The 57671-nt window shown below is 63.3% G+C and carries 51 protein-coding genes, 1 tRNA gene and 1 pseudogene (1 of these 53 only partly in view); 18 read left to right on the top strand and 35 right to left on the bottom strand.

Annotation, left to right across the window (positions count from 1 at the left end; genetic code table 11):
* The 3 genes in view from radA to alr are tightly spaced (at most 22 nt apart) and all read right to left on the bottom strand, a layout consistent with a single transcriptional unit that may run on beyond the window.
* Positions 1-1209, bottom strand: the 5' portion of a protein-coding gene (gene radA / locus WBF69_RS05730; protein WP_424262112.1) for a DNA repair protein RadA. Its footprint begins 147 nt before the window's first position; 1209 of the gene's 1356 nt are visible here — the first part of the coding sequence; its start codon is at positions 1207-1209; its stop codon lies off the left edge, out of view.
* Positions 1209-1925: an SDR family oxidoreductase gene (locus WBF69_RS05725; protein WP_424262110.1), complete on the bottom strand. Its 717-nt coding sequence runs from the start codon at positions 1923-1925 to the stop codon at positions 1209-1211. Before WBF69_RS05725 ends, radA begins: the two co-directional genes overlap by 1 nt.
* Before the next feature lie 22 nt (positions 1926-1947).
* A complete protein-coding gene (gene alr, locus WBF69_RS05720) occupies positions 1948-3063 on the bottom strand; it encodes an alanine racemase (protein ID WP_424262108.1) in 1116 nt (371 codons plus the stop codon).
* A gap of 106 nt (positions 3064-3169) precedes the next feature.
* On the opposite strand from alr, the gene hpnC reads away from it, so the two are divergent.
* From hpnC to hpnE, 3 genes are read left to right on the top strand one after another with little or no spacing between them, the layout of a single operon-like run.
* A complete protein-coding gene (gene hpnC, locus WBF69_RS05715; RefSeq protein ID WP_424262106.1) occupies positions 3170-4039 on the top strand; it encodes a squalene synthase HpnC in 870 nt (289 codons plus the stop codon).
* Positions 4036-4899, top strand: a complete 864-nt coding sequence (hpnD, locus tag WBF69_RS05710) for a presqualene diphosphate synthase HpnD (RefSeq protein ID WP_424262174.1) — start codon at positions 4036-4038, stop codon at positions 4897-4899. Before hpnC ends, hpnD begins: the two co-directional genes overlap by 4 nt.
* Positions 4896-6200, top strand: a complete 1305-nt coding sequence (gene hpnE, locus WBF69_RS05705) for a hydroxysqualene dehydroxylase HpnE (protein ID WP_424262104.1) — start codon at positions 4896-4898, stop codon at positions 6198-6200. The genes hpnD and hpnE overlap by 4 nt, the downstream gene beginning before the upstream one ends.
* Before the next feature lie 9 nt (positions 6201-6209).
* Here the strand turns inward: hpnE and thrC are convergent, their stop codons facing one another.
* Genes thrC through alaC form a run of 3 tightly spaced genes read right to left on the bottom strand, consistent with a single transcriptional unit; the run spans position 6210 to position 10095 of the window.
* Positions 6210-7610, bottom strand: coding sequence for a threonine synthase (gene thrC, locus WBF69_RS05700; protein ID WP_424262102.1), 1401 nt, complete (start codon positions 7608-7610; stop codon positions 6210-6212).
* Complete coding sequence (locus tag WBF69_RS05695) at positions 7607-8911, bottom strand: homoserine dehydrogenase (protein WP_424262100.1); 1305 nt, start codon at positions 8909-8911, stop codon at positions 7607-7609. The genes thrC and WBF69_RS05695 overlap by 4 nt, the downstream gene beginning before the upstream one ends.
* Positions 8908-10095 carry an alanine transaminase gene (alaC, locus tag WBF69_RS05690; protein WP_424262098.1) on the bottom strand — a complete coding sequence of 396 codons (1188 nt, stop codon included), beginning with the start codon at positions 10093-10095 and terminating at the stop codon, positions 8908-8910. Before alaC ends, WBF69_RS05695 begins: the two co-directional genes overlap by 4 nt.
* 174 nt (positions 10096-10269) lie before the next feature.
* On the opposite strand from alaC, the gene WBF69_RS05685 reads away from it, so the two are divergent.
* The 4 genes from WBF69_RS05685 to pdxA are packed head-to-tail and all read left to right on the top strand — an operon-like array spanning position 10270 to position 14033.
* Positions 10270-10713, top strand: coding sequence for an Mth938-like domain-containing protein (locus WBF69_RS05685; protein WP_424262096.1), 444 nt, complete (start codon positions 10270-10272; stop codon positions 10711-10713).
* Positions 10710-11180: a peroxiredoxin gene (locus tag WBF69_RS05680; protein WP_424262094.1), complete on the top strand. Its 471-nt coding sequence runs from the start codon at positions 10710-10712 to the stop codon at positions 11178-11180. Before WBF69_RS05685 ends, WBF69_RS05680 begins: the two co-directional genes overlap by 4 nt.
* A 20-nt stretch (positions 11181-11200) precedes the next feature.
* Positions 11201-13039, top strand: coding sequence for a PhoH family protein (locus tag WBF69_RS05675; protein WP_424262092.1), 1839 nt, complete (start codon positions 11201-11203; stop codon positions 13037-13039).
* Positions 13020-14033: a 4-hydroxythreonine-4-phosphate dehydrogenase PdxA gene (gene pdxA, locus WBF69_RS05670; RefSeq protein WP_424262090.1), complete on the top strand. Its 1014-nt coding sequence runs from the start codon at positions 13020-13022 to the stop codon at positions 14031-14033. The genes WBF69_RS05675 and pdxA overlap by 20 nt, the downstream gene beginning before the upstream one ends.
* 56 nt (positions 14034-14089) lie before the next feature.
* On the opposite strand, the gene WBF69_RS05665 is transcribed toward pdxA, so the two are convergent.
* From WBF69_RS05665 to WBF69_RS05615, 11 genes are all read right to left on the bottom strand, one after another.
* On the bottom strand, positions 14090-15460 hold the full coding sequence (locus WBF69_RS05665) for a replicative DNA helicase (RefSeq protein ID WP_424262088.1): 1371 nt from the start codon (positions 15458-15460) through the stop codon (positions 14090-14092).
* 123 nt (positions 15461-15583) lie between these two features.
* The gene (rplI, locus tag WBF69_RS05660; RefSeq protein WP_424262086.1) at positions 15584-16039 is read right to left on the bottom strand and encodes a 50S ribosomal protein L9; all 456 of its coding nucleotides are present in this window, start codon (positions 16037-16039) and stop codon (positions 15584-15586) included.
* 15 nt (positions 16040-16054) lie between these two features.
* The gene (rpsR, locus tag WBF69_RS05655; protein ID WP_322997337.1) at positions 16055-16327 is read right to left on the bottom strand and encodes a 30S ribosomal protein S18; all 273 of its coding nucleotides are present in this window, start codon (positions 16325-16327) and stop codon (positions 16055-16057) included.
* Between the two features lie 45 nt (positions 16328-16372).
* Positions 16373-16666 (bottom strand): primosomal replication protein N, encoded by a 294-nt coding sequence (gene priB / locus WBF69_RS05650; protein WP_424262084.1) that lies wholly within the window; start codon positions 16664-16666, stop codon positions 16373-16375.
* A 19-nt stretch (positions 16667-16685) separates the two neighbouring features.
* Complete coding sequence (gene rpsF, locus WBF69_RS05645) at positions 16686-17054, bottom strand: 30S ribosomal protein S6 (protein ID WP_424262082.1); 369 nt, start codon at positions 17052-17054, stop codon at positions 16686-16688.
* Positions 17055-17176: 122 nt separating this feature from the next.
* A complete protein-coding gene (gene folE2, locus WBF69_RS05640) occupies positions 17177-17986 on the bottom strand; it encodes a GTP cyclohydrolase FolE2 (RefSeq protein WP_424262080.1) in 810 nt (269 codons plus the stop codon).
* Entirely contained in the window at positions 17983-19845 is a 1863-nt protein-coding gene (gene dxs / locus WBF69_RS05635; protein WP_424262078.1) for a 1-deoxy-D-xylulose-5-phosphate synthase, read from the bottom strand. The genes folE2 and dxs overlap by 4 nt, the downstream gene beginning before the upstream one ends.
* Before the next feature lie 32 nt (positions 19846-19877).
* Positions 19878-20798: a polyprenyl synthetase family protein gene (locus WBF69_RS05630; protein ID WP_424262076.1), complete on the bottom strand. Its 921-nt coding sequence runs from the start codon at positions 20796-20798 to the stop codon at positions 19878-19880.
* Entirely contained in the window at positions 20795-21073 is a 279-nt protein-coding gene (locus WBF69_RS05625) for an exodeoxyribonuclease VII small subunit (protein ID WP_424262074.1), read from the bottom strand. The genes WBF69_RS05630 and WBF69_RS05625 overlap by 4 nt, the downstream gene beginning before the upstream one ends.
* A 215-nt stretch (positions 21074-21288) precedes the next feature.
* A complete protein-coding gene (locus tag WBF69_RS05620) occupies positions 21289-22155 on the bottom strand; it encodes a sulfurtransferase (RefSeq protein WP_424262072.1) in 867 nt (288 codons plus the stop codon).
* Positions 22152-23063: a DMT family transporter gene (locus WBF69_RS05615; RefSeq protein WP_424262070.1), complete on the bottom strand. Its 912-nt coding sequence runs from the start codon at positions 23061-23063 to the stop codon at positions 22152-22154. The genes WBF69_RS05620 and WBF69_RS05615 overlap by 4 nt, the downstream gene beginning before the upstream one ends.
* A gap of 87 nt (positions 23064-23150) precedes the next feature.
* Between WBF69_RS05615 and htpX the strand changes: the two genes are divergently transcribed.
* Together htpX and WBF69_RS05605 are read left to right on the top strand one after the other, a co-directional pair.
* Positions 23151-24026 carry a protease HtpX gene (htpX, locus tag WBF69_RS05610; protein WP_424262068.1) on the top strand — a complete coding sequence of 292 codons (876 nt, stop codon included), beginning with the start codon at positions 23151-23153 and terminating at the stop codon, positions 24024-24026.
* Between the two features lie 6 nt (positions 24027-24032).
* The gene (locus tag WBF69_RS05605) at positions 24033-25691 is read left to right on the top strand and encodes a Na/Pi cotransporter family protein (protein ID WP_424262066.1); all 1659 of its coding nucleotides are present in this window, start codon (positions 24033-24035) and stop codon (positions 25689-25691) included.
* Between the two features lie 31 nt (positions 25692-25722).
* Here WBF69_RS05605 and polA read toward each other — a convergent pair whose 3' ends face one another.
* On the bottom strand, positions 25723-28449 hold the full coding sequence (gene polA, locus WBF69_RS05600) for a DNA polymerase I (RefSeq protein ID WP_424262064.1): 2727 nt from the start codon (positions 28447-28449) through the stop codon (positions 25723-25725).
* Here polA and WBF69_RS05595 point away from each other — a divergent pair.
* From WBF69_RS05595 to WBF69_RS05575, 5 genes are all read left to right on the top strand, one after another.
* Positions 28448-29119 carry a TIGR00730 family Rossman fold protein gene (locus WBF69_RS05595; RefSeq protein WP_424262062.1) on the top strand — a complete coding sequence of 224 codons (672 nt, stop codon included), beginning with the start codon at positions 28448-28450 and terminating at the stop codon, positions 29117-29119. The two genes, polA and WBF69_RS05595, sit on opposite strands and share 2 nt — an antisense overlap.
* 114 nt (positions 29120-29233) lie before the next feature.
* A complete protein-coding gene (locus WBF69_RS05590) occupies positions 29234-30022 on the top strand; it encodes a transporter substrate-binding domain-containing protein (protein ID WP_424262060.1) in 789 nt (262 codons plus the stop codon).
* A 91-nt stretch (positions 30023-30113) separates the two neighbouring features.
* On the top strand, positions 30114-30803 hold the full coding sequence (locus tag WBF69_RS05585) for an ABC transporter permease (RefSeq protein ID WP_424262058.1): 690 nt from the start codon (positions 30114-30116) through the stop codon (positions 30801-30803).
* Entirely contained in the window at positions 30800-31510 is a 711-nt protein-coding gene (gene hisM, locus WBF69_RS05580; protein WP_424262056.1) for a histidine ABC transporter permease HisM, read from the top strand. Before WBF69_RS05585 ends, hisM begins: the two co-directional genes overlap by 4 nt.
* A 5-nt stretch (positions 31511-31515) precedes the next feature.
* Positions 31516-32283, top strand: a complete 768-nt coding sequence (locus WBF69_RS05575; RefSeq protein WP_424262054.1) for an ABC transporter ATP-binding protein — start codon at positions 31516-31518, stop codon at positions 32281-32283.
* A 36-nt stretch (positions 32284-32319) separates the two neighbouring features.
* Here WBF69_RS05575 and WBF69_RS05570 read toward each other — a convergent pair whose 3' ends face one another.
* Both WBF69_RS05570 and WBF69_RS05565 read right to left on the bottom strand, forming a co-directional pair.
* On the bottom strand, positions 32320-32652 hold the full coding sequence (locus tag WBF69_RS05570; protein ID WP_424262172.1) for a GNAT family N-acetyltransferase: 333 nt from the start codon (positions 32650-32652) through the stop codon (positions 32320-32322).
* Positions 32653-32784: 132 nt separating this feature from the next.
* Positions 32785-33393 (bottom strand): annotated as a pseudogene (locus WBF69_RS05565) (YqiA/YcfP family alpha/beta fold hydrolase); the annotation flags it as partial.
* A 141-nt stretch (positions 33394-33534) separates the two neighbouring features.
* Between WBF69_RS05565 and WBF69_RS05560 the strand changes: the two are divergent.
* Positions 33535-34434 carry a DMT family transporter gene (locus WBF69_RS05560; protein ID WP_424262053.1) on the top strand — a complete coding sequence of 300 codons (900 nt, stop codon included), beginning with the start codon at positions 33535-33537 and terminating at the stop codon, positions 34432-34434.
* Positions 34435-34531: 97 nt separating this feature from the next.
* Here WBF69_RS05560 and typA read toward each other — a convergent pair whose 3' ends face one another.
* The 8 genes from typA to scpB all read right to left on the bottom strand — a co-directional run bounded on the left by typA (position 34532) and on the right by scpB (position 44954).
* The gene (gene typA / locus WBF69_RS05555) at positions 34532-36352 is read right to left on the bottom strand and encodes a translational GTPase TypA (RefSeq protein WP_424262051.1); all 1821 of its coding nucleotides are present in this window, start codon (positions 36350-36352) and stop codon (positions 34532-34534) included.
* On the bottom strand, positions 36349-37104 hold the full coding sequence (truB, locus tag WBF69_RS05550; protein ID WP_424262049.1) for a tRNA pseudouridine(55) synthase TruB: 756 nt from the start codon (positions 37102-37104) through the stop codon (positions 36349-36351). Before truB ends, typA begins: the two co-directional genes overlap by 4 nt.
* A 35-nt stretch (positions 37105-37139) precedes the next feature.
* On the bottom strand, positions 37140-37550 hold the full coding sequence (rbfA, locus tag WBF69_RS05545; protein WP_424262047.1) for a 30S ribosome-binding factor RbfA: 411 nt from the start codon (positions 37548-37550) through the stop codon (positions 37140-37142).
* Positions 37551-37567: 17 nt separating this feature from the next.
* Positions 37568-40468, bottom strand: a complete 2901-nt coding sequence (gene infB, locus WBF69_RS05540) for a translation initiation factor IF-2 (protein WP_424262045.1) — start codon at positions 40466-40468, stop codon at positions 37568-37570.
* A 56-nt stretch (positions 40469-40524) separates the two neighbouring features.
* Positions 40525-42009: a transcription termination factor NusA gene (nusA, locus tag WBF69_RS05535; RefSeq protein ID WP_424262043.1), complete on the bottom strand. Its 1485-nt coding sequence runs from the start codon at positions 42007-42009 to the stop codon at positions 40525-40527.
* Entirely contained in the window at positions 42006-42476 is a 471-nt protein-coding gene (rimP, locus tag WBF69_RS05530; RefSeq protein WP_424262041.1) for a ribosome maturation factor RimP, read from the bottom strand. The genes nusA and rimP overlap by 4 nt, the downstream gene beginning before the upstream one ends.
* Positions 42477-42715: 239 nt before the next feature.
* The gene (rluB, locus tag WBF69_RS05525) at positions 42716-44281 is read right to left on the bottom strand and encodes a 23S rRNA pseudouridine(2605) synthase RluB (protein WP_424262039.1); all 1566 of its coding nucleotides are present in this window, start codon (positions 44279-44281) and stop codon (positions 42716-42718) included.
* A gap of 31 nt (positions 44282-44312) precedes the next feature.
* On the bottom strand, positions 44313-44954 hold the full coding sequence (gene scpB, locus WBF69_RS05520) for an SMC-Scp complex subunit ScpB (protein WP_424262037.1): 642 nt from the start codon (positions 44952-44954) through the stop codon (positions 44313-44315).
* A gap of 68 nt (positions 44955-45022) precedes the next feature.
* Between scpB and WBF69_RS05515 the strand changes: the two genes are divergently transcribed.
* From WBF69_RS05515 to WBF69_RS05505, 3 genes are all read left to right on the top strand, one after another.
* A tRNA-Met gene (locus WBF69_RS05515) sits at positions 45023-45099 on the top strand.
* A gap of 190 nt (positions 45100-45289) precedes the next feature.
* Complete coding sequence (gene ada / locus WBF69_RS05510; protein ID WP_424262035.1) at positions 45290-46228, top strand: bifunctional DNA-binding transcriptional regulator/O6-methylguanine-DNA methyltransferase Ada; 939 nt, start codon at positions 45290-45292, stop codon at positions 46226-46228.
* Positions 46229-46381: 153 nt separating this feature from the next.
* Positions 46382-47224, top strand: a complete 843-nt coding sequence (locus WBF69_RS05505; protein ID WP_424262033.1) for an AraC family transcriptional regulator — start codon at positions 46382-46384, stop codon at positions 47222-47224.
* A gap of 31 nt (positions 47225-47255) precedes the next feature.
* Here WBF69_RS05505 and WBF69_RS05500 read toward each other — a convergent pair whose 3' ends face one another.
* From WBF69_RS05500 to WBF69_RS05470, 7 genes are all read right to left on the bottom strand, one after another.
* Positions 47256-48353, bottom strand: coding sequence for a ribonucleotide-diphosphate reductase subunit beta (locus WBF69_RS05500; protein WP_424262031.1), 1098 nt, complete (start codon positions 48351-48353; stop codon positions 47256-47258).
* 71 nt (positions 48354-48424) lie between these two features.
* Positions 48425-50923 carry a ribonucleoside-diphosphate reductase subunit alpha gene (locus WBF69_RS05495; RefSeq protein ID WP_424262029.1) on the bottom strand — a complete coding sequence of 833 codons (2499 nt, stop codon included), beginning with the start codon at positions 50921-50923 and terminating at the stop codon, positions 48425-48427.
* Positions 50924-51134: 211 nt separating this feature from the next.
* Positions 51135-54341 (bottom strand): bifunctional diguanylate cyclase/phosphodiesterase, encoded by a 3207-nt coding sequence (locus WBF69_RS05490; RefSeq protein WP_424262027.1) that lies wholly within the window; start codon positions 54339-54341, stop codon positions 51135-51137.
* A 120-nt stretch (positions 54342-54461) separates the two neighbouring features.
* On the bottom strand, positions 54462-55889 hold the full coding sequence (locus tag WBF69_RS05485; RefSeq protein WP_424262025.1) for a 4Fe-4S binding protein: 1428 nt from the start codon (positions 55887-55889) through the stop codon (positions 54462-54464).
* 5 nt (positions 55890-55894) lie between these two features.
* A complete protein-coding gene (locus WBF69_RS05480; RefSeq protein ID WP_424262023.1) occupies positions 55895-56752 on the bottom strand; it encodes an FTR1 family iron permease in 858 nt (285 codons plus the stop codon).
* A 14-nt stretch (positions 56753-56766) separates the two neighbouring features.
* Positions 56767-57117, bottom strand: a complete 351-nt coding sequence (locus WBF69_RS05475; RefSeq protein WP_424262021.1) for a cupredoxin domain-containing protein — start codon at positions 57115-57117, stop codon at positions 56767-56769.
* Position 57118: 1 nt separating this feature from the next.
* Positions 57119-57655: an iron transporter gene (locus tag WBF69_RS05470; protein ID WP_424262019.1), complete on the bottom strand. Its 537-nt coding sequence runs from the start codon at positions 57653-57655 to the stop codon at positions 57119-57121.
* Between the last annotated feature and the right edge of the window lie 16 nt (positions 57656-57671).

The following is a 57671-nucleotide window of genomic DNA, read 5'->3' as shown; positions in this document are numbered from 1 at the left end:
GGGTGCCGGACGGATTTCGCCCGCCAGGCCGATTTCGCCAAAGGCCAGCAAGCCTTCCGGCAAAGGCTGATCGCGCATGGACGACAGAATCGCCAACGCCACGGCCAGATCGGCGGCGGGTTCCATGATGCGCACCCCGCCCACGGCGTTGACGAACACATCCTGATCAAAGGTCGCCACCCCCGCATGGCGATGCAGCACCGCCAGCAGCATCGCCAGGCGGCTGCCTTCCAGGCCCACCGACAGGCGCCGGGGATTGGGCACATGGGCGGTGTCCACCAAGGCCTGGACCTCGACCAACAAGGGCCGTGTGCCTTCCTGGGTCGCCATCACACAAGAGCCGGCCACCTGGCGCGCATGTCCGGCCAGGAACAAGGCCGAAGGGTTGCTGACGCCGCGCAGACCGCGGTCCGTCATGGCAAAGACACCCAGCTCGTTGACCGCGCCAAAACGGTTCTTGATCGCCCGCACCAGACGGAACGAGGAATGCGTGTCGCCCTCGAAATACAGCACGGTATCGACGATGTGTTCCAGCACGCGAGGGCCGGCCAGCGCGCCATCCTTGGTCACATGACCGATCAGGATCAGGGTCACGCCGGTCTGCTTGGCCACTCGCGTCAGCTGGGCGGCGCATTCGCGCACCTGGGACACCGAACCCGGCGCTGCCGTCAGGTCGCCAGAATACAGGGTCTGGATCGAATCGATCACGGCGACTTCGGGCCGGCGCTCGACCAACGCGCCGGTGATCTGTTCCAGGCGAATTTCCGCCAGCAGATCGACCGCATCGCCGGACACGCCCAGACGCTGGGCCCGCAAGGCGACCTGTTCGGCGGACTCTTCGCCGGTGACGTATAACACCGGCCCGCGCTCCGACAGGCTGGCCAGGGCCTGCAGCAACAGGGTGGATTTGCCAATGCCCGGATCACCGCCAATCAGGACGACGGCGCCGGCCACCAGCCCGCCGCCCAGCACGCGGTCGAATTCTTCGATGCCGGTGGGATTGCGGGCCTGCTCGCGGGCCTCGATATCGGACAGGCGGCGCACGGGCGCGACCCCCGCCAGCGGCGCAAAGCGATGCGTGGCCGTCGCCGCCGATTCACGGGATTCCTGCAGCGTATTCCAGGCCCCGCAGTGAGGGCAACGGCCTTCCCATTTGGCTGTCGTGCCGCCGCAATCCGTGCACAGGAACAGGGTACGGGCTTTGGCCATCAGCGGCCCGCCAGGCTGCCGCCCCCGTCCACGCCAAGTTCCTGGCCGGTGATGAAGGCGGCCTCATCGCTGAGCAGGAAGACCACGGCGGCGGCCACCTCGTCGGCCTGCGCCAGGCGGCCCAAGGGGATGCTGGCCAGCACGGCGCGCTCCGCCTCGCTGCCCACGGGGTATTCGGCCCGGAACAGGCCGGTTTCCACCGGCCCGGGAGACACGGCGTTGACGGTCACGCCGTACGGCGCCAGTTCCAGCGCCCAGGTGCGAGTACAGCCCAGCAGCGCGCTTTTAGCGGCTGAATAGCTGGTATGGCCTGCCGAGCCATAGACGGCGCGACTGCACAGATTGACGATACGCCCCGCCTTGCGGGCCTTCATGCCCGGCACAAAGGCCTGCACCGCCTGGACGGCCACGCGCACGTTCAAGTCGAAGGCTTGATACAGGGACGCCAGATCGACCTCGCCCAGGGCTTCGGGCATCACCGGCCCGACGCAATTGACCACGGCATCGACCGGATATTTTTCCCGGATCACCCGCAGCAGTTCTTCCGTTTCACCGGCATTGGCCAGGTCGCAGGCATACAAATAACCGGGAAAGTCGATATCCGCCGTATGGCGGGCCAGACCCACGACATGGCAGCCCTGATCGGCCAGGCGCTGGCTGATGGCCCAGCCAATGCCCTTGGTCGCGCCCGTGACGAGCACACAACTGTTTTTCATAGGAAGGTCCTTGAGATCGACATCACAGCTCGCGACGCGGCACCCTGGGCGTCACCGCACAGAGTAGTTCGTAGCCGATGGTACCGCAGGCCTGCGCGACTTCGTCCACCGACGGCCCGCCCTGGCCCCACAGCACCACCGGAGCGCCGACGCCGGCGGCAGGAATCGGGTCCAAGTCGACCGCCAGCATATCCATGGACACCCGGCCCACGAGCCGCGTACGCACCCCGTCCACCGTGATCGGCGTACCGGTCACGGCATGACGGGGGTAGCCGTCGGCATAGCCGCAAGCCACAATGCCGACCCGCATGGGATGCGGCGCGCGAAACTGCTGCCCGTACCCGATGGCTTCGCCGGCTGGCACTCTATGCGTGCTGATCAACTGAGCGCTGAGCGTCATGGCCGGTCGCAGGCCGAAAGTGTCGGCAGGCTGATCGGCAAAGGGCGATGCGCCGTACAAGCAGATGCCTGGCCGCACCCATTGATCCTGGCCCGCCAGCCCGGCAGCCAAGCCCGGCGTCAGGGTCGCTGCGGAATTGCAGACGCTGATCGCGCCGGGCAGGTCCTGCGTCACGTCCAGGAAACAGGCCAGTTGCGCCTGCGTCAGGGCGGCATCATCGTCGGCCCGCGCAAAGTGCGTCATCTTGCCGACCGTCCCCAAGACGCCCCCCGCCTGCAGCGCCAGGGCGCGCGCGTACGCATCCCGGTATTCGCCAGGCTGAAACCCCAGCCTGTGCATGCCGCTGTTTAGCTTCACCATGGCGTCGATCGGCGCGCGCACCAGACTGGCTTCCAGCATATCGAGCTGTTCGACGCAGTGGATTGTCGTGCTCAGGCGATACTGGGACAGGATGTCCAGATCTGCGGGTTCGAAAAACCCTTCGAGCAATAGAATCGGCCCGGTCCAGCCCTGTTCGCGGCAATGCACGGCCTCGTCCAGATCCAGCATGGCCAGGCCATCTGCATGAGAAAACCCGCGCAGCGCGGCGGCGATCCCATGGCCATAACCATGAGACTTCATGACCGCCCAAATCAAGGGCGATTTATCTGGCTGGTCTTGCGCCAGGCGCTGCACCACGGTCTGCAGGTTATGCGCCAAGGCATTGGTATCGATGGTCGCCAGAATCGGACGCGGCATGGGATCCTCAAAAAACAGAAAAAGCGGGGCATGCGTGCCTCGCTAACCTGGGCTGATCGCCCTCTCAAAGCCGATTCCCGGCCGAGGCTCAGTATACTGCCGGATCATGGCCGTCGATCATTACGAAAACTTCCCCGTCGCCTCGATCCTGCTGCCGGCGCGCCTGCGCCCGGCGGTGCGCAACCTGTATGCGTTCGCCAGGGGCGCGGACGATATCGCCGACGAAGGCGATGCCGACACCCTCGTCCGGCGAACCGCTCTGGAAACGTGGCGCTCCGCCATCCAGGACCTGGGCACGCACCGCGCCGTCCGCACGCCGCTATCCGCACCGGACCAGATCCTGTTCGAACGGCTGGGGCAGACCATCACCGAACATCAATTGCCCATCCAGCCTTTCCTGGATCTGCTGTCTGCCTTTTTGCAGGACCTGACAGTCACCAGCTACGCGGACGAGCCCACGCTGCTGGACTACTGTCGCCGATCGGCCAACCCGGTGGGCCGCCTGATGCTGCACCTGTTTGGCGCCACTGCGGAACAGGATCTGAGCCAGTCCGACGCCATCTGCACCGGTCTGCAGCGCGTCAATTTCTGCCAGGACGTGGCCGTGGATCAGGCCAAGGGCCGCTGCTATATCCCCCTGGACTGCCTGGCCCGCCACGAAGTCACCCTGCCGGCGCTGGCCGATCTGTGCCGGTCACGCCCGACACAAGCGCCGGCTGCCTGGCAGGCTGTGCTGCAGGATCAGATCGCCCAGGCCCGGCGTCTGCTGCTGACCGGCAGCCCCCTGGCCTGGCGCCTGCCGGGGCGCATCGGCTGGGAACTGCGCCTGGTCGTCCACGGCGGCCTGCGCATCCTGGAAAAACTGGAAGCCGGCGGCTGCAACCCTTACGCCGACCGGCCCATTCTGACGCGACGCGACGGCTTCCTGCTATGCTGGCGCGCATTCTGCCGGCCCTGCCCCGCCCCATCATCATGAGTCCTGACGAATACTGCCAACATAAAGCCGCCCAAAGCGGGTCGAGCTTTTATTATTCCTTTCTGTTTCTGCCGCCGGAACGACGGCGGGCGATCACGGCCCTGTATGCTTTTTGCCGCGAGGTCGATGACATCGTCGACGGGGTCAGCGAAGCGTCCGTCGCCCGCATGAAACTGGCCTGGTGGCGCGGCCAGGTGGATCAGATGTTCAACGGCACGCCCGACCACCCGGTCACCATCGCCTTGCAGCGCCATCTGGAACCCTGCCAGCTGCGCCCCGATCCGTTTTACGCCATCATCGAGGGCATGGAAATGGATCTGGACCAGTTCCGCTATGCCGACTGGGAAGCCCTGCGTCAGTACTGTTGGCGGGCTGCCGGCGTCGTGGGCGACCTGTCGGCCAGCATCTTCGGCTATACCGATCCGCGCACGCTGAAATACGCCGAGACGCTGGGCCTGGCCTTTCAGATGACGAACATCATCCGCGACGTGGGCGACGACGCCCGCCGAGGCCGCATCTATCTGCCTGCCGACGATATGGCGCAGCACGGCGTCAGCGTGGACGACATTCTGGATGGCCGTTACACCGATGGCTTTGCCGCCCTGATGCAGCAACAGACCGTGCGCGCACGCGAGCTGTACCGGGATGCCATGCGCCTGCTGCCCGAGGCCGATCGCCGCGCGCAGCGGCCAGGCCTGATGATGGCGGCGATCTATCACACGCTGCTCGATGAAATCGAGCGCGACGGCTGGCATGTGCTGAACCAGCGCATCGCCCTGACACCGATCCGCAAGCTCTGGCTGGCCTGGAAGGTCTGGGTCAGTGGCGGCCAGGGGCTGGTGCGCCGCCTGGCGGCATGAGCGTCGCCATCGTCGGAGCAGGCTGGGCCGGCCTGGCCGCCGCCGTGCATCTGCATCGGACAGGCATGCCGGTCCGGGTCTTCGAGGCGGCGGCGCAGGCCGGCGGACGGGCCCGCCCGGTAACGCATCCCAGTCTGGGGATACCCACGGACAACGGCCAGCACATTCTGCTGGGCGCCTACCGCGAGACCCTGGCGCTGATGCAATCCCTGGGGGTGGACCCCGCCAGCGCCTGCCATATCCAGCCGCTGAATCTGCAATCCGCCGACGGCCAGCTGCGCCTGGGGTTCTGGCCGCTGCCCGCCCCGGCGCATCAGCTGGGGGCACTGTTCGGCAGCCGGGGCCTGGAAGGCTGGCAAGGCCGCCATCACCTGTGGCGAGTGCTCCGCGCCTCGGATCTGGCCCGCATCGATATCGGCCTGACGGCGGCAGACTGGCTGCAACAGCTGGGGTGCCCGCCCCGCCTGCTGGAACGCCTGTGGACGCCGCTATGCCTGGCAGCCACCAATACTGCTCTGCAACACACCGAGGCCCGCCTGTTCGCCCGCGTTCTGCAAGACAGCCTGGGCGCAGGCGCCTGCGCCAGCCGGATGCTGATTCCCCGGCGCCAACTGCATGATTTATGGCCGCGGCAAGCCTGCCAACTGCTGGATGGGCGTCTGCAACGGCAACGGGTCCAAGCGATCACGCCCGCCACGCAGGGCGGCTGGTTGGTCGATGGAGAGCACTATGAACAGGTGATTCTGGCCACTCCGATGCACGAGGCACAGCGTTTGCTCAGCCCCCTGCCGCAAGCCGAGGGCTATCTGGCCGACTGGCCCGCCCTGCGGCATGCGGCCATCGGCACCGTCAGTCTGCGCCTGAGCCGCCCCTGGGAGTCGGGGCGCGCCATGAGCTTGCTATGGGACGACCCCGAGCGTCGCGCTTGGGGACAATGGTTGTTCGACCACAGCGTCACCGCCCGGTCCGCCGAGGCACGCTGTCTGGTGCACGTCGTCATCGGCGCCGCCGACCGCTACGCGGGACAGGATGCCACGCGCATCATCGCCGGCGTGGTGGAACAGATCCGCGCCCAGGCGCCGCATCCCCTGCCCCCCGTCGAAGCGCAGGCGCTGATCACCGAGAAACGAGCGACCTTTGATGCGGTGCCGGGCCTGCGGCGCCCCGGCCCCAAGCCCCCTTGGCCCGGCCTATTGCTGGCCGGCGACTGGACTGACACCGGCTACCCTGCCGTGCTGGAGGGCGCCGTGCTCAGCGGCCAGGCGGCAGCAAGGCTCGCTGCCGCCCCGGATGGCCGCTAGGGGAAAGCCTTACAGCGCGTGCCGACGCATGTAATCGGCCACCTGCCGCGCGTCGCAGTCCATGAGTTCGACACGCTGGGGGCGTTGCTGCAGATCCTGCAAGCCGGCTGGCACTGCCGGCGCCTGGCCGGTGGCTTCCAGGATGGTCTCGGCGAATTTGGCCGGCAAGGCCGTTTCCAGCACCAGCATGGGCACGCCGGGTTCCAGGTGGGCCTGCGCCACATGTACCCCGTCGGCGGTATGCGGATCGATCAGCACGCCGGTTTCCCGCTGAATGTCGCGGATCGTCGCCAGCCGGTCGGCATGCGAGCTGGCTCCCGCGACAAAGCCGTAGCGTTCCGTAAACTGAGGCTTCAGATCCGATAGATCGAACTGTCCGCTCTGACGCAGCTCGTCCATCAACGCCCGCACCCGCGCCGCATCCTGCCCCACGAGATCGAAGATGAAGCGCTCGAAATTCGAGGCCCGCGAAATATCCATCGACGGGCTGGACGTCGCATAGGTCTGGCTGGCCGGACGGGGCCGGTAGATGCCGGTGCGAAAGAACTCTTCCAGCACGTTGTTTTCATTGGTGGCCAGCACCAGGCGGTGGATGGGCAGTCCCATCTGCCGCGCCAGGTGGCCCGCCAGGATATTGCCGAAATTGCCCGAGGGCACAGCAAAGGACACGGGCTGCCCCGGCCCCTGCGTGGCCCGCAACCAGCCCCAGACGTAGTACACGATCTGCGCTGCAATCCGCGCCCAGTTGATGGAGTTCACCGCCCCCAGGCGATGGGCGCTCTTGAAATCCAGATCGCCCGCCAGGGTCTTGACGATGTCCTGGCATTCATCAAAGACGCCGCGCACTGCGATGTTGTGGATGTTGGCATCCTGCAGGGAATACATCTGTGCACGTTGAAAGGCGCTCATGCGCCCATGCGGCGACAGCATGAATACCGCCACGCCGCGCTTGCCGCGCAAGGCGTATTCCGCCGCCGACCCGGTGTCGCCCGAGGTCGCGCCCAGAATATTCAGGGTCTGGCCGCGCCGCGTCAGCACGTATTCGAAGACCTGGCCCAGGAACTGCATGGCCATGTCCTTGAAGGCCAGCGTGGGGCCTTCGGACAGGCCCAGCAGCGACAGGCCGGGGCGCAGCGGCTTGATCGGCGCAATCTGCGGAAAGACGTCGGATGCATAGGCCGCCTGCGTCATGCGCAGCAGATCCTGCCGGGGAATGTCGTCGATGAACAGACCCAGCACTTGCGCGGCCAGCTCGGCGTAGGACAGGTCGCGCCAGGATTCCAGCGTGGCCGCGTCCAGATGCGGCAGGGTTTCAGGCAGCGCCAAGCCCCCGTCGGGCGCCAGGCCTTCCAGCAGGATGTCGCAAAAGGGCAAGGGGGCCATGCCGCCCCGGGTGGACCGATATTTCAAGTCAGATTCTCCACGCGCAGACGCGTCACGTCCGAACGGACAAAAGGCTGTGCCTGCATGAGGCGCAAGGCGTCATCCACATCACCCTCGCGGGCCTCGTGGGTCAGGAAGATGATCTCGGCCTGGTGTTCGCCGTGCGGCTGCTGGAACATGGACCCCACCGAAATGCCGGCCCCCGACAGGATGCGCGCCAGATCGGCCAGCACGCCGGGCCGGTCATCGACCCGCACGCGCAGATAGAAGCTGGAGCGGACCTCGACCATCGGCAGGATGGGAATATCGGCGACGGCTTCCGGCTGGAAAGCCAGATGCGGCACGCGGTGTTCCGGGTCCGCCATCTGCAGCCGGGCCACGTCCACCAGATCCGCCACGACGGCGGAAGCCGTCGGCAGCGACCCGGCGCCCTGACCATAGTACATCGACAGGCCGACCGCGTCGCCGCGCACCAGCACGGCGTTCATGGCGCCTTCGACATTGGCCAGCAGGCAGTCAGCCGGCACCAGCGTCGGGTGCACACGCAATTCGATGCCTTCGGCGCGACGGCGGGTGATGCCCAGCAGCTTGATGCGATAGCCCAGGCGCTCGGCATGCACGATGTCCTCGGAGGACAGATTGGAAATGCCTTCCGTCGTGGCTTTGTCGAATTGCACCGGAATGCCGAAGGCCAGCGAGGCCAGCAGCGTCAGCTTGTGCGCAGCATCCACGCCTTCGACGTCGAAGGTCGGGTCGGCTTCCGCATAGCCCAGGCGCTGGGCCTCGGCCAGCACGGTTTCGAAGGGCAGGCCACGCTGTCGCATTTCCGACAGAATGAAATTGGTCGTGCCGTTGATGATGCCCGCCACCCACTCGATGCGGTTGGCCGTCAGGCCTTCGCGGATCGCCTTGATGATGGGAATGCCCCCGGCCACGGCGGCCTCGAACGCCACCATCACGCCCCGCGCTTGAGCCGCGGCGAAGATCTCGTTGCCGTGCATCGCCAGCAGCGCCTTATTGGCCGTGACGACATGCTTGCCATGATGGATCGCCGCCAGGATGCAATCCCGCGCCAGGGTGTCGCCGCCCATCAGCTCGACAATGATGTCGATGTCCGGGTCCTGCGCCAGGGTCATGCCGTCGGTCATGACCTTGACATCAGGGCCGACCAGGGCGCGGGCCTTGGCCGCGTCGCGCACCGCCACGGCGGCCACTTCGATATGCCTGCCGGCGCGGCGGGCGATTTCACCGCCGTTTTGCGCCAACACCGTCCAGACGCCGCTACCGACGACGCCCAGGCCCAACAATCCGATACGGATAGGTTTCATTTCAGCAGCCCGTCCTTGCGAAACATGTCTTTGATGCCGCGCACGGCCTGCCGGGTGCGCTGCTCGTTTTCAATCAGCGCAAAGCGCACGTATTCGTCGCCGTAATCGCCAAAACCGATGCCGGGAGACACCGCGACCTTGGCATCCGCCAGCAGTCGCTTGGAAAATTCCAGCGAACCCAAGGCCCGGTAGGGTTCGGGGATATGCGCCCAGATATACATGGACGCCTTGGGCACATCGACCGGCCAGCCCGCTTCCTGCAGGCCCTTGGCCAGCACGTCGCGGCGGCGGCGGTACTGCTCGACGACTTCGGCCACGCAGTCCTGCGGGCCTTCCAGGGCGGCGATGGCCGCCACCTGAATCGGCGTGAAGGTGCCGTAATCGTGGTAGCTTTTGATGCGCGCCAGGGCATTGACCAGTTCGCGGTTGCCCACCATGAAGCCGACCCGCCAGCCTGCCATGTTGTAGCTCTTGCTCATGGTGAAAAATTCCACCGCCACGTCACGCGCGCCTTCGACCTGCATGATGGACGGCGCCACGTAGCCGTCGAAGGTGATGTCGGCGTAGGCCAGGTCGTGCACGACCAGAATGTTGTGTTCCTTGGCCAACGCAACGATGCGCTCGAAGAACGACAGCTCGACGCACTGCGCGGTCGGATTGCTGGGAAATCCCAGGATCATCATCTTGGGCTTGGGGATGGCCTCGCGCACGGCGCGTTCGATTTCCTCGAAGAAATCCAGGCCAGGCGTCATGGGCACCGAGCGGATGTTGGCGCCGGCGATCACTGCCCCGTAAATGTGAATGGGATAGCTGGGATTGGGCACCAACACCGTGTCGCCCCGATCCAGCGTCGCCAGCATCAAGTGCGCCAGACCTTCTTTCGAACCGATGGTGACGATGGCCTCGCTGTCCGGATCGAAATCCACCCCGTAGCGGCGCTGATACCAGCCGGTGATCGCGCGGCGCAGACGGGGAATGCCCTTGGACACCGAATAGCCGTGAGTGTCCCCGCGTTCGGCGACTTCGACCAGTTTCTCGACGATGTGCTTGGGAGTAGGGCCATCGGGATTGCCCATGGACATGTCGATGATGTCTTCACCGCGCCGCCGGGCGGCCATCTTCAGTTCCCCAGTGATGTTGAACACATAAGGGGGCAGGCGCTCGATGCGCGGGAAGGTCGTCATGATGGTCCTCGGACTGGGCGGAAAAGGAATCGGCAACAGATGATTGCAGTGCAGCAAATCCGATAATCTAGCGCATGCGTCTGGGACTCGCAAATCGACGGTACGCATTCCGGTCCCCGCCATGCCCAGGCGTGCCGGCACTGCGCTATCATCACAGGAACTCTGGAGCGTTCCGTGCTACTGCAAAAAGACTTCAACCCCGCTCTCAATACCGTCACGGCCTACGGGGAACACCACCTGGAGATCAACCGGGTTCGGTTCGAGGCCACCGTCTGTTTCGGGCCGGAAGGCCCGGTGCGCGAACTGGAACTGCGCACCGTCGCCGAGATCGACGCGGCATTTTTGAAGGCCCTGGTCGGCCTGGATGCCGCGCAAGATCCCCTGGCCTTTCTGGACGACACCCCCTCCACCCTGCCTAAAGACGCGCCGGAAGTCCTGCTGATCGGCACCGGAACGCGGCAGACCTTCCTGCACCCCGACACCCTGCGCCCCTTGCTCAATCTGGGCATCGGCGTCGAAACCATGACCACTCAGGCCGCTGCCCGCACCTACAACATCCTCATGTCCGAGGAACGGCGCGTTCTGGCCCTGTTATTACCCGGAGACCCCCACGCATGACATCCGTCGCCATCGGCCAGCCCCTGCCTGCCATCCAGGCCGAATCAACGCATGGTCCATTCGATTCCACGACGCTGCAGGGCAAGCCCTTTGTCCTTTACTTCTACCCCAAGGACAACACCCCCGGCTGCACCGTCGAATCACAGGATTTCCGCGATCTGCATGAACAGTTCCTGGCCATCGGCTGCCCGGTCTTTGGAATTTCCCGCGACTCGCTGACATCCCACCAGAACTTCACGGACAAGCAGAACCTGCCCTTCCCGCTGATTTCCGATCCGGACGAGGCCCTGTGCAGCCTGTTTGGCGTCATGAAACTCAAGAACATGTACGGCAAGCAGGTGCGCGGCGTCGACCGCAGCACCTTTCTGATCGATCGGCACGGCGTGCTGATCCAGGAATGGCGCGGCGTGCGCGTTCCGGGCCACGCCGAAGAAGTCCTGCGCGCCGCACAGAATCTGGCTGTCTAAGCCCCACTCCAGGAGCCTTCATGCCCCTTCCCAAACCGCCGGCTCGTCTCGGCGACACCGTGGAACCCAGCCCTGCCGCCACTCGGCAGGCTCCGCTCAGCGAACCCGTCGCAGCGCCGGCCGCCACGGCTGCGCAACCCAAGCCCAAACGCCCCCTGGCGGCGATCCTGAGCAAGATCGCCTCTCCAAAAACCGCGACTGCCGCCGCAGAATCCGCGCCCAGCGCCAAAACCGCCGTCACCGCTCCTCGGGCTGCCTCCGCTGCGCCCCAGGCCGCCCCTGCTGCCTCGAAACCCGCGCCCGTCGCCAAAGCCACTGCTCCGGCAGCCAAGGCCGCTCCGGCGCCCGCTACGCGCAGCCGCAACGCAGCGGCGGATGCCACCGTCCCCGAGACACCGCCCAGCGTGGCGCAGCCCGCCAGGACACCCGCCGCCAAAGCCAAACGCCTGCCCACCGCCCAGCGCAAGCTGTTCGTGCTGGACACCAATGTCTTGCTGCACGACCCGACTTCGCTGTTCCGCTTTGCCGAACACGATGTGTTTCTGCCGATGATCGTGCTCGAAGAGCTGGATCACCAGAAAAAGGGCATGTCCGAGGTCGCTCGCAACGCCCGCCAGGTCAGCCGCTATCTGGACGATCTGATCACTACGGCTGACCTCAACAAAGGCGTGCCCCTGGACACGCTGGGCAACACCGATGCGCTGGGGTCGCTCTATTTCCAGACCCGCGCCACGGAATCCCGCCTGCCGATCGACATGCCCATGGGCAAGGCCGACAACGTCATTCTCAGCATCGTCCACGGCCTGCGTCAGGAATCCCCGAAACGCGAGATCGTCCTGGTATCCAAGGACATCAATATGCGCCTGAAGGCGCGTGCCCTGGCGCTGCCTGCAGAAGACTATCTGAACGACCACGTGCTGGACGATTCGGATCTGCTGTACGACGGCATCATGCCCCTGCCGGAAAATTTCTGGGTCAAACATGGCAAGAACATCGAATCCTGGCAGCAAAACGGCCTGACCTGGTACCGTGTGCGCGGCCCCTTGTGCAGCCAGTTCAGCGTCAATGAATTCGTCTATTACGATGGCGACATGCCGCTGGCGGCCCAGGTGCGCGAAGTCACCGGCAAAAGCGCAGTGCTGGCCACGCTGCGCGACTTCAGCCACAGCAAGAACAGCGTGTGGGGCATCACGGCGCGCAACCGCGAACAGAACTTCGCCCTGAACCTGCTGATGAATCCGGACATCGACTTCGTCTCGCTGCTGGGCCAGGCGGGCACGGGCAAGACCTTGCTGACGCTGGCCAGCGCCCTGGCGCAGACCTTCGAAACCAAACGCTATACCGAAATCATCATCACCCGCGCCACCGTGCCGGTGGGCGACGACATCGGTTTCCTGCCCGGCACCGAAGAAGAAAAGATGCTGCCCTGGATGGGCGCCCTGGAAGACAATCTGGAAGTCCTGCATCAGGGATCGGGCGGCGCCATCAGCACCAGCGCCAACGGCGGCGGCCAGGACTGGAACAAAACCCCCGCCATGGACCTGATCCGCTCGCGCATCAAGGTCAAGTCCCTGAACTTCATGCGCGGACGCACCTTCCTGAATAAATTCCTGATCATCGACGAGGCGCAGAACCTGACGCCCAAGCAGATGAAGACCCTGATCACGCGGGCGGGGCCGGGCACCAAGATCGTCTGCCTGGGCAACATCGCGCAGATCGACACGCCCTACCTGACCGAGGGCAGCTCTGGGCTGACCTACGTGGTGGATCGCTTCAAGGGCTGGCCGCACTCCGGCCACATCACCCTGCAGCGCGGCGAACGGTCCCGCCTGGCCGACTATGCCAGCGACGCCCTCTAAGGCCCGCGCGCCCCTGCCCCTGGCGTTCACGATGGGGGATGCCGCCGGCATCGGCCCGGAACTGATCGTGCGCCTGTTCGCCGAAGGCCTGCCCCACCCCGCCGTGGTGTACGGGGATACGGGGGCGCTGGCCCGCGCCTGTCAGACCCTGAACCTGAACGAGCGCCTGCGGATCCAGGCGCTGGATCGCCCCGGCGCAGGCACGACGGGCGGGGTCATCGGCGTCCTGAACCGCTGGCAGGCGCTGCCCGCCGATCTGCCTGTGGGCCGCCCGGACCCGCGCGCGGGGCGCGGGGCCTACGAATACCTATGCCACGCCATCGACGACGCCCAGGCCGGGCTGCTGCGCGCCCTGGTGACGGCGCCGCTGCACAAAGGCGCCATGCATGCCGATGGCATTGATTTTCCCGGCCACACGGAAATCCTGGCCGAGCGCACCGGCACGACGGACTACGCCATGATGCTGGCCAACGACGAACTGCGTGTGCTGCTGGTGACGATCCATATCGCCCTGGCGGACGTGCCCGCCGCCATCAACCAGGCCGCCGAAGCGCGCGCCATCCGTCTGGCGCAGCTGGCCTGCCGCCAATCGGGCATCGCCCGCCCCCGCATCGCCGTGGCGGGACTCAATCCCCATGCCGGTGAAGGCGGCGTGTTCGGCAATGAAGAAGCCCGCCACATCCTGCCCGCCATCGAGCAGGCCCGCGCAGAAGGCCTGGACGTGTCAGGCCCCTGGCCGGGCGATACGATCTTCATGCGGGCGCGACAGGGGGAATTCGACGTCGTGGTCGCTCAGTACCACGATCAGGGCCTGATCCCGGTGAAATACCTGGGCCTGGACGAAGGCGTCAACGTGACGGTGGGCCTGCCCTTCGTGCGCACCAGCGTGGATCACGGCACGGCCTTCGACATTGCGGGCAAGGGTCTGGCTGACCCGGCTTCTTTACGGGCGGCGCTACGCATGGCCCTGCGGATGAGCGCCGGCGAACCCTGAATCGCGGCAGCGGGACGGATGACGCAGCCGCCCTTGCCGCTATAGCGCGACCGCCATTAGAACCCCGACGACGCCGAGAAATTCAGGAATCGCGTGCTGGCGCCCTGGAACGTCAGGCGCACGGTACCGATGGGGCCGTTACGCTGTTTGCCGATGATGATTTCCGCCGTGCCCTTGTCGGGCGAATCCGGGTTGTAGACCTCGTCGCGATAGATGAAGATGATCACGTCGGCGTCCTGCTCGATAGCGCCCGATTCGCGCAGATCGCTCATGACCGGGCGCTTGTTGGGGCGTTGTTCCAGACTGCGGTTCAGCTGCGACAACGCGACCAGGGGGCAGTTCAATTCCTTGGCCAAGCCTTTGAGCGAGCGGCTGATTTCAGAGATTTCCGTCGCGCGGTTTTCCCCGCCGCTACCGGACATCAGCTGAATATAGTCGATGATGATCATCCCCAGCTGGCCGCACTGGCGCGACAAGCGCCGGGCGCGGGCACGGACCTCCATGGCGGTCAGCGCCGGGGTCTCGTCGATGTAGATCTGCGCCTGCTCGACCTTTTGCACGGCATGGGTCAGGCGCGGCCAGTCATCCTGATTGAGCTTGCCGGTGCGCATGCGGTGCTGATCCAGCATGCCCACCGAACCGATCATCCGCATGGCCAGCTGCACCGCGCCCATTTCCATGGAAAACACCGCCACCGGCAGGCCTTGTTCGATGGCGACGTGTTCACCGATGTTCATGGAAAACGAGGTTTTCCCCATCGATGGACGCCCCGCGACGATAACAAGATCCCCCGGCTGCAGGCCCGAGGTCATGCGATCCAGATCGTCGAAGCCCGTCGGCACCCCGGTGACGTCGGAATCGCCCTCGCGATGATAGAGTTCGTCGATGCGTTCCACCACCTGCGCCAACAAGGGGCGGATTTCCTGGAACCCGGCCATGCCCCGCGCGCCTTCCTGAGCGATCTGGAACACCCTGGATTCGGCCTCGTCCAGGATCTGGCGGGCTTCCTTGCCTTGGGGATTGAAAGCGGCGGACGAAATTTCGTCGGCGATGGACACCAGCTTGCGCAGCATGGACCGTTCGCGCACAATCTCGGCATAGCGACGGATATTGGCCGCCGACGGTGTGTTGTGCGCCAGCGCGTTCAGATACGGCAGGCCCCCGGTGTCGTCGGCTTTGCCGGCGGTCGTCAGGGACTCATGCACCGTGATCACGTCAGCCGGGCGGGCCAGGCTGACCAGCCGGGTGATGTGCTGCCAGATCAGGCGGTGATCGAAGCGGTAGAAGTCGTCTTCCGTCAGGACGTCGGCCACGCGATCGAATGCGGCGTTATCCAGCAGCAGTCCGCCCAACACCGATTGCTCGGCCTCGATGGAATGCGGCGGCACCCGCAGATAGTCCAGTTGGGTATCGTTTTCGATTTCCACCGTCAGTCCCTACACCTGTTCGCTTAAAAAGGCCGGAAAAAAATAAGGCCGGCATGGCGCCGGCCTTATAGAGCTGCCCTGCCATTCCCGCTGAGAGGAATGTAGCACGGCGCGCTTGCGTGATTACGCCATGTCGCCCTGAACAGTCAGGGTGATGTCGGCCACGACGTCGGCGTGCAAGGCGACTTGCAGCGGGAATTCACCCACCGCCTTGATGGCGCCGTCGGGCATGCGGATCTGGCCCTTGTGTACGTTGGGGAAGCCGGCCTGCTGCAGAGCAGCCGCGACGTCCATCGTGGTGACGGAACCGAACAGACGGCCATCGACACCGGCCTTCTGGCTGATGACGAAGGAAAAGCCGTGCAGCTTTTCGGACATGGTCTGGGCGGCAGCCAGCTTTTCGGCCTGCAGTTTTTCCAGTTCGGCGCGACGGGCCTCGAATTCCTTCAGGGCGGCGTCGGTGGCACGACGGGCGATCTTCTGGGGGATCAGGTAGTTGCGGGCATAACCATCGCGCACACGCACCACATCGCCCAGGTTCCCGAGATTGATGACTTTTTCAAGCAGAATGATTTGCATGACGGGGACCTCGGTTTAGTTGTGGTTGTCGGTGTACGGCAACAGGGCCAGGAAGCGGGCGCGCTTGATGGCGCTGTCCAGCTGGCGCTGATAGTGTGCCTTGGTGCCGGTCAGACGAGCCGGGATGATCTTGCCGTTTTCCTGGATGAAATCGCGCAGGGTGTCCAGATCCTTGTAGTCGATCTCTTCGACCTTGGCCACGGTGAAGCGGCAGAATTTGCGCCGTTTGAACAGCGGATTCTGTTGCCCGAATTTGCGTTTTTCTTTCGACTTTTTGAAGTAAGCCATGATGTTTGCCTTTGTCTGGTTCCGGGACGCGCCCGGAGGGTTCATTCAATGTGCCTGCACAAGCTGCTGGATATGCAATACCAGCCGATCCGATCCTTGTCGCTGCGGGGCCAGAAAACCAACGATCTGCACTGGACTGCCCTGGGGGGCCTTAGCCAAAGCAAGAGCGACGTCTCCCAGCGCCACCGCCTTGATTTCCATGGAAACCTGGCGGGGCAGACCGGCCTCGATGACTTCAGATTCATGCACCATCTGCAAACGCAACACAGGCAGTCCTGCCGGTGTGTGGCGCAAAGGCGGAATTTCGGTCAATGTCGCGGCCAGCTCGACTCGGTTCACGGATCGCGCGAGTGCCGGATCAGGAGTTCGGCGTCTCGACGCTGGAGGCCTTGCGGGCTTCTTCGCGTTCGACCGATTTCATCATGATCGACGGCTCGGTGTGAGCATGCTTGGTCTTGATGAACAGGTGACGCAGGATGGCGTCGTTGTAGCGGAACGAGTGTTCCAGTTCGTCCAGCGCGGTCTGGCCGCACTCGATGTTGAAGCACACGTAGTGAGCTTTCACGAGCTTCTGGATCGGATAGGCCAACTGGCGGCGACCCCAGTCTTCGACACGGTGGATTTGACCGCCGTGGGTCGTGACCATGGCTTGGTAGCGCTCGATCATGGCGGGCACCTGCTCGCTTTGATCGGGATGCACAATAAACACTACTTCGTAGTGACGCATGAATGACTCCTTGTGGATATCTGCGATGTTGACAGACAGCCCGCCGGCACAGATCAGTCACCCCTAAAGGGGCCCCCATTCAGGAACGGTCGAGCAAGTAACCCGGTATTCTAGCACACAGCCTATTGACTACGCACTACCGCGTAAGCGGAATGGTTGTGAATCGATTCGAAATTCTCGGCTTCGACCTGATAGGCGATCACGCCGGGCAAGCCTTGCAGCATGACGGCCACATCGCGCACCAGATCTTCGACAAATTTCGGGTTTTCGTAGGCGCGCTCGGTGACGAATTTTTCGTCGGCGCGCTTGAGCAGGCCCCAGAGTTCGGACGAGGCCTGGGCCTCGATGCGCGGAATCAGCGCATCCAAGGCCGGGGCGTGGTCCGCTGCGCATTCCAGTTGCACCGTGACGTGCGAACGCTGATTGTGTGCGCCGTATTCGGAAATCGCCTTGGAGCATGGGCACAAGCTGGTGACCGGCACCTGCACCTGCAGGGAGAACGACGGCGCCTGACCCCGGCGAGCCTGGGCGGCCCAGCGCACCTGATAATCCATCAGACTGCGCACCCCGGACACCGGCGCGGCCTTTTCAATGAAATACGGGAAACTGGCAGCCACATCGCCGGCATCCACCTGCAACAGGTCCAACATGGACTGGGTCATGGCGCACAGCGAGGCCGGCGTCATCGGCTGCCCGCGATGCGATTCCAGCAAGGCGATGAAGCGCGACATGTGGGTGCCTTTTTCCTCGGGCGGCAATGCGACGGTCATTTCCCAGTCGGCGATGGTCGCCTGAGGCTGGGCGGCAGTCGCCACCACCAGGGGATGGCGCACACCGCGCACCCCCACCCGTTGAATGGCGATGTGCCGGGTATCGATGCTGCTTTGCACATCCGGCATGGCCACAGCCACCGGGTCCAGCAGGGTGTTCATGAGTGATTCCTTTCCAAACGCTGGCGTATCGACGCCTCGATCCCTTGGGCATCCAGGCCGAGTCCGGCGAGAATGGCCTTCTGGTCCCCGTGATCGATGAATTCATCCGGCAGCCCCAGCTGCAGAACCGGGCGCACGATCGCCTCCCGATTGAAGTATTCCACAACCGCGCTGCCCGCGCCGCCCATGACGGCGGCTTCTTCCAGCGTGACAAACAGACTGTGCGACGCCGCAAGCTCGGACAGCAGGGCCTCGTCCAGCGGTTTGACGAAACGCATGTCCACCAGGGTGGCATCCAGCGCCTGGGCAGCCTGGGCGGCCTGCGGCAACAGCGTGCCGAACACCAGAATGGCGACATTGCGCCCCTGACGGCGCACGACGGCGCGACCGATATCGACAGGGTCCAGGCTATCGCCCGGATCGGCCCCGCACCCTGCCCCGCGCGGATAGCGCACCGAGGCCGGCCCGGGGTGACGGTAGCAGGCATTCAGCAGCAGCCGGGCTTCGTGCTCGTCCGACGGCGTGGCAATCACCATGTTCGGGATGCAGCGCAAATAGGCAATATCGTAATTGCCGGCGTGCGTGGCCCCGTCGGCGCCAACGATGCCGGCGCGATCCAGGGCAAAGGTCACATCCAGGTCCTGCAAGGCCACGTCATGGATCAGCTGATCGTAGCCGCGCTGCAGAAAGGTGGAATAAATGGCGACGACCGGCTTGCAGCCCTCGCAGGCCAGGCCGGCGGCAAACGTGACGGCATGCTGCTCGGCGATACCGACGTCGAAATAGCGCAGCGGAAATTGGCGTTCGAATTCGACCATCCCGCTGCCCTCGCGCATGGCCGGAGTGATGCCGACCAGGCGTTCATCGGCCTGCGCCATATCGCACAACCAGCGCCCGAACACCTGCGTGAACGTCCGGCGGGGAGGCTGGGCCGGTTTCTGGATACCGATGGATGGGTCGAATTTGCCCGGCCCATGGTACAGCACGGGATCGGCCTCGGCCAGCTTGTAACCCTGCCCTTTGCGGGTCACCACATGCAGGAACTGCAGGCCCTTGAGCGCCCGGATGTTTTCCAGCATCGGCACCAGGGCTTCCAGATCGTGGCCATCGATGGGCCCCACATAGTTGAAGCCCAGTTCTTCGAACAAGGTGGCCGGCGAGAGCATGCCTTTGGCGTGGCCTTCGAGTTTACGCGCCAGCGCCAGCGCGGGCGGCACATGCTGCAGCATGGCCCGGCCCATCATTTTGGCGCGGGCATAAAACTGCCCCGACAACAGGCGGGCGAAATAGTAGTTCAGGGCGCCGACCGGCGGCGAAATCGACATATCGTTGTCGTTCAGCACCACCAACAGATTGACATCGGATGTGACGCCGGCATTGTTCAGCGCCTCGAAGGCCATGCCCGCCGTCATGGCGCCATCGCCGATCACGGCGATGTGCTGACGGTCGATACCCTTGTTGCGGGCAGCCACGGCCATGCCCAGCGCTGCCGAGATCGACGTGGACGAATGCGCGGTACCGAAGGCATCGTAGGGGGATTCGCTGCGCTTGGGAAAACCGGAAATCCCGCCCATCTGCCGTAAGCCGGACATGGCTTCGCGCCTGCCGGTCAGGATTTTGTGGGGGTAGGACTGATGACCCACGTCCCAGACCAGGCGGTCATCGGGCGTATTAAATACATAATGCAGCGCCAACGTCAGTTCGACCGTACCCAGGTTCGAGGACAGGTGCCCGCCCGTCTGGGCGACCGAAGCCAGCATGAACGCCCGCAGCTCGGCCGCCAGGTCCTTCAGTTCCCGGCGGTCCAGGCGGCGCACATCAGCCGGCGAGGCGATGCCTTCCAATAGAGTTGTCATCATGTCTTCTTCATGTCGGCCCGGCAGCTGCATCGTCAGTGCGTCCGGCCAATGATGTAATCAGCGAGTTCGCGCAGTCGGCAGGCCGACGGCCCCAGCGGCAGCAGCGCCTCGTGGGCCTGGGTGCGCAGGTCCAGCAGCAAGGCGCGGGATTCCTCCAGCCCCAAGATGGACACATAGGTGGGCTTGCCCTGCGCAGCGTCCTTGCCTGCGGTCTTGCCCAGCGTCGCGGAATCCGCCGTAACGTCCAGAATATCATCCACGACCTGAAATGCCAGCCCCATCGCGGCTGCATAGGATTCCAGGCCGGTGCGCACCGTGGAACTGGCGCCGGCCACCACGCCGCCCAGCAAGACGCTGGCTTCCAGCAAAGCGCCCGTTTTCATGCGGTGCATGCGCTGCAAGGCGTCGATGGACAAGGCATGGCCGACACTGGCGCAGTCGATCGCCTGACCGCCCACCATGCCATCGCCCCCCGCCGCGCGGGCCAGCAACTGCACGGCCTGCACGACCAGAGCGGGCGCAATCGGCATCTGCGCCAGGCAATCGAAGGCCAGCGGCTGCAGCGCATCGCCCGCCAGCATGGCCAAGGCCTCGTCGTCGAACTGCCGATGCACGGTCGGCCTGCCGCGACGCAGATCATCATCGTCCATGCACGGCAGATCGTCATGAATCAGGGAATAGGCATGAATCAATTCGACGGCGGCAGCCGCCCCATCCAAGGCCAGATCCTGAGCCGCCGAGGCAACGCCCGGTGTGCGGCTGGCCTCGCCGGCGGCCAGCACCAACGCAGCGCGGATCCGTTTGCCCGGCCCCAGTACGGCATAGCGCATGGCCTCGTGCAGTCGCGCGGGGCCGTCGTCTTCCAGGGGCGGCAGCAAATCATCCAGCACCGCGCCGACATGGGATACCATATCCTGCAGCCACAGGTCAAAATCGTTGGATGCCGCCGTCATGACGCATCCTGCCCCTGCGCGCCCTCGAAGGGTTCCAGCAGCTGACCCTGCAACACCTGCACCTGCTGTTCTGCGGCATCCAGCCGCTGCTGGCAGACGCGGGCCAGCGCCACCCCGCGCTGGTACAGCGCGATGGATTCTTCCAGACCCAGATTGCCGTCATTCATGCGGGCAGCCAGAGATTCCAGTTCGGCCAGCGCTGATTCGAAATCGGCGGGCAATGCCTCGGCAGCCTGCGAAACGTCCGTGCGCGGCGCGGTTTTTTCCTTGACCATGGGGTTTTATCATTGAGTTCCAAACTGGATTGTACGAGAACCCCGAGGCTGGGTGAAATGCCCGGCAGCCCTCTCCAGGGACGCCCAGGGCAAGCTGCTGGACGCGCCCCTGTTCCCAGAGACACCGGACACCAGGCTTATGGAAACCGCACGGAAAGACGACGAGATCGGCGAACGCATGGACGCTGGACGCCGCGCTCCGGTGGCACGCGGCCTCAGCGACCGCGCGCCACCGGGCGGTCGGCCTCGCTGCACCATTCGCTCCAGGAACCGGGATACAGGGCGGACCCCCGAAAACCGGCCAATTCCATCGCAAAAATATTGTGGCAAGCCGTAATGCCCGAACCGCACTGATGCACGATGCCGTGATCCAGGCGGCCGCCTAGCAAGGTCTCGAATTCCTGGCGCAAGCGGGCGGGCGATTTGAACCGCCCATCGGCTTCCACATTCAGCATGAAAGGCCGGTTCAGGGCGCCTGGGATATGGCCGCCCACCGGATCGATCGGTTCGACTTCGCCGCTGAAGCGTTCGGGCGCCCGGGCATCCAAAACGGTAAAGCGCGGCTCGTCCAGATTCGCCAGCACCGCCCGCGCATCCACCAAAGGCATCGACGCCTGGCCCGACGGCGCCAGCCCCTGCAAGGCCTGAGCTTCGCTGACAGACGCCTCCCGCGCACCGGTCTCGACTGCGCCGCCTGCGGCCTGCCAGGCCGCCCAGCCGCCATCCAGCACCGCCACAGATTCGTGGCCCAGCCAGCGCAGCATCCACCACAGATGCGCGGCAAACATGCTGTTGCCCGCATCGTAGACGACGACGTCCGAGCGCGCCGTCAGGCCCTGGGCGCGCAACAGGGCGGCAAAATCAGCCCGGTCCGGCAGAGGGTGGCGGCCATTGCGGCCCGAGCGCAGCGCGCACAATTGCGTTTCATGATCCAGATAAAGGGCGCCCGGCACGTGTCCTGCTTCGTAGGCGCGGCGACCCGCATGGTGATCCGACAGATCATGGCGCACGTCGAACACGAGACAACCCGGACGGCGCAGGCGTTCTTGCAAGGCCTCGGCCTGAATCAATAAGTCGATCATGATGGATTTACCTCCTTGGTCTGCGAACCCCCCGCCGGCGAACCCCCGCGATCATGCAGGGTGCGGGAATCCGTATGCGTACGCCATACCGACAGCAAGCCGGAGCCGATGATCAGGGCCATACCGGCCCAGGCCAGCGGCGCTGGTCGATCTCCCCAGAACAGCATGCCAATCAGTGCGGCAAAGATGATGGTGGTGTACTGCAGGGCAGCCGTCAACAGGGTAGACCCCAGCCCGAAGGCGCGGGTCATGGTGAGCTGCCCCACCAACCCGACCAAGCCCAGCCCCGTCAGGGCCAGCAATGCGAGCGGGTCGCTGGTGCGCCAGCCCTGGATGCTGATGCCGACCAGGCCGCTGAGACACACGCCAAGGGAAAACAACAGCACCGTGCGCCATTCCGGTTCGCCGATCCGGCCCAGTTGACGGATCTGCATCATGGCAACGGCAGCCAGTCCGCCACCGCACAGCCCTAACAACGCCGCCAGCCATTGATCGCGTTCCACACTGGGGCGCAGGACCCCCAGCACGCCCAGAAAACCGGCCAGCACAGCCAGCACGCGCACCGGGTCGCGCTGCGCGCCGCCAAAAAACAGCAGCCAGCCGGCGATGAACAGGGGAGCGGTGTAGTTCAGACTGACCGCCGTCGCCAGGGCCAGATGCGACAGGGCGAAAAACCCCATCCACATGGATACGATGCCGCTGACATTGCGCCAGATGTGCGGACGCCAGCAGGTGGGGCGCAGGGTACGGCGCGTAGAATACGCCCAGAAAGACAGCAGCAGGACGGAAGGAATACCGCGAAACAGCACGACTTCCGGCAAAGTAGCGCCCAGATCGGCGGCAACCTTGACGAAGGCCCCCATCATGGCGAACATCGCACAGGCTAGCAACATCCATAAGGACTGCATGTTTGTCACCACAACAGGATACAGTTCTCAAAGCCGATACTATACACTTTGGGCACACCAAACCCGACTCTCGGAGCCGTCTTTCCCATGAAGCGCATTATCCTGTTTCTCGCGACCAATATGGCCGTCATGCTGGTGCTCAGCATCACCATGAACCTGCTGGGCGTTGGCCGCTACCTGACAGCCAACGGCATCAACCCGGCTCAGTTGCTGGTCTTTGCCGCCGTCATCGGCTTCGGCGGGTCTTTCATTTCTCTGTTGATGAGCAAATGGATGGCCAAAACCAGCACGGGCGCCCAGGTCATCAACCCACAGGCGCCGCGCAACGCCCGCGAAGCCTGGCTGGTCGATACCGTGCATCAATTGGCTGACCGGGCCGGTATCGGTCGCCCCGAGGTCGCCATCTACGAAGGCGCCCCCAATGCCTTCGCCACCGGCGCCTTTCGCAATGATTCCCTGGTGGCAGTGTCCACCGGCCTGTTGTCGTCCATGACCGAAGAAGAAGTCACCGCCGTCCTGGGACACGAAGTCGCGCACGTCGCCAATGGCGACATGGTCACGCTGACCTTGATCCAGGGCGTCGTCAACACCTTCGTGATCTTTCTGTCGCGCCTGGTAGGCTATTTCATCGACCGCGCCATCCTGAAAAACGAGCGTGGCGTGGGCATGGGCTATTACGCCAGCGTTTTTGTCTGTGAAATCCTGTTCGGGGTGATCGCTTCGATCATCGTGGCCTGGTTCTCCCGCCGACGCGAATTCCGGGCGGATGCGGGCGCCGCCCACCTGATGGGCGCCCGCGAACCCATGATCCGCGCCCTCGCGCGGCTGGGCGGCGTCGAGGCCGGCGAACTGCCCAAATCCTTCCAGGCGGCGGGCATCGCCGGCGGCGCGTTGGGCGCCCTGTTCGCCTCGCATCCGCCCATCGAACAGCGCATCGAGGCCCTGCGCCGCCAGCAGGGCTAAGCGCCTATGAAAGAACTCCAGGTCATTGTCGCCTTCAGCGGTTTCATCGCTCTGCTGCTATGGGGTGTGCACATGGTGCAAACCGGCGTACAGCGAGCCTTCGGCAAGAACCTGGGGCTCTGGATGGGGCGGGCCATGGGATCCCTGCCCCGCGCCTTTGGCACCGGCCTGCTCGTCACGGCGGCCATCCAGAGCAGCACCGCCACCGGTTTGATGATCGCCGGTTTCGCGATGGACGGCCTGGTCTCCCTGACGCCGGGCCTGGCCGCCATGCTGGGGGCCAACGTCGGTACGACCCTGATCGTGCAGGCGCTATCCTTCAACCCGACGATGCTGGCGCCCGGCCTGATCCTGATCGGCGTCTGGATGTTCCGCCACTACGAACCGGGCCGCACCCGGGATCTGGGACGAGCCTTCATCGGCCTGGGCCTGCTGCTGCTGTCCCTGCACGAACTGGTCAATATGTTCGAGCCGCTGAAAAGCGCGCCCATGCTGGGCACGGCGCTCGACGCCCTGGGCGATGCCCCGGTGCTGGCGCTGCTGGCCAGCACGGCGCTGACCTGGGCATCCCATTCCAGTGTGGCGGTCGTGGTGCTGATCATGTCGCTGGCGCACCATGGCCTGGCCGATCCGGCCCTGGCCTACACCCTGGTGCTGGGCGCCAATCTGGGTACCGCCATCAACCCGGTGCTGGAAGGCGGTCGCGACGACAACCCGGCCTCCCGCCGCCTGCCGATGGGCAATCTGGGCACCCGGATCATCGGCTGCCTGCTGGGCATGGCCCTGCTGCCCTGGGCGCCCGACATCATGCAAACACTAGGCAGCGACCCCGCCCACGAAGTCGCCAATTTCCACCTGATCTTCAATCTGATCGTGGCCGCCTGCTTCATGCCGGTGCTGCGGCCCTACGCCCGCCTGCTGCAGCGATTGATGCCGCAACGCAGCAATCCCGACGATCCCGCCCGCCCCCGCTACCTGGACGAATCCGCCCGCGAAGTGCCGGCGGTAGCCCTGGGCCAGGTCGCCCGAGAAGCCCTGCGCCTGACGGACCTGCTACGTGAATCCCTGCAGTTGACGCAACGCGCCCTGCTACAGGACGACACCCAGGCCATCGGTCGCGCCCGCTACCTGAATGGCGTCATTGGCGAACTGGACCAGTCCGTCACCACCTACCTGGCCACCATGGACCAGGAAAGCCTCAGCCCCGATGACGAGCAGTACCTGAAAGCCATTCTGACTTTTTCCATGAACATATCCCATGCCGCCAGCGTCTCGGGGATGGGGCTGCTGGGCCACGCCAGCCGCTTGCATAAAAAGCACTGGGTGCTGGGTGCCGAACAAAAAGCCGAGCTGAGCGACACGCTGGACCGCCTGCAGAACAATCTGCGTCAGGCGGCATCCCTGTTTGTCTCCGGTGACCGCCAGGTGGCGCGCAATCTGGCGTTTGAAAAAGAATACTTCCGCACCCTGGAGGCCAAGGCCGCCGATCGCCACCTGGAACGGATCAAGACCGGGCGGATCGATGTGGCCGACGTCGGCGCCTTTTATCTGGAAGTCCTGCGCGATACGGGCGGCGTCAACGCCTACCTGGTCAACGCCGCCGCCTACCCGATTCTGGCGCGCCACGGCGAACTGCTGCCCAACCGCTTGCGCGAGACGGACTGATCGTCAGCGATCACCGCGCGGGGCGCATCCGTCAGTGCGCTTCGCCCCAATCGTGGCCTACGCCAACCTCGGCCACCAGCGGCACGGCCAGATCGGCCACCCCCGCCATCAGTTCAGGCACGCGCTGCCGCAGGATATCGACTTCGTCGGGCGTCGCATCGAACACCAGTTCGTCATGCACCTGCATGACCATCAGACTGCGCAGGTTTTCAGCCGACATCCAATCCTGCACCTGGACCATGGCCTTCTTGATCAGATCGGCTGCCGTGCCTTGCATGGGCGCATTGATGGCGGCGCGCTCGGCGGCAGCGGCCCGGGGCCCCTTGGCGCCGGCCAGATCAGGAAAATACAGGCGCCGGCCAAAGACGGTTTCCACATAGCCCTGTTCCCGCGCCTGGCGGCGGATGCGGTCCATGTATTCAGCCACCCCAGGGTAGCGCATGAAATAGCGGTCGATGTAGGATTTGGCTGCCGCCCGCGTAATCCCCAGGTTGGAAGCCAGGCCGAATTCCCCCATGCCGTAGATCAGGCCGAAATTGATGGCCTTGGCCGCCCGGCGATGTTCGGCATCGACCTGATCGGGGGCCACGCCGAACACCTCGGCAGCCGTGGCGCGGTGAATATCCTGACCTTCGGCAAAGGCCCGGCACAGATTGGCATCCCCCGACACATGGGCCATGACGCGCAATTCGATTTGCGAATAGTCCGCCGACACGACACTACCCAGACTGGACACAAAGGCCGAGCGCACGCGCCTGCCCTCGGCCGTGCGCACCGGAATATTCTGCAGATTCGGATCGGACGAGGCCAAACGCCCGGTAATGACGGCAGCCTGGGCGTAGCGCGTATGCACCCGCCCGGTGCGCGGGTCGATCATGCGCGGCAATTTGTCGGTATAGGTGGACTTCAGTTTGGCGATGCCCCGATAGTCCAGCAGCAGGCGGGGCAAAGGATAATCCGCCGCCAGCCGCGTCAGGACGTCTTCGTCCGTGGACGGCGCGCCGCCGGCGGTCTTGCGCAGCACCGGCAACTGCATCTGCGTGAACAGGATCTCGCCCAGTTGCTTGGGTGAATTCAGATTGAAGGGCTGGCCCGCCAGCTCATGCGCCTGGGTTTCCAGCGCAATCATCTGTTGCCCCAGTTCGTGGCTTTGCTTGGCCAGCACCTGGGCATCGATGGCCACGCCATTGCGCTCGATGCGCGTCAGGACATCGGACGTGCGGATTTCCAGTTCGTAGGTGCGCAGCAAGCCGGGTTCGGCCTGCACCTGCGGCAACAGCACCTGGTGCAGCCGCAGCGTAAAGTCGGCGTCTTCGGCGGCGTAATACGCGGCGCGTTCCAGGTCGACCTCGTCAAAACCGATCTGACGGGCGCCCTTGCCGCACAGATCTTCGTAGGTCGTACCCGTCACACCCAGCCACTGGATGCACAGGTCCTGCAGATTGACCCGGCGATGTGACTGCAGCACATAAGCCTGCAGCATGGTGTCATGCTGCACGCCACGCAGGGTCAGTCCTTCGTTGGCGAACACATGTGCATCATATTTGGCATGGTGCAGCAGTTTGGGGGCCGCCGAATCCTCGATCCAGGGACGCAGTTGTTCCAGCACCCAGGCGCGGTCCAGCTGATCCGGTGTGCCGGGCGCCCGATGCCCGACCGGGATATACGCGGCATGGCCGGGTTCAATCGCCACCGACAGGCCGACCAGGCGCGCCGCCATGGGATCCAGGCTGGTGGTCTCCGTATCCAGGGCGACCAGCGGCGCGGCCCGCAGTTTGCTCATCCACCGGGCGAAATGATCCTGATCCAGAATGGTTTCGTAATTCAGCCGAGCGGGCGCCTGGGGCATGGCTGCCGGCTGCGCCGCCCGCGCGTCCTGCTGCGGAATGCGATCGGGTTCGCCCGTTATTTCGCGCAGCCAGGTCCGGAACCCGTAGGTTTCGTACAAGCGCGTCAGGGTCGCCTGATCCGGCGCTCGCAGCGCCATATTGGCGACCGCGTAATCGGGCGGCAAGGCGCAATCCAGCCTGATCGTCAGTAAATCGCGAGTCAGCGGGAAACGCGCCACGGCGTCGCGCAGATTGGCGCCCGCCACGCCTTTGATCTGGTCCGCCTGCGCCACCAGCGCGTCGAGGCTGCCGTATTCATTCAGCCACTTGGCGGCGGTCTTGGGGCCGACCTTGTCCACCCCCGGCACATTGTCCACCGTATCGCCCGTCAGCATCAGATAGTCGATGATGCGCTCGGGCGGCACACCGAACTTATGAATCACGCCGTCCCGGTCCTGGCGCTCGCCGGACATGGTGTTGATCAGTTCGACTTGATCGTTCACCAATTGGGCCAGATCCTTGTCCCCGGTCGAAATAATGGTATAAAAGTCGCTTTCGCTCGCCTGCAGCGCCAGTGTGCCGATGACATCGTCGGCCTCGACGCCGGGTTCCACGATCACGGTCCAGCCCAGCGCTGCCGCGGCCTCGTGAATGGCAGGGATCTGCGCGCGCAGGTCTTCCGGCATGGACGGTCGGTTGGCTTTGTATTGCGGGTACATCTGTTCCCGAAACGAGCCTCCCGGCGCGTCGAACACGCAGGCGCCATACTGCGCCGTATCCTTGTAATCGGCCATCAGCCTTCGTAACATGGAGATGACGCCATACAAGGCCCCCGTGGGTTCGCCCTGCGCATTGCGCAAATCCGGCATCGCGTGAAAGGCGCGATACAGATAGCTGGACCCATCGACAAGCAACAAGGTTTTTTTCATGATAGACAACAAGACAAAACGACTTTCGGCGGAACAACAGATTCCCACGATTATTGCAGAGATGCGCGCCGCCGCCGCCGCCTTCCAGAAAATCGGGCTGGGCGTCAGTGTTTTCGGCAGCGCCCGTATCGCGCGCGGCCACCCCTTCTATGAACTGGGCCAGGAAATCGGCGCCCGCATCGCGCAACTGGGCGTGCCGGTGATCGCCGGCGGCGGGCCGGGCCTGATGGAAGCCGCCAACCGGGGCGCCTTCGAAGCCGGCGGGCGCAGCATCGGGCTCAACATCCGCCTGCCCAGGGAAAATTCCGACAACTCCTACCAGACCGACAGCCTGCACTTCGAATATTTCAATTCGCGCAAGGCCTCGTTCTTCATGCACAGCCTGGCCTATGTGGTGCTGCCCGGCGGTTTTGGCACCCTGGACGAACTATTCGAAGCCATCACGCTGGTGCAAACCCTGAAGCAACCGCCCGCCCCCATCATCCTGATCGGCACGGCATTCTGGAGCGGCCTGATCGACTGGGTCCGCGACCAAATGGTCGCGAACGGCACCGTCAGTCCTTATGACGTCGATCTGATCACGGTCACCGACGACCTGGACGAGGTCATCCGCCAGATCCAAAGCGCGGTCCAGATCGAACCCACCCGAGAACCCGCCCTGCCGGAATAAGCCCCCATATACGGGTAATGCTTGATGCAGCCGGGTTGCGACCTGAGTTAACATCACGCCTTGTTACCGCCGGGCGATACGCTCTTTGCGTCCGGCTCCACAGGAGACCTTCCGATGAAAACGACTCTGATTGGCGCTGCGCTATTGATCGCAACGGGGTTCATGCCTGCCGCCAGCTTTGCAGCCAACGCCCAGGAACTGAAAATCGCCACCGAAGCAGGCTACCCGCCATTCGAATACCGCAACCCGAACGGCCAGCTCGAAGGCTTCGACATCGACATCGGCAATGAACTGTGCAAACGCCTGCAACGCCAGTGCGTCTGGATCGATCAGTCCTTCGACAGCCTGATCCCCGGCCTGAAGGCGCGCAAATTCGATTTGGCCAATTCCACCATGACAGCCACCGAAGCCCGTAAGAAAGTCATCGACTTTTCCACGCCGATGTACATCGTGCCGGTCAAGCTCATGGTTAAAAAGGGCAGCGGTCTGGAACCCACCGCTGAATCCCTGAAGGGCAAGCGCGTGGGCGTGCAACAAGGCACGACCATGGAAACCTACGCCCGCAAATACTGGGCGCCCAAGGGCGTCAACGTGGTGTCCTATCCCAGCTACACCAATGCCTACGTGGATGTGACCGCAGGTCGTCTGGACGCCACCTTCCAGGAAGCCCAAAGCGCAGTCGAAGGCTTTCTCAGCAAACCCGAAGGCGCGGACTACGAACTGGCGCAGATGACGCTGGACGATCCGATCCTGAACGACCCCATCGCCATGGGCCTGCGTCAGGGCAATCCGCTGAAAGCGGACGTCGACAAGACGCTGAAGGCCATGCTGGCCGACGGCACCATCCAGGGCTTCGCCAAAAAATATTTCGCCGAAGGCCTGATCCAATTTCCCGCCCAATAATCCAGCCTGCGGCCATGCCGCATGCTGCAACCGCCCGGACGGCCCGCCAGGCCACGCTTGACCGGGCGGTCCTTATTTTTGGCTGTCTTCCATGTTTCTGAACGGCTACGGACCCCTGCTGCTGGCGGGGACCTGGGTCACCATCCAGTTGGCTCTGCTGTCCCTGCTGGTCGCCCTGGCCCTGGGGCTGCTGGGCGCCTGGGCCAAACTTTCGACATCCTGGAGCGCCCGCGCTCTGGCCACGGCCTATACGACCCTGATCCGCGGCGTGCCCGATCTGGTGCTGATGCTGCTGATCTTCTTCAGCCTGCAGATCTATCTGAATTCCCTGACCGACCTGCTGGGCCTGGAGTACATCGATATCGACCCCTTCGGCGCCGGCGTGCTGACTCTGGGTTTCATCTACGGCGCCTATTTCGCTGAAACCTTTCGTGGCGCTTTCATGTCGGTCCCGCACGGTCAGATGGAAGCCGCCACGGCCTACGGCATGCGTGAATTTCAGGTGTTTCGCCGCGTGCTGTTTCCACAGATGATGCGCCACGCCCTGCCCGGCATCGGCAACAACTGGCAGGTGCTGCTGAAGTCCACGGCCCTGGTTTCTCTGATCGGCCTGTCCGATCTGGTCAAGGTCGCCCAGGACGCGGGCAACGTGACCTTTCGGGTGTTCCTGTTCATCAGCCTGACCGGGCTGATCTACCTGGCGCTGACCACGGTCTCCAACGGAGTGCTGTACTGGCTGAATAAACGCTATACAGTGGGCGTACGCCAGGTGTCGCTATGATCGATGTCCTGGAGCAATTCTGGCAGGCCTACCTGTACACCAGCAACGGCAGCCTCTCGGGCATGGTCGTCACCCTGTGGCTGCTGGTGCTGTCGGTCTCGATGGGTTTTTTCATCTCCATCTTCCTGGCCGTGGCCAGAGTATCGTCGCGCCGCTGGCTGTCGATTCCGCTCTGGACGTTCAGCTACGTCTTCCGGGGCACACCGCTATATGTGCAGATCCTGTTCATCTACGCCGGCATCTACAGCCTGGATTTCGTCAAGGACACCCCCAGCCTGGCGACCTTCTTCCAAAACGGCTTTAACTGTCTGGTCGTGGCGCTGACCCTGAATACCGTAGCCTACACCACGGAAATCTTCGCCGGGGCGATCCGCGCCACCAGCGCCGGTGAAATCGAGGCGGCCCGCGCCTTCGGCATGACGCGCTTTGCGCTATACCGCCGGGTGATTCTGCCCTCGGCGCTGCGCCGCGCGCTGCCGGCCTACAGCAACGAAGTCATCCTGATGCTGCACGCCACGTCCCTGGCCTTCACCGCCACGGTGCCTGATATTCTGAAAGTAGCGCGCGACGCCAATTCCGCCACTTACCAGACCTTTCCTTCGTACGGGATCGCCGCCCTGCTTTATCTGGCGCTCTCTTTCGCCCTGATCGGGCTGTTCCGCTGGTACGAACGCCGTACACTGGCCTATCTGGGCCCTTATCGCTAACACCTATGTCCAAACTCGACGTACTCAATATTCACAAGCGCTACGGCGACAACGAGGTCCTGAAGGGCGTCTCCCTGCAAGCCAACGCCGGCGACGTGATCTGCATCCTGGGGTCCAGCGGCTCGGGAAAATCCACCTTCCTGCGCTGCATCAACTTCCTGGAAAAGCCCAATCAGGGCTCGGTGTCGCTGAACGGCGAACTGCTGAAGATCGTGCACGACAAGCACGGGGAACCGCACGCCGCCGACCTGGACCAGCTGCGCCGCCTGCGCTCGAAGCTGGCGATGGTGTTCCAGCACTTCAACCTGTGGGCGCACATGAATGTCCTGGGCAACGTGATCGAGGCGCCCATTCAAGTGCTCAAGCTCAGCCGCGCCGAAGCCACCGAACGCGCCCGCCACTATCTGGCCAAGGTCGGCCTGGACCCAAAGGTCGAAACCCAGTATCCGTCCTCCCTGTCCGGCGGCCAGCAGCAGCGCGTGGCGATCGCCCGCGCGCTGGCCATGGAACCGGAAGTCATGCTGTTTGACGAACCCACGTCCGCCCTGGACCCGGAACTGGTGGGCGAAGTCCTGAAAGTCATGCAGAAACTGGCCGAGGAAGGCCGCACCATGCTGGTCGTGACGCACGAAATGGGATTTGCCCGCAACCTGGCATCCCAGGTGATGTTCCTGCACCAGGGCGTGGCGGAAGAAACCGGCGCGCCGACGGATATCTTCGACAATCCCCAAAGCCCCCGGCTGAGACAGTTCCTGTCGGGCAATTTGAAATAAGCCTGCTCCGGCAGGCCTTTTGCCCGCAGGAATGTTCTAAAGCCTGCGCCGCATCAGCCGGTGCTCGATCCCGGCATCCAGGTAGGTCTCGCCTTCTTCCACAAAACCGTGGCGGGCATAGAAAGGCCGGGCTTGCAGTTGGGCGGACAGAACGACTTCAGTATCGCCGCGCAGACGGGCGGCGTCCATCAAGGCGGTCAACAACAAGGACCCTGCTCCAGTCCCGCGTGCCGCTCGGCGCACCGCCATGCGACCGATATGCCCATCGGGCAGCAGACGTCCGGTACCGATGGCGGCGCCCGAGGCATCGTAGGCAATGGCGTGCAGACACTGGGCGTCCAGGGGATCCAGTTCTTCTTCCAGCGGCACCTGTTGTTCCTGCACGAAGACTTCCAGACGAATGCGACCGGCTTCGGCGCCCAGGGCATCCCAACTGCCTGTCACGACACGGCGGCTTTCCTGCGGTGCCTGCGCGGCGGTTGGTGGCTGGGCGGCAGCGTCCAAAGCAAAATCCAGCACTTCGGGCAACCAGTCGGCAAAATCCGAGATGCCGTGGTCGCTGCCGTCGATGATGCGTTGTCGGCTACCCGCAAAGCGGGCCTGCATGTCCCGCCAGTCCAGGACTTCGTCGCCGGTCGCGGCCAGCAGGAAATAGCGTTCCGGGTGTGTCAGGGCGACGATATCGGCCTCGGCCTGGGCTAGTTCATCCACATACTCCGGTAAAAACTCGAAGGGTTTGTCGCCATGAAAGGTGCGGTGCGATCCCACCTGGGTCGCCAGGTCGCGCGCAGCATGCACGACAGGATTGAGCAGCACGGCGCGACAGCCCAGGCGTTCCGCCAGCCAGGTGGCGTAGAACCCCCCCAGCGATGAGCCGATGACGGTCAAGCGACTGAGCCCCTGCGCCGATCCCTCGGGCTGACCGGTCTGGGCAGCATCCAGCAGATCCCGGGCCTGGCGCAAAGCCAGTTGCAGCGCCTCCGCCGGGCTGGCCGGCAACTGCGGGCAGCGCCATGCCGATGCCAGGCCGCGCTCGGCCAGCGCCGCCGCCATCAAGCTCGATTTGAAGGACTCGGGAGAAGAACGAAATCCGTGCAGATAGAGAATCATGACATCCAGGAAAAATCTTTGTCCAAGCGCCCCGCAGGGTCCTGCGGCTCATTTTAAGCGGCCTGAGTCAAAACACGCCGACTCGCGGTAAGAAGTAAGATGCTCCATCGTGGCCCACTCAGGCAGCCATCGTGATGATCTATGAGCACCTTAGCGAATTCTTCTTCCCGCCCCCTGCAGGGCGCCTTGCTGGTCCTGGGGGCCGGCATCCTGTGGGGAACGACCGGCACGGCGCAAAGCTTTTCCGCCGATGCGCTATCTCCGTATTGGGTGGGCGCCTTGCGGCTGCTGGTGGCGGCCCTCTTCTTTCTGGTCTATGCCGGCTTGCTGAGCGGGCCGGCCAGCCTGGGTCGGCAACTGAGCGAGCTGGACTGGCGGCGCGCCATCGGGGCGGGCGCCTGCATGGCGGCCTACAACCTGACCTTCTTTGCCGGCGTCAAGGCCACGGGCGTTGCCATCGGCACGGCCTTGGCCCTGGGCAGCGGCCCCATCTGGGCGGGCTTGCTGCAGTTGGCCTGCGGCGCGCGCCCCAGCGCCGGTTGGTGGCTGGGTACGCTGCTGGCGGTCGCCGGCGGCATGCTGCTGGTCCTGGGACGCAGCAACGACGTGCGGTCCGATCCCCTGGGCATCGCCCTATGTCTGGCGGCAGGCCTGTCCTATGCCGTCTACGCTCTGCTCAACAAACAACTGGTGCATCGCTCGACGCCGGCCATCACCACGCTGGGCGTATTCCTGGTGGGCGCGGCGCTGGCGCTGCCCGCGGCAGGCCTCTGGGCGGGGCCGCTGCAGATCACGGTATCCGGCTGGCTGGTCGTCGGCTTTCTGGGGATCGCTTCCACTGGCATCGCCTATCTGCTGTTCAGCACGGGCTTGCGCAGCATCAGCGCGGCCAGCGGCGTGTCGCTGGCCCTGATGGAACCTGTCACGGCCTTTTTGCTGGCCATTCTGGTGGTGGGCGAACGCCCCGGCCTGCTGGCCTACGCCGGTCTGGGCGCGCTGCTGGCCGGCCTGGCCATCGTGATTCGCACCGAAACCCGCTGACACTGATCTGCAGGACGTCCACATAGCGCAAACCCCGCCAGCAAGGGCGGGGTTTGCGTGTGTCCGGCAAAGCCGGACAGATCAGAAGCGAAATCGATCAGGCCGATTCGCGCATGCTGCGACGGCGCTCATGTTCCTGCAGATAACGCTTGCGCAGACGAATCGATTTGGGCGTGACTTCGACCAGTTCGTCATCGGCGATGAATTCCACCGCGTATTCCAGGTTCAAAGCGATAGGCGGCACCAAGTCGATATGCTCGTCCTTGCCCGAAGCCCGCACGTTGGTCAGCTTCTTTTCCTTGATAGGATTGACGACCAGATCGTTGTCGCGGGAATGGATGCCGATGATCATGCCTTCGTAGACCGGATCCTGCGGCGACACGAACATGCGACCGCGTTCCTGCAGCTTCCACAGCGCATAGGCCACCGCGGTGCCGTCATCCTGGCTGATCAGCACGCCGTTGCGACGCTCGCCCACGCCGCCTTCGCGCACCGGGGCATAGTCGTCGAAAATGTGGCTCATCAGGCCCGTGCCGCGCGTCAGGGTCATGAATTCACCCTGGAAGCCGATCAGGCCACGCGCCGGGATACGATATTCCAGGCGAGTGCGACCGCGCCCATCGGGCTGCATGTCCTGCAGATCGCCCTTGCGGCGACCCAGCTCTTCCATGATCCCTCCCTGATGCGAGTCTTCCACGTCCACCGTCAGCAGTTCGTAGGGCTCGCACTTCACGCCGTCCACTTCCTTGAACATGACGCGGGGCCGCGACACGGCCAGCTCGTAGCCTTCGCGGCGCATGTTCTCCAGCAGGATGGTCAGGTGCAGTTCGCCCCGCCCGCAGACTTCGAACACGGTATCGTCATCGGTGTCGTTGACACGCAAAGCGACGTTGGACTTCAGTTCGCGATCCAGGCGGTCGCGCAACTGACGGCTGGTGACGAACTTGCCCTCGCGCCCGGCCAGGGGCGAGGTATTCACCATGAAGTTCATGGTCAGGGTAGGCTCGTCGATGCGCAGCATGGGCAGGGCTTCGGGCGTATTCGGATCCATCAGCGTGCAGCCGATGCCAATATCCTCGATACCGTTGATCAGCACGATGTCGCCGGCCTCGGCCTGGTCCACCAGCACGCGATCCAGACCCTGGAATTTCAGCACCTGATTCACGCGGCCCTTGATGGAGTCGCCTTCCGGGCCGAACTTCACGACCACATCCTGGCCGGAGTGCAGGCGACCGCGATTGATCCGGCCCACGCCGATCTTACCGACGTAGCTGCTGTAATCCAGGGAAATGACCTGCAATTGCAGCGGGCCTTCAGCATCGTCCTCGCGCTGCGGCACATACTGCAAGATCGCATCGAACAAGGGGCGCATGGTGCCCGAGCGCACATCGTCGGTCAGGCCGGCATAGCCGGACAAGCCCGAGGCATAGATCACCGGGAAATCCAGTTGCTCTTCGGTAGCGCCCAGCTTGTCGAACAGATCGAAGGTCGCATTGACCACGTAATCCGGACGGGCGCCCGGACGATCGACCTTGTTGACCACGACGATGGGCTTCAGACCCAAGGCCAGCGCCTTGCGCGTCACGAAACGAGTCTGCGGCATGGGGCCTTCGACGGCATCCACCAGCAGCAACACGCCATCCACCATGGACAGCACGCGCTCGACCTCGCCGCCGAAATCCGCGTGGCCCGGGGTGTCGATGATGTTGATATGCGTGCCTTCGTATTCGACGGCGCAGTTCTTGGCCAGAATGGTGATGCCGCGCTCACGCTCGATGTCGCCGGAATCCATCACTCGTTCGGACACCTGCTGGTTGTCTCGGAAGGTGCCGGACTGCCGCAGCAGCTGGTCGACAAGAGTGGTCTTGCCATGGTCCACGTGGGCGATGATCGCCACGTTACGCAAAGCTCGCTTCATAGGATGATTTCCTCGGTAGAAACACTTGCCGGGCGCAGTCCGTCAGGCAAGGCGTGTAAAGGGATGAGCGCCGACTGCGGCGCCGTCATGGCCTGTAGGGCTTCCAGCCCGATGGCCTGTTCGATCGCGAAGGGGCCGACGGCGGTGCGCCGCAGGGCCGATAGATGCCCCAGGCATCCCAGGCGGCGCCCGATGTCCTGGGCCAGCGTGCGCACATAGGTGCCCTTGCTGCAGTGCACGCGCAGGCGGGCTGAAGCGCCGTCGCAAGACAGCACATCCAGCGCATGGATGGTGATACGCCGGGGCGGTCGTTCCAGCACGATGCCCTGCCGGGCATATTCATACAAAGGCTTGCCATCGCGCTTCAGGGCCGAGACCATGGGCGGAATCTGTTCGATTTCCCCGCGAAATGCCGGCAGCACGGATTCCAGCTGATCCGCCGTGATGGCGGGCACGGTCTCGGCCGTCGCCACAATATGGCCGGTCAGGTCGCCGCTGTCGGTTTCCTCGCCGAAGGCGATCGTGGCCTCGTAGACTTTATCGGCTTCCAGCATGGCGCCGGAAATTTTCGTCGCGCGGCCAAAGCAGCAGATCAGCAAACCCGTGGCGAACGGGTCCAGCGTACCGGTATGCCCCGCCTTGCGGGCATCCACGGTCCGTTTGGCGCGTTGCAGCGCATGATTACTGGAGAGGCCCTCGGGTTTGTCCAACAACAGGACACCGTCGAGCATCTGCCCGCGTCGGGAAGCCATCGTTCAATCCGTTCAGATGAGTGACGACCGCCCTGTCAGGGCTGGCCGTCCGGGTCTTCGAGTTCGGGAATTTCCGATACGCCCGCCTGGGGACGATTGGCCCGATCGATGAGTTGGGTCAGTTCTATGCCGCGCGCCAACTGCACATCGTGCACAAAGCGCAGCGTCGGAACCGTATGAATATGCAGCATCTTGAAGAGCTGCGAATGCAGCCAGCCGGCCTTGTCGTTCAAGGCTTGCGCCGCCACGACCGGTTCAGCGCCCAGTACGGTGAAATAGACTTTGGCATGAGCGTAATCCGCCGACAGATCCACCCCGGTCAGGGTGATCAGGCCGGCCCGCGCCACGTCGAGTTCGCGCTGCACCAGCGCCGCCAGATCCTGCTGGATCTGGTCGGCCAGGCGCATATTGCGGCCGGGGTTCGGTTTGGATTTATGACGACCCATGATTCCATGCCGCGCCATTACAGCGTGCGGGCGATTTCCTTGATTTCAAAGACTTCGAGCTGATCCCCGATCTGAATATCGTTGTTGCCCCGCAGCGTGATCCCGCAATCGAAGCCGGATTTGACTTCCTTGACGTCGTCCTTGAAGCGGCGCAGGGATTCCAGCGTGCCGGTCCACTGCACCACGTGATTGCGCAGCAGACGCACCTGGGAATCGCGCTTGACCAGACCTTCGAGCACCATGCAGCCGGCGATATTGCCGATCTTGGAGACCGAGAAGATTTCGCGGATCTCGACCATGCCGATGACTTCTTCGCGCTTTTCCGGCGCCAGCATGCCCGACAGCGCGTTTTTCACATCATCAATGGCGTCATAGATGATGTTGTAGTAGCGCAGGTCGATCTCATTGGATTCCGCCAATTTTTTGGCAGACTGATCCGCACGGACGTTAAAGCCGATGACGACCGCACCCGAGGCGATCGCCAGGTTGACGTCGCTTTCGGAAATACCGCCCACGGCCGCATGCACGACCTGCACACGGACTTCGTCGGTGGACAGTTTCAGCAGGGACTGTACCAGAGCTTCCTGGGAACCCTGCACGTCGGTCTTGACGATCAGGGACAGCGTGCGGACACCCTCGCCCAGATTGTCGAACATGGATTCCAGTTTCGCTGCCTGCTGGCGCGCCAGTTTGACGTCGCGGAACTTGCCCTGACGGAACAGCGCGATTTCACGCGCCTTGCGTTCGTCGGTCAGGACCAGGACCTCGTCGCCCGCAGCCGGCACATCGGCCAGACCTTGAATTTCAACCGGAGTGGAGGGGCCGGCTTCCTGGGTAGGCTTGCCGGTATCGTTCAGCATGGCGCGAACCTTGCCGAACGCCACCCCCGCCAGCACGGCGTCGCCGCGATGCAAAGTGCCGCTTTGGACCAGAATCGTCGCCACCGGGCCGCGGCCCTTGTCCAGACGGGCTTCGATGACGATGCCCTTGGCGGGCGCGTCGACCGGCGCCTTCAATTCCAGCACTTCGGCCTGCAGCAGCACGTTTTCCAGCAGCTCGTCGATGCCCTGGCCGGTCTTGGCCGACACCGGGATGAACGGCACGTCGCCACCGTATTCTTCGGGGACGACTTGTTCGGCCACCAGTTCTTGCTTGACGCGTTCCGGATTGGCTTCGGGCTTGTCGACCTTGTTGATGGCCACGACCAGCGGCACGTTAGCGGCCTTGGCGTGGTGGATGGCCTCGCGCGTTTGCGGCATGACGCCGTCATCGGCGGCGACCACCAGAATCACGATATCAGTCGCCTGCGCGCCCCGGGCGCGCATGGCCGTAAAGGCTTCGTGACCCGGAGTATCCAGGAAGGCGACCACGCCGCGATCGGTCTTGACGCTGTAGGCGCCGATGTGCTGCGTGATGCCGCCGGCCTCGCCCGTCGCGACCTTGGTGCGGCGGATGTAGTCCAGCAAAGAGGTCTTGCCGTGGTCGACGTGACCCATGACGGTCACGACCGGCGCGCGAGGCAGAGCTTCGGCTTCGGCGGCTTCCGTATCGGCCAGGAAGGCTTCCGGATCGTCCAGCTTGGCGGCAATCGCCTGGTGGCCGAGTTCTTCGACCACGATCATGGCGGTTTCCTGATCCAGGATCTGGTTGATCGTCACCATTTGGCCCAGCTTCATCAATTGCTTGATGACCTCGGCGGCCTTGACGGACATCTTGTGCGCCAGATCGGCCACGGAAATGGTTTCCGGGACGTGCACTTCGCGAGCGATGAATTCGACGGGCTGCTGTTCCTGGCGATGATCGGCCTGACGGCGGCCTCCCTGACGGCGTCCGCCCTTGCCACCAGCGCGGCCCTTGCCGCCGGCACGCCAGGCTTCCTGACCGGAACCTGCCGACAGGGTATCCGCCTTGGACGGCTTCTTGCGGCCATCATTGGACCAGGTGGACGACACATCGGCGGTCTTGATGACCTTTTTGCCTTCGGTTTCCTTTTTCGGAGTGCCCTTGCCAGCCGGCTTGTGCAGCGTCTTGGTGGCGGACTCTTCGGGTTCGGCAGCGCGCAGGACCTTGCGCGGCTGACGCATCATTTCGCGCAGCGCAGCGGCTTCGGCCTCGGCAGCCTTGCGCGCCTGCTCCCGTTCGGAATCAGCGGGCGCGCGGCGCGCCTTGCCCGGCGTCGCAGCAGGGGCCGCCACCGGGGCGGAGGACGCCTCGGCGCGCGGCGCAGCAGCGCGCGGGGCTTCGGGTTCGGGCTGCACTGCAGGTGCAGATTCAGCAGACGTCTCGGCAGGCACCACCTGCGGCTCGACGACAGGGGTTTCGCTCACGATGTCCTGCTTGGATTCAGTAGAGGGGGCTTCGGGCGCAGCCGCCGCGGGAACATCCGCAGCTACGGCAGGCGCCGATGTGGTGTCAGGCGCAGGTTCGGACGCAGCCGGCGCTTCCGCCGGAGCCGCTGCGGGCTCTGCCGCCTGCGGTGCGACAGCTTTCTCGACGACCGGCGCCGGCGCCGGCGCGGTCGGCGCATCGACGGGCGGCGCCGTTTCGACTACAGCCGGTTCCTGGGCAGTCGATTCGTCTGCCTGAACGACCTCGGCGCGAGCGGCGTCCAGCAATTCTGAGCGATCGCGCTTGACCAGCACGCGCTTTTTGCGGACTTCGACCTGAATGGTGCGCGAACGCCCGGAGCTATCCGCCTGATGGATTTCAGACGTCTTGCGACGCGTCAGCACGACCTTTTTGCCCGAATCCGAGCCGTGGGAGCGCCGCAGCGATTCCAGCAAGGCGCTTTTGTCCGCCTCGGTCACGTCAGCATTCACCGAATCGAGTTGGACGCCAGCCGAGCGGAAATGATCCAGCAGGACGTTGGCGGGCATATTCAGTTCTTCGGCGAATTGGGCGACGGTGTTACTCGGCATTCGACTCTCTCTTTAACTACGTTAAGGGGCTATGGGGAACGATGCGACGAGGAATATCAGGCCTCGTCGTCCTCGAACCAGTGAGCCCGCGCCTGCATGATCATGTCGCTGGCGGTTTCCTCGGGCAAGCCGGTCAATTCGGCCAGCTCGTCGGCCGCCAGCTCGGCCAGATCATCCAGGGTGGTGATGTTGTTCTCGGCCAATTTGGCCACCAGAGCGGCATCCATGCCCTGGATTTCCAGCAGATCCCGGGCCGTCTGCACACGTTCTTCCTGGGCGATGGCTTCGGTCAACAAGGCATTGCGCGCTCGCGTGCGCAATTCATTGACGGTTTCCTCGTCGAAGGCCTCGATGTCCAGCAGTTCCTGCAGGGGCACATAGGCGACTTCTTCCAGACCCGTGAAGCCCTCGTCGATCAGGATGTCGGCGACTTCCTCGTCCACGTCCAGCTTGGTGATGAAGGCATGACGCAGGGTCGAGCGTTCTTCGTCCTGACGGTTCTGGCTTTCTTCCGGCGTCATGATGTTGATCTGCCAGCCGGTCAGTTCGGATGCCAGACGAACGTTCTGTCCACGGGCGCCGATGGCCTTGGGCAGGTTTTCCTCGTCCACGACGACGTCCATGGCGTGCTTGTCTTCGTCGACCAGAATCGATTCGACATGCGCCGGCGCCAACGCGCCGATGACGAATTCAGCCGGATCATCCGCCCACAGCACGATATCGACTTGTTCGCCGCCCAGCTCGTTGCGTACTGCCGTCACGCGGGAACCCCGCATGCCGACGCAGGTGCCGATCGGATCAATTCGCTTATCGTACGCCACCACGGCGATCTTGGCACGTACGCCAGGATCGCGGGCAGCCGCCTTGATTTCGAGCAGACCCTGTTCGATTTCAGGCACTTCGTTGTCGAACAGCTCACGAATGAAGTCGGACGCAGTGCGCGACAGAATCACCTGCTGGCCGCGCGCGGCGTGATCAATTTTCAGGACCCAGGCGCGCACGCGATCGCCAGCGCGGATGTTTTCCTTGGGGATCATTTCGGAACGCGGCAGGCGCGCTTCGACTTTGCCGATCTCGATGATGGCATCGCCCTTATCGAGACGCTTCACCGTACCGGAAACGATGGATTCACCGCGATCCAGGAAATCGTTCAGCACCTGCTCGCGTTCTGCATCGCGAATTTTCTGCAAAATGGCCTGCTTGGCCGCCTGCGCGCCGATCCGCCCGAATTCGATGGGTTCCAGGGGCTCTTCGATGTATTCGCCGACTTCGATGCCCGGCACGATATCCTGGGCATCGGTGTAGAGTTCCTGGGCATCGGGTTCCTGCAGGCCGGCCTCGTCAGGCACCACCAACCAGCGGCGAAAGCCTTCGTGTTCGCCGGTCTGGCGATCGATGGCCACGCGAATGTCCACTTCTTCCTTGAAGCGCTTTTTCATGGCGGAAGCCAGCGCGCTTTCAAGGGCGCCGAACACCACATCACGCTCGACGTTTTTTTCACGCGCCAGGGCGTCGACCAATAGAAGAATTTCGCGACTCATCGCTTCTTACCTTTGAAATCGAGAACAGGATCCAGGCGCGCCCGGTCCACATCGTCAAAAGAAAATGGCAGCGTCTGCGGCTTGCCCGCCTGGTCTTCGTATTCCAGACTGAACGCGGGCGATTCGTCGCCCGACACACGCAGCACACCGGTAAAGACCTTGCGGGATTCCACCGCCTCGCGCAAGCGCAATTCGACGCGCTGATCGGCAAAACGGACATAATCCGCCAGACGGCGCAATGGCCTATCCACCCCCGGGGAGCTGACCTCAAGACGCTGATAGTCGATGTTATCGACCTCGAACGCATGCGACAGCTGGCGCGATACTTGTTCGCAGTCTTCGATGCGCACCCCTTCGGGACGGTCGATCACCACACGCAAAACCCCCAGGGGCGCGCGTTCCACGTCGACCAATTCCACATCGAAACCCAGCAGGGCCTGCTGGGTGACTGCAAAGATATCTGCCATAAATTCCAAAAAAAAGGGGCTGTCCCGCAGCCCTCTGTTGGCCTTAAGGACCAGCCTTAAGGTATTTCAGGAACCGCCGAAAACCTGCTTGAACTGCCCGACACACACCCTGAAAAAGGCGCGGCACCAAGCAAAGCAGGTTTCCGGTCGACACAACACCAAGGTGCTGTAAAGCCTTAGATTATAACAGCATTTCGCTGTTTATATAAGGCTTATCGGCATTTGCTTACATCAAGATCTCAACGTCCGCGCCCGACGCGCGCCAACTGGGACTCATGCGCATGCGCGCCCTGGGGCTGATGCTCGCTACCCCCCTGGCGACGCGGCTTGGCGGGGCGTCGATTCTGCTTTTGCGCCGCCTGCCGGGCGGGTTTCGCCGACCTGGCCGGCGGAGCATCCCCCGCCGGGCGCGCGCGAGGGGCTTTCGGTTCACGCGCCGGCTGCTGGCCGTCAGCCTGGAATTTAGCCGGCTTGCCTGACTTGCCCGCCCTGCCGCCACGCGCACCGCCCCCCGTCTTGGCGGACGAGGACTTGTGGTGCGGTTTGGGACCCGAGTGCTGCTTGCCGCCATCCGGATGGCCATTCGCCAGGCCGCCGCTGATCAGCAAACCCGTGGTAAAGGGATCGATCGCGGATTTGCGGCCGCCGGCCACGCGACCACGGCGATTCAGACGGGCGCCGTTCTGGCCGTTCTGGCCCGGCGTGCCAAAGCCGGGCGGCAAGGCGCTGGCATGCGACAGCGGCTGGCGTTCCGCCTGATCATCCGCATCGTCTCCCCCGTCCCGGATCAAGCCCAGCTGCACCATCAAGGCGCCGACCAGCTGTTCATCGATTTCGTCCCAACGACCACGCCGCAGATTGCTAGGCAAAATGACTTCGCCAAAACGCGTGCGGATCAAGCGACTGACCGTCACGCCGGCTGCCTGGAACATGCGCCGGACTTCGCGGTTGCGGCCCTCGGACAAGGTCACCCGGTACCAGCGGTTGCTGCCTTCGCCCCCGATGTATTCCAGAGAATTGAATTGCGCCTGACCGTCTTCCAGCTGAATGCCGGTGGTCAATTCCGCCTGCTTTTCATCCGTCAATTCCCCCAGTACTCGCACTGCGTATTCGCGCTCGGCGCCATAGCGGGGGTGGGACAAGCGATTGGCCAATTCGCCCGACGTGGTCAGGATCAACAGCCCTTCGGTATTGAGATCCAGACGCCCCACCGACAGCCATTTTCCGCTACGGATACGCGGCAGCCGCGCAAAGACCGTGGCCCGCCCCTCGGGATCGTCGTGGCTGACGATTTCGCCGGCGGGTTTGTGATAGAGAATCACACGCGGCAGCTTGCCGGCTCTGGGGCGCGACACCAGACGACCATTGACGCGCACCTTGTCATTGGGGCCGACACGTTGCCCCACATGGGCCGGTTCGCCATTGACGGACACCCGCCCGGCGACGATCAGGTCTTCCATGTCGCGCCGCGATCCGATGCCGGCTTCGGCCAGGACCTTGTGCAGCTTGGGCATCAGCGCATCGCTGTTCAGGTAGCGGTCCAGGCGCTGTCGGGTCTGATGACTGTCGCCCAGATAGGACAAGGCGCGGTCGGCTTCTTCCGCCGTCCCTGCATCCACGACCGGCGCCTGATCCGCTGCGGCTTCTGCGGTTTGGGCATCCCCGCGGCGACGGCGAAACGGCGTACGCAGCTTGCGGCCCCCACGCGAACGGCCCGAGGCGCCCTTGCCTTCCTGGCCGACAGCCGGCGGCTGCGCCTGGTCCTGGTTCGGGGCGTGCGATGTCGTGTCGTGTTCTGCTGTCATGGGGTTCGGTGACTCCTTCACAAAATTCTAATCATGGTGATGATGCTTCAGGCGCCTGCTGCGCCTCGTCCGGCTTGGGATCATCCGCATCCGGTTCCAATTCCGCCTGGCTGTCAGCGCCTGACGCGGTCAGCGCCAGCGTTTCCAAGGCCTGGACGGAATCATCGGCATCCAGTTCAGGCAATTCGTCCAGCGCCCGTAAGCCCAGGTCATCGAGAAAGCGCCGCGTGGTGCCCAGCAAGGCGGGGCGACCGGGCGCATCCCGATAACCCAGCACTTCGATCCAGCCCCGGTCTTCCAGGGTGCGAATGATTTGCGCAGACACCGTGACGCCACGAATATCCTCGATATCCCCCCGCGTCACGGGCTGGCGCCAGGCGATGATGGCCAGGGTTTCCAGCACGGCACGAGAATATCGGGGCGGTTTTTCGGGGTTCAGGCGCCCCAGGTAACGCTGCATATCAGGACGGCTTTGGAAGCGCCAGCCGCTGGACAATTGCACCAGCTCCAGGCCCCTATCCTGCCAATCCAACTGCAATGCAGCCAGGTGGCGCCGGATGTCGTCCCCGGAAATCGTGTCTTCGAACAGATTGCGCAACTGAGCCATGGGCAAGGGCGCATCCGTACATAACAAAGCGGTTTCTAATACCCGCAGGACTTCCGTTTCCGTCATTTTATCGTGAACTCCGAAGGTTTGCTTGCATTATTTTCGCAGACTATGCTATAGTTATGTTCTTCAGACGCGGGATGGAGCAGTCTGGTAGCTCGTCGGGCTCATAACCCGAAGGTCATAGGTTCAAATCCTATTCCCGCAACCAGTTTAGAGATGGGCCGGTAATCACAGATTGCCGGCCCATTTTCGTTTCTGCGCACCCCTCTGGCCTGTCATCATATAGATGAACGGCGCAACGCGGGTTTCCATGCCTGCCCACAGATCGCAAGAAACAGAGTTCTTGCGATCCCATTCCGGTCTAAGCTGATATGACAGCAATACCCCGGAATCTCGCCATGAGCACTCACACTTCCCCAGCGCCGCACACGGCCCCGGCGACCACTGACTCCCGGTCCGATCGCGCCCGGAGCAGCCGCGCGGCAGCCAAGCGCGCCGACCTGGTGGCGCGAGCCTGCCGCCTGATCGAATCGTCAGACACCGCGCCGTCCCTGGATACGCTGGCGGCCCAGGCCGCCATGAGCCCCTTTCATTTCCACCGGGTCTTCAAGTCCGAAACTGGTCTGACGCCCAAGGCCTATGCGACAGCTTACCGCGCACGCAGGCTGCAACAGGAATTGAATACCGCCGACGGAACCGTGACCGATGCGATCTATGAGGCGGGCTTTCAATCCAGCAGCCGCTTCTACGAAACATCCCGGCAAGTGCTGGGCATGCGCGCCAAGGAATACCGGGCCGGCGGCACAGGCGCCGTGATCCACTTCGCGGTGGGGCAGTCCTCCTTGGGCGCCATTTTGGTGGCGCAAAGCCAGCGCGGCATCTGCGCCATTCTGTTGGGCGACAACCCGGACCGTCTGGTGCGTGACCTGCAGGATCAGTTTCCCAAAGCGGAACTGATCGGCGCAGACCCGGGGTTCGAGCAACTAGTCGCGCAGGTCGTGGGTTTCATCGAAGCGCCGGGCATCGGCCTGAATCTGCCGCTGGACGTGCGCGGCACGGCGTTCCAGCAGCGAGTCTGGCAGGCGCTGCGCGACATCCCGCCGGGAAAGACGGCAAGCTACGCCGACATCGCCGCACGCATCGGCGCCCCCACCGCCGCCCGGGCAGTCGCCCAGGCTTGTGCCGCCAATGCGCTGGCGGTCGCGATCCCCTGTCATCGCGTCGTACGACGCGATGGGGGCCTTTCGGGCTATCGTTGGGGGGTGGCGCGCAAGCGCGAACTGCTGCAGCGCGAAGCCCAGATGGATAGGACAGACGCCGCGCAGGCGCTGCCTTAAAAAAAGAACCAGCCGGGACGTCACCCGACATCAAGACGATGTCCGCAGCAAGCATCCCGGCGGTTCGGGGCTCTCGAATGCTAGATTAAACTGAGCGCATTCTAATGTTTAACGGCAAAAAACCATTAAGTATTTGCGAACGGACATTCATCCATGATTTCAGACCCTGCCCCGCCCCCCACAGCCAGCCGGGCGGCGGGACGCGCGCCTATCATCCAGCGCAGCTATCTACGCCGCCTGCCCCGCCCGCTGTACGGTCATATCGACAGCCAGTCCAATATGATCATCCCTCGCCCGCATCAGCATGGCTGGGCCCAACTATCCTATGCAATCCAGGGACACCTGCAGGTCTGGACCTCTCAGGCCAGGTTTATCGCGTTGCCGCAGCGCGCCGTCTGGATTCCGCCGGGCATCCGCCACCAGGTGCGAGAATCGCAGCACACCGTCATCCGCAGCCTGTACATCGATAGCCCGACCCTGGGGGCGAACTGGCATGACTGCCGCGTGCTGGTCATCAATCCGCTGCTGCAGGAACTGATCCGCACCTTCAGCACCATCCCCATCGAATACGACGTCGACGGGCCGGATGGCCGCCTGGCCCAGGTCCTGGAAGATCAGATCGCCATCTGTCCCGAAGCCGGGCTGGTGTTGCCCTGGCCATCCGATAAACGCTTGCAGGCCCTGTGCCGCCAGTGGCATCAATACCCCAGCACCGCCCCTGGCCTGGCGCAATATGGCCGCCAGATCGGCCTATCTGAAAAAACCCTGACGCGCCTGTTCCAGCAACAGACCGGTCTGGGCTTTCGTTTGTGGCGCCAGAGGGCGCGCCTGGTGCATGCCCTGCCTCTGCTGGAACAGGGCGCCCGCGCCACTGACGTCGCGCTGGCATGCGGCTATGACAGCCTGTCCTCTTTCATTGCGGCCTTTCGCGAACACACCGGAGAGACCCCCAGGGAATTCTCGTTGCGCAGCCAACAGGACGAGGCCGGCAACTGATGCGCGGCGGCCACAGGGCCGCCACCCCGCATCAGAATTCGTCGTCGAACACCACGCCTTCGTCGGTACGGCGCATGACGCCGACCTTATAGGCGGCGATGTCCTGTTCCTGCGGCGAGGCCTGGGTCTTGCTGATGTTCAGCCATTTTTCCATGTATTTCAGCGGGTTGGACTGCGGAAATTCATAGCGGTCAGTCTGAATTCCCAGAGTGTTGTAGACGTCTTTGGCGCAGTACAGCGTCCAGGCAGCCAAGCGGTCGGCGTTCATGCCGACCAGTTCGCGGCCTTCGGAAAACAGATACTGGATCCAGTCCAGTTCGCTGTCGACGACTTCCGCAATCAGCCGCTCGATGTCAAAACGGCATTGCTCAAAGGCCTTGCGCCCCCGCTCCGTGCGCAGTTCGTTGCGCAAGACGGCACGATCCAATTCGGCGTGAATTTCCAGTTCGTCCTGGGCGATTTTTTGGATGGCCTTGCCGATCGGCTGGAACATGCCGGTGTCGCAGATGGCGAAGGTCACGGCAAACGAGGCCATGAACTGGATGCGTTCCATGCAGAACAAGGCCACCACCATCATGAACAGGGCGTTGTAGGTGTCCTGATCATTGGCCCGCTGCCCCAGCGCGTACTGATGCGAGGCTTCATAGCCGTCGGCAAAGGCCTTGACCACGCACGACAGGCGCTCGTGGGCCTGACGCACGCTCAGGATTTCGTCGATGATGGCCGACGGGTCGTCAAAGGAATTGCGCACGATTTCGGAATAGGTCGCGGCATGCACGACTTCATTGTCGGAAATGCGCTGCCAGGCGGCCCACAGTTCGGACGAAGTGATGAACGGCGCCAGCACAGGCGCGATGGCGCGCGAGGCCACGCTATCGGCTTCCCACTGCCAGGCCAGCGTTTTGACCATCATGTCGTAGGTGGCGCGCGGGCAGGTCTTGAAATCCGCATTGCAGGACGAATAGTCGAACTCGTTTTCATCCCAGTCCAGGGATTTCTGCGTCTTGTACAGCGCCCAGATGTCCGGGTAATGCCGGTTGATGGTGTCGAACAGGCCTTGTTTTTCGCCCATGAAAAGCAGCGGCTTGGCGTAGTCCTGTTTCTGATAATTGAATACGTTGTCAGACATGATGCGAGGTTCCAATGAAAGTCGCGCTCCCGGCCTGCCAGCGCGGCAGGTCGGGAGCGCCAATACAAGATTTACAGAGTGCAGCCGCCCTGGCACATGGGATCGTCATCCAGGCCGGTCACGGGCTGCGCCGCCGCCGACAGCTGAATCCCGGCGATATCGAGCTTCACGAAACCCTGGGCAGCGGAAAAATCGGCGACTTTTTTCATGCCAGCCGACGTTTTCTGGTTCATGTAGTACTTGGACTTCAGGCCCATTTTCACGCGATACAGATAGTTCTGGATCATTTCCGTGGATTCGATGCTGGCATCGCCAATCACCTTGCGGTAGAAATCCGCCGAAATCCCCTGATCCGTCCATTTCTGGATGATCGCGTAGATGTCGGTCATGTCCTTGGCCGACACGTCCCAGGCGGATTCGTACCACTTGCCCAGGACATCGCCTTCAGGGGCCGCCCAATAGTTCACCCGCTGATTGTCGGTCTTGATCATCGTCAGTTCACGGATGGGATAGACGCCATTGGTCGTGCCTGACGAATTGGCAGAGGTCTCCGTGGGCATATGCGCCGCCACCACGGAATTGCGGATCCCGCCATTGGCGATCACATCGGCCCTCAGGGATTCCCAGTCATAGCGATTCTGCAGGTCGGCGATCTTGTCGACGTTCGGGTTGTAGGTGTCGATCGGCAACCATCCTTGCGGCCATTTGGACTTATGCATCCAGGGCGCGTTGCCCAGTTCTTTGCCCAGTTGCAGGCTGGCCCGCACCAGGTGGTAGTAGTGACGTTCGGCCACCCAGTGGATGAACTGCTTGCCGCTGTCTTCCGTGTAGCGTTGATGGTTTTTCGCCATCAGGTGCGCCACCCCCAGCATGCCGACGCCAGCATTCAGACGGGCCTTGGAGGTCACGCCCACGTGCGGCAATTCATAATCGGCCAAGTGGATGCACTTGTCGATCATCAGCAAGGCGTAGTAGGCGACTTCCTCGTATTGCTCGTCGGATTCGATATTCGACACCACGATGCCGGCCAGATTGCAGGTGGCGACCTCGGGCGAGGAATAGCGCACGACGCGCGCGATCCGCCGGCCATCGGCCAGCACGTCGCCGGCGACCAGGTCTTCCAGGTAGACCATGCCCCTGGCGGTGTCTACGGCGCCCGTCCCCGGACGCAGCGTCTGCAGCCCGCCTGTCTCGTCCTCGAATTCGACAAAGGAAATGTCCGTCGTCTGATAGAGCTCGGTGATATGGTTGTAAGGCGCCGTGGGCAGCGCGATTTCCGAGCACAGGTTCGAGCTGTAGATCGTGCCCTTGAAGGGCGTATGACGATTCATCTCGTAGATATTGTGCTCGTAGACGCGCCCGGTCTCGTTCCATTCATTGATCGCGGTGATCAGCAGTTCGCGCGCATTGACGGTTTGCTTCTTGAAGGTCACGTCCCGTTCGTACTTTTCGTACAGGGTTTCGAACCGCGCTTCGTCATCGCCATACAGGGCGTCGTACAGATCGGGCGCCGTGTGGCAATTGAACAGAAAGATATTTTCATTGCGCGCGACCTTGCGGGCAAAGAAGCGGTTGCCGCCCCATGAATAGTCCATGCCGCGGATCTTGCGGTCTTCGGTGGACATGGGGTTCTTCAGGCGCAGCAGCACATCGATTTCCGGATCGAAAATCGAAAAATAGCTGGTGCAGGCGCCGCCCCGGCCATTTTGCAGATTGGCCTTGATTTCAGCCACCACGGCGCGCAGATAGGGCAATTTGCCCTGATGGCGGATCACGCCGCCACGCACCGGGTCGTTGACCGAGCGGGTCTGCAGGTAGGACCCGATCCCCGCGCTCATGTAGGTCATGGTGTTGGCAATGTGATTGCCCACCGCGATGGAACGCGCCGAATCGCCGGATGCATACAGGCAGCAGCTGGCGTAGCCGCGCAGCGGCGTACCCAAGTTGATGTGATTGGGCGTGGGCGCGTTGATGCGGTTTTTCGACAGGTGTTCGTAGAATTTCGCGACGTCGCGCATGCGCCGCTCACGCGGCTGATCCACCGCCAACGCCATCGCCATGCGCATGTAGACGAACTGCGGGGTTTCGTAATGGATGCCTTTGACCCGGTCGGAAATCGCGTATTTCGAACGATGCGTATGGATCTGGTAATGGGCGTATTCGAAGTCCCGGGTGTGGTCGATCATGCCCTCGACCTGGAAGTATTCTTCTTCGGAATAGTCCAGGCGTTCCATGTAGCCCAGGCCTTCCAGGCGCCGGTGCAGCGTCAGCACGGTGGGGAATGCCCCGTCGCAGACGTCTTTCAGTTCTTTTTGGGCCAGCGCCGCATACAGACGACCCGCCATGCGGTTGTAGGACCAGGTATCCGCGTCCAGGCAATGCCGGATGAGCTGTATCTGCAGAAATTCCGAGGAACATTCCTCGGGCATGTTGGTGACGGTTTCCAGCACGACGGAAGGCCAGTCCACGCCGTCGCCCAGCGTCGTGGCCCCCCATTCGCCCCAACCGTTGAGCTTGGACGGAATAAAAGGTTCTTTGCGCCCATCGCGCTTGATGACGGTCTTGATCATGGTGGTGGCTTGTCTTGTGGTGGATTATGCTAGGGAGAACCCGGTGCTTGATCTTATTTTTGCACCAAATCTTGTGCACATCCTACACCAAATACACTATATATAGTGTTTCAAAATTCAAGCTCACCGGCCTGCGGAACACCCGGAAACACGTGGAAAATGGCTTGAAATCAGACGAAACGGCATATTTTTCTAAAAGAAAAATAATATTTCAAAACATATCATCTTCGGAATCGCCAGAGATCCTGGCGCAGGAACCAGGCCGCAACACCACCGCCTCGAACTCCGCCACCGGCACAGGCCGGCCAAACAGATACCCCTGCCAGGCATGACAACCATGCTGCTGCAGAAACAAGCGTTGCGATTCGGTTTCCACACCTTCGGCGATGACCTGCAGGCCCAAACTAAGCCCCAGGGCCACGATGGTGCGCGCAATGGCAGCGTCATTGGGGTCGGTCAACACATCGCGCACAAAGCTCTGATCGATCTTCAGTTGATCCAGCGGCAGGCGCTTCAGATAGGCCAGGGATGAATACCCCGTGCCGAAATCATCCAGGGAAAAGCCGACACCCTGCTCTTTCAGACGCCTCATTTTCTGAATGGTGTCCTCGATATTTTGCAGCAGCAGGCCTTCGGTCAATTCCAGTTCCAGCAGATGTGCGTGAGCGCCGGCACTCGCCAGCGCGGCCAGCACCTGATCCACGAAATCGGGCTGGCGGAACTGGCGGGGACTGACGTTGACCGCAACCCGCAGACTCGACAGGGTCGGATGAGCCGTCCAGGCGGCCAGCTGACGGCAGGCCGTGCGCAGGACCCAGTCCCCCAGGGGCAGGATCAGGCCGCTGTCTTCGGCCAGGGGAATGAACGAGGCGGGCGATATATAGCCGTCGCGGGGGTGCTTCCAACGCAGCAGGGCCTCGCAACCGATGATGCCGCCCCGACTCACCTGGGGCTGATAGAAAAGCTCGAACTGATCGTGGTCCAGCCCCACCCGCATGTCCTGTTCCAGAGCCACTCGCGCATGAATGACGGCCTGCATGTGCGGATCATAGAACTGCAGGGTATCGCGCCCGGCTGCTTTTGCCTGATACATGGCCAGATCCGCCCGCCGCAATTGTTCGTCGGCTGCCGTTTCCTGCCCCAGGAACAGGCTGACCCCCATGCTGACGCTGGAATGGTAGAACTCGTTGCCCAACAAATAGGAAGCCCGCAGGACCTGCAGTATCTGACGCCCGATGTCTTCCACCTGGGCCGCGGCTTCTTCGGATTGAGCCGACAGATCTTCGAGCACGATGACAAACTCATCATCCCCATGCCGGGCGATGGTGTGCGAATCCTGTAAATGACTGCGCAAGCGCTCGGCCACCTGCTGCAACAGTTCGTCACCGGCCTCGTGGCCGCGCGTTTCGTTGATCGTCTTGAAGTGGTCCAGATCCAGCATCAGCAAGGCGCCGTAGCGCTGCCGGCGGGCGCTGGCCGCCAGCACCTGCTGCAGGCGATCCAATAGCAGGCGGCGGTTGGGCAGGCCCGTCAGGGGATCGTTGTAAGCCAGGTAGCGGATCTCATCTTCCGCCGCCTTGCGCCCGGTCAGGTCTTCCAGCGTCACCAGATAGTCGCCTTCCAGCTGCAATCCGGACAAAGCCACCGTGCGCAAGCGCCCGTCCTGGCAAGTCATCTGGAATTCCATGTGTGCGCGGCGCTCACCCCCGCCTGAAGCCTGCTGCCACTGACGTTCCCAGGCTTGACGCATGCGCCGGCGCACCTCCGGGTTCGGGACGGTCAAGGCCCACCAGGACCGGACATCCGGCATGCGATCTGCGGCATAGCCGCAGATCTGCAGAAACTGTTGATTGCGGAATACGATATGCTGCCCCTGCTCGACCAGGCAGACCCCCACCGGCAGGCGGTCCAACAGGCTGCGCAGACGCTGTTCGCTATTGCACAGGGCATCCTGCATGCGCCTGCGTTCCGTGATGTCCTGGATCACGGCCACATGGTAATCCGGGGCGGCGCCGGCCCGCAGAATCGGCGACACCGTCAGCGACACCCAGATGGGATAGCCATCTTTGTGCAGCAAGCGCTTTTCCATCTGGAATTCCTGAAGCTCGCCGGACTGCACCCGCGCCACCTGGGCCAGATCGGCCTCCAGATCGTCGGGATGGCTGAGCGCGCGAAAATCCATCTGCAATAACTCGGATTCGGCATACCCCAGAATCGCTGCATATTTGCGATTCATCCGCAACAGTCTCCCGGTCGCCACCTCGGTCAGGGACATGCCGACAGCGGCTTGATTGAACACCGCCCGGAATCTTTCCTCGCTGTCTTGCAGCGCGACATGCGTGCTGACCGCCTGGGACACAGCAGTCAGCCGCAACCTGGACAGAACGCTGGTCAGGACCCCCAGCAGCAGGGACAAGGCGCCGCCCGCAATGCCCATCCACCAGGGCAGCCAGCGCTCCTCGGCGGATGCCAGGCGCTGAGTCTGAACGAAACTCAGTTGCCAGCGTCGATCCAGCACATCCAGCACACGAGTTTCCCGACCGGGGTCGGGCAGCGCCTCCGCGTCGGCGAGCAGCGATTGCCCCAGAATCATCCAGTCGGATGGTGCGACCGATACGCCCTCTGGCCAGGCGACGGCGCTTAAGCCGATATCTTGCAACTGCACCGACATGCCGCGCAGGAACCCGGATGCCCGCACCGAATCGAGCAGCTGATTGATACGAATGACGGCTGCCACCGAACCGATGAATTCAGACGAGGGTCCGGCGACACCGGGCGTTGGGCGAAAAATCGGATACCGCACCAGGAAGCCGCCCCGGTCTGCTTCCTTCTGGAACAACTGGAACGGCTCGGACGCCGTCGGGCGCCCGGAACGACGACCCGCCAACAGAGCCTCGAGATTGGCCGGTTGCGAAGAGATCTCCAGTCCTGCAACACCTTCATTGCCGACCCTGGGCCACAGATATTCGACGACGTAATAATCGGCTTGTTCGCGCAAGGGGTGGATATAGGAAACGTCCCCGGAGTCCGGCAAACCGGCCTGTTGCCGCTGACGCGCCTGATACGCGGGGAGATCAGCCGCCCTCACCCAGCGCACGAAAGACAGATTGATCAGTTCCGGATAATGCTGACGAATGCCGTGACCCGCCACAACCCGCTCGAACTGATCGCGATCCAGGCCAGGATCGATCAGAAACAGGCCGCGCAAGCCCGCCACGATCTCGCGAATGGCCACGATGCGCTGGGCCAGCGCATCAGTCGAGGAACGGACTTCTTCTGAAAAACGGATCTGGATGACGGATCGGACGGCGTGCAACTGGTGGCGCACAAGCGCGGCAGTCAAGGCGAACCCCAGCAACGCCACGACCAGACCAGGCCACCACTGCTTGAATCTCGGATGCGATCGGACTGCCGACATGCATGTGCTCCAGGCTAGAGGACTTATCCGCTTCATGCGTCAGCCAGCCACGGCCCGTAACAGACGCTCTGTTACAGCATACTGAATTTTACAGAAGGGAGCACTTGCGCTTCAGAATGTTCACCACAACACAAAAAACAGCAGCCAGGCCCAGATAAAAGGCAACAAACCCACAGCCACAGCGCCCACGGCCAGTCCTTTACGCCACGACTGCCCCGTGCGCAAACCCGCCAGACGCCATTCAAAGCGCAGGCTCCAGGCCAAGGCCAGCGCCAGCAAGGTAAACCGCACCGGATTGGCCCAGCCTGTCGGCACGCCTTCATGCTGCAACAGGGTCAGCGTCGTGGCGGACAGGCCCAGAAACACCCCGACTCCCGCAGCAGGAATCAGGCCCTGGGCCAGCTTGTGCACCCCCGCCAGACGGCTGCGCAGCAAATGACCGTTCTGATCGCGCACACCGGGATAGGTGCGTTCCGGCAGCACCCGATCCGCCAACCACAAGCCGCCGAACGTGGCACCGCCCACGGCACAGGCTGCGCCGAAGATGAACAACAGGATGACCGTGCCATCCAGCCAGCTGAAGCTGTCGTTCACCTGGGGGTAATGCGTCAAGACGAACCAGGGCGCATTGTCGGCCAAGGGCCAGTACATGTCGCGGTTGATCAGCCAGGCCGCCATGGTTTGCTTGAGGGTGACGAACCAGGGACTGGCGCTCCAGAGAAACGCGCCCACCGCCAGGCCCATCAAGCCGAAGACGATCAGCATCGTCTGCCAGCCGCTGCCATCGGCCACCAGCACGATCTCGGCTTCCGGCGAGCGAGGCGACAGCGTAATGGCGCCGCGATAATCGCTGCAGCGACCGCACATATGGCATTCAGCCGCCCCTTCCATATGACGCAGCGGCAACAGGGGCGCACAGTTGATGGATTCGGTGCGGCGCACCGGCGCGCGCCAGGCCTGCGCATCCACCCGGTAATACCAGGGGGCCAGTTTGGCCAGCAGATTAAATACCCCGTTGACCGGGCACAGATATTTGCACCAGACCCGCTTGTTGCGGCCATACAGCCAGCCGACGATCATGGCCGCGACTGTGGAACCGCCCAACACAGCCGCCACTGCCCAGGGATACTGATAGACACTGACCAATTGACCATAAATCGTCGTCAGGCTGAAGGCGACGAACGGCCACCCCCCCCAGCGCATCCAGCGCGGGATGGCGCCGCCCCGGCCATGACGGCTGGCCCATTCGGTCAAGGTGCCTTCGGGACAGAACAGGCCACACCAGGCTCTGCCGAGCAAGGGGATGGAGACCAGCACAAAGGGCCACCAGACCCCCCAAAAGGCGAACTGGGCCACGACCGTCAGGTTATTGAAGACTGACGCCGTGCGATCGGGCAGCGGCAAAAGGGCCGGAATGATCAGCAGGGCCAGATAGAACCCGACGATGAGCCACTGGATCGCGCGGATGGCCCGCTGATGATCGCGCAGGAAGTCGCCGACCTGCGCGACGCGGGCTCGAAACCCGTGCGCTTGAGAAATCGCATTCATGATGATCAGGTCGCAGCAGGCGCCCTGGTCCGCCCCGACTGAGGTTGGGCCTGCGCCGACGCCCGCCGCAGCAAGCAGATCGCCCCCCCCCAATATCCCAGCCAGATCAGCACCTGGGAAAGCGCGGGATAGGCCCGGTAGCCGGCGAAATCAGCCAGGATCTTGCCCAGACCGCCGGCGGTGTCCAGCACCCCGCTGCTATCCCAGATCGGGTCCACCAGCGCAGGCAGGACATCCAGAGAAATCAGGCGATCGGTCGCCGACACCAGCAAGGCGCCCGCCAGCAACAGCAGCAGGATTTCCGTCAATTTGAAAAACCGCCGCCAGGTGATGACCCGCCCCCCCAACTGCAACAGCCAAAACGTCAGGAGCGCTGCCAGAAACCCGCCGACACCGGCCAGCACAGTGGGCAGCACCTGATCATTTCGCTGCGAAGACAGCACGGTGCCATACAGAAACACCACCGTTTCACTGCCTTCCCGCGCCACGGCGATCATGACCAGCGCCAGCAGACCCCACCAATGATCCCCCCCCACCTGCGCCGCCGCCCCGCTTTCCAGCTCGCGGCGCAAGCCGCGCCCATGACGACGCATCCAGACCACCATCTGCACCACCAGCGCACACGCGGCCAGCGCCATCAGCGCCTGAAACCATTCCTGGCCGGTGTCGGACAACCAAGACGCCATGCCCAGCAGCACCAAAGCCAGCGCCACGGCCAATAACAGACCCGCCCCCACCCCGCCCCACAACCAGGGCAGGCCGCGCCGACCTTCCGGGGAGCTGCGCAGCCAGGAATACAGGATGCCCACGACCAGCAGGGCTTCGACACTTTCGCGCCATACGATGAAGGCAACTTGTTCCATCAGGATGTCCGGAATCAGGGTTTGGGCAGCACGACCAATGTGCCCTTGACCTGAGGATGAAAATCGTCAAAAAAGGGGTATTCGCCTGGCCGGGACAAAGACAGCACCACAAAAGACGTCACCCCCGGCCCCAGCACTTTTTCCTTGCGCAGAGGCAGGCTTTCGAATTCGACGGCTTCCGTGCTTTCATTGACCAGCACGATCTTGAACCGCCCTGCCGGCACCTCCAGCCGGGCGGGTTCAAAGGTGCCGTCGGGCTTGAACGTCAGCTGATAGACAGGCAAATCGGCTCGTGCCGCCGACAAGGGGGCCAGCCACCCGGCCAGCGCCACCGCGACTGCCAGAGTCCCGGCCCAGGCACGCATCTCAATACCCGCCTTTCTTGCCGGTACCGGCGAAGACGAAGTCATACTTCACTTCGAAGGTTTCGAACCAGGGCGCCACGCCGGTTTCCTTGTCCACATGGCGGCCAAAATGATTGTTGTGCGCCGTCTCGGGTGAGCCGATGATGAAGGTCAGCTGATACTTCCCCGGCCCTTCGAGCTTGACGTTGTCGCCGTAGTGAGGACCATCATTGGCCACCATCGGCATCAAATCGCCCTTCAGAACCTTGTCGCTGCCCTGTTTCTGCAGCACGTACTGGATGTTCAGGTACGGCGCCCAGGCGCCTTCCGGCAAACCGTTCTTGTTGTCGGCAGTCGCGTGGATATCGGCTTCCAGGTGAACGTCGGAGTCCTTGGCGGCCCGCATCATGCCGGCGGGTTCCATCTCGACCGGCTGCAGATACACGGCCGCCACTTCCAGACCATGTATGTCCTTGGGTTCGCCGATGGGATATTCCGCGGCCAGCGCAGAAGACGCCAGACCCAGACCTGCCAAGGCAATAAACAGCTTGTTCACCATAAAGACTCTCCGTCAT

The sequence above is a fragment of the Castellaniella sp. genome, from assembly GCF_049673105.1.
Lineage (GTDB): Bacteria > Pseudomonadota > Gammaproteobacteria > Burkholderiales > Burkholderiaceae_B > Castellaniella.
This window is presented reverse-complemented; position numbering and strand designations above follow the sequence as displayed.

Bases quoted from the DNA above. Each gene is read 5' to 3' on its own strand.
- nusA (WP_424262043.1), bottom strand. From the start codon at position 42,009: ATGAGTCGCGAAATTCTTCTATTGGTCGACGCCCTGGCGCGTGAAAAA.
- WBF69_RS05675 (WP_424262092.1), top strand. From the start codon at position 11,201: ATGCCCCTTCCCAAACCGCCGGCTCGTCTCGGCGACACCGTGGAACCC.
- rpsF (WP_424262082.1), bottom strand. From the start codon at position 17,054: ATGCGTCACTACGAAGTAGTGTTTATTGTGCATCCCGATCAAAGCGAG.
- rplI (WP_424262086.1), bottom strand. From the start codon at position 16,039: ATGCAAATCATTCTGCTTGAAAAAGTCATCAATCTCGGGAACCTGGGC.
- WBF69_RS05470 (WP_424262019.1), bottom strand. From the start codon at position 57,655: ATGGTGAACAAGCTGTTTATTGCCTTGGCAGGTCTGGGTCTGGCGTCT.
- WBF69_RS05620 (WP_424262072.1), bottom strand. From the start codon at position 22,155: ATGATCGACTTATTGATTCAGGCCGAGGCCTTGCAAGAACGCCTGCGC.
- WBF69_RS05485 (WP_424262025.1), bottom strand. From the start codon at position 55,889: ATGAATGCGATTTCTCAAGCGCACGGGTTTCGAGCCCGCGTCGCGCAG.
- WBF69_RS05615 (WP_424262070.1), bottom strand. From the start codon at position 23,063: ATGCAGTCCTTATGGATGTTGCTAGCCTGTGCGATGTTCGCCATGATG.
- alaC (WP_424262098.1), bottom strand. From the start codon at position 10,095: ATGACGACCTTCCCGCGCATCGAGCGCCTGCCCCCTTATGTGTTCAAC.
- rpsR (WP_322997337.1), bottom strand. From the start codon at position 16,327: ATGGCTTACTTCAAAAAGTCGAAAGAAAAACGCAAATTCGGGCAACAG.
- polA (WP_424262064.1), bottom strand. From the start codon at position 28,449: ATGAAAAAAACCTTGTTGCTTGTCGATGGGTCCAGCTATCTGTATCGC.
- WBF69_RS05725 (WP_424262110.1), bottom strand. From the start codon at position 1,925: ATGAAAAACAGTTGTGTGCTCGTCACGGGCGCGACCAAGGGCATTGGC.
- WBF69_RS05575 (WP_424262054.1), top strand. From the start codon at position 31,516: ATGTCCAAACTCGACGTACTCAATATTCACAAGCGCTACGGCGACAAC.
- WBF69_RS05590 (WP_424262060.1), top strand. From the start codon at position 29,234: ATGAAAACGACTCTGATTGGCGCTGCGCTATTGATCGCAACGGGGTTC.
- WBF69_RS05695 (WP_424262100.1), bottom strand. From the start codon at position 8,911: ATGAAACCTATCCGTATCGGATTGTTGGGCCTGGGCGTCGTCGGTAGC.
- WBF69_RS05605 (WP_424262066.1), top strand. From the start codon at position 24,033: ATGAAAGAACTCCAGGTCATTGTCGCCTTCAGCGGTTTCATCGCTCTG.
- truB (WP_424262049.1), bottom strand. From the start codon at position 37,104: ATGGCTTCCCGACGCGGGCAGATGCTCGACGGTGTCCTGTTGTTGGAC.
- WBF69_RS05475 (WP_424262021.1), bottom strand. From the start codon at position 57,117: ATGCGTGCCTGGGCCGGGACTCTGGCAGTCGCGGTGGCGCTGGCCGGG.
- alr (WP_424262108.1), bottom strand. From the start codon at position 3,063: ATGCCGCGTCCGATTCTGGCGACCATCGATACCAATGCCTTGGCGCAT.
- typA (WP_424262051.1), bottom strand. From the start codon at position 36,352: ATGAAGCGAGCTTTGCGTAACGTGGCGATCATCGCCCACGTGGACCAT.
- WBF69_RS05495 (WP_424262029.1), bottom strand. From the start codon at position 50,923: ATGATCAAGACCGTCATCAAGCGCGATGGGCGCAAAGAACCTTTTATT.
- WBF69_RS05595 (WP_424262062.1), top strand. From the start codon at position 28,448: ATGATAGACAACAAGACAAAACGACTTTCGGCGGAACAACAGATTCCC.
- hpnC (WP_424262106.1), top strand. From the start codon at position 3,170: ATGGCCGTCGATCATTACGAAAACTTCCCCGTCGCCTCGATCCTGCTG.
- infB (WP_424262045.1), bottom strand. From the start codon at position 40,468: ATGCCGAGTAACACCGTCGCCCAATTCGCCGAAGAACTGAATATGCCC.
- WBF69_RS05680 (WP_424262094.1), top strand. From the start codon at position 10,710: ATGACATCCGTCGCCATCGGCCAGCCCCTGCCTGCCATCCAGGCCGAA.
- WBF69_RS05630 (WP_424262076.1), bottom strand. From the start codon at position 20,798: ATGACGGCGGCATCCAACGATTTTGACCTGTGGCTGCAGGATATGGTA.
- hpnE (WP_424262104.1), top strand. From the start codon at position 4,896: ATGAGCGTCGCCATCGTCGGAGCAGGCTGGGCCGGCCTGGCCGCCGCC.
- WBF69_RS05625 (WP_424262074.1), bottom strand. From the start codon at position 21,073: ATGGTCAAGGAAAAAACCGCGCCGCGCACGGACGTTTCGCAGGCTGCC.
- WBF69_RS05500 (WP_424262031.1), bottom strand. From the start codon at position 48,353: ATGTCTGACAACGTATTCAATTATCAGAAACAGGACTACGCCAAGCCG.
- WBF69_RS05490 (WP_424262027.1), bottom strand. From the start codon at position 54,341: ATGTCGGCAGTCCGATCGCATCCGAGATTCAAGCAGTGGTGGCCTGGT.
- WBF69_RS05505 (WP_424262033.1), top strand. From the start codon at position 46,382: ATGATTTCAGACCCTGCCCCGCCCCCCACAGCCAGCCGGGCGGCGGGA.
- folE2 (WP_424262080.1), bottom strand. From the start codon at position 17,986: ATGAACACCCTGCTGGACCCGGTGGCTGTGGCCATGCCGGATGTGCAA.
- rimP (WP_424262041.1), bottom strand. From the start codon at position 42,476: ATGGCAGATATCTTTGCAGTCACCCAGCAGGCCCTGCTGGGTTTCGAT.
- hpnD (WP_424262174.1), top strand. From the start codon at position 4,036: ATGAGTCCTGACGAATACTGCCAACATAAAGCCGCCCAAAGCGGGTCG.
- dxs (WP_424262078.1), bottom strand. From the start codon at position 19,845: ATGATGACAACTCTATTGGAAGGCATCGCCTCGCCGGCTGATGTGCGC.
- WBF69_RS05585 (WP_424262058.1), top strand. From the start codon at position 30,114: ATGTTTCTGAACGGCTACGGACCCCTGCTGCTGGCGGGGACCTGGGTC.
- WBF69_RS05480 (WP_424262023.1), bottom strand. From the start codon at position 56,752: ATGGAACAAGTTGCCTTCATCGTATGGCGCGAAAGTGTCGAAGCCCTG.
- hisM (WP_424262056.1), top strand. From the start codon at position 30,800: ATGATCGATGTCCTGGAGCAATTCTGGCAGGCCTACCTGTACACCAGC.
- rluB (WP_424262039.1), bottom strand. From the start codon at position 44,281: ATGACAGCAGAACACGACACGACATCGCACGCCCCGAACCAGGACCAG.
- rbfA (WP_424262047.1), bottom strand. From the start codon at position 37,550: ATGGGTCGTCATAAATCCAAACCGAACCCCGGCCGCAATATGCGCCTG.
- ada (WP_424262035.1), top strand. From the start codon at position 45,290: ATGAGCACTCACACTTCCCCAGCGCCGCACACGGCCCCGGCGACCACT.
- scpB (WP_424262037.1), bottom strand. From the start codon at position 44,954: ATGACGGAAACGGAAGTCCTGCGGGTATTAGAAACCGCTTTGTTATGT.
- WBF69_RS05560 (WP_424262053.1), top strand. From the start codon at position 33,535: ATGAGCACCTTAGCGAATTCTTCTTCCCGCCCCCTGCAGGGCGCCTTG.
- pdxA (WP_424262090.1), top strand. From the start codon at position 13,020: ATGCCAGCGACGCCCTCTAAGGCCCGCGCGCCCCTGCCCCTGGCGTTC.
- htpX (WP_424262068.1), top strand. From the start codon at position 23,151: ATGAAGCGCATTATCCTGTTTCTCGCGACCAATATGGCCGTCATGCTG.